This is a genomic window from Roseomonas elaeocarpi, assembly GCF_042433915.1.
Lineage (GTDB): Bacteria > Pseudomonadota > Alphaproteobacteria > Acetobacterales > Acetobacteraceae > Roseomonas > Roseomonas elaeocarpi.
In genome coordinates, this window is sequence record NZ_JBHLUN010000007.1 from 169,986 (window position 1) to 225,218 (window position 55,233).

At 73.2% G+C, this 55,233-nt stretch carries 53 protein-coding genes (2 of these 53 running past the window's edge); 24 read left to right on the plus strand and 29 right to left on the minus strand.

From position 1 onward, the window contains the following. A protein-coding gene (locus tag ACFFGY_RS10875) for a hypothetical protein (RefSeq protein WP_377044511.1) crosses the window boundary here: on the minus strand, positions 1-1,156 show its 5' portion. The gene continues 92 nt to the left of window position 1, outside the view; 1,156 of the gene's 1,248 nt are visible here — the first part of the coding sequence; the start codon lies at positions 1,154-1,156; the stop codon falls past the left edge of the window. Positions 1,157-1,431: 275 nt separating this feature from the next. Further along, a complete protein-coding gene (locus ACFFGY_RS10880) occupies positions 1,432-2,256 on the minus strand; it encodes a hypothetical protein (protein WP_377044512.1) in 825 nt (274 codons plus the stop codon). Between the two features lie 342 nt (positions 2,257-2,598). Here ACFFGY_RS10880 and ACFFGY_RS10885 point away from each other — a divergent pair, with 342 nt between their 5' ends. After that, a complete protein-coding gene (locus ACFFGY_RS10885) occupies positions 2,599-3,096 on the plus strand; it encodes a flavin reductase (RefSeq protein ID WP_377044513.1) in 498 nt (165 codons plus the stop codon). Positions 3,097-3,506: 410 nt separating this feature from the next. On the opposite strand, the gene ACFFGY_RS10890 is transcribed toward ACFFGY_RS10885, so the two are convergent. The 14 genes from ACFFGY_RS10890 to ACFFGY_RS10955 all read right to left on the minus strand — a co-directional run bounded on the left by ACFFGY_RS10890 (position 3,507) and on the right by ACFFGY_RS10955 (position 18,687). Then, positions 3,507-4,643 carry a branched-chain amino acid ABC transporter substrate-binding protein gene (locus ACFFGY_RS10890; protein WP_377044514.1) on the minus strand — a complete coding sequence of 379 codons (1,137 nt, stop codon included), beginning with the start codon at positions 4,641-4,643 and terminating at the stop codon, positions 3,507-3,509. Positions 4,644-4,854: 211 nt separating this feature from the next. Next, positions 4,855-5,634, minus strand: a complete 780-nt coding sequence (locus tag ACFFGY_RS10895) for an N-acyl homoserine lactonase family protein (RefSeq protein WP_377044515.1) — start codon at positions 5,632-5,634, stop codon at positions 4,855-4,857. Continuing rightward, complete coding sequence (locus ACFFGY_RS10900; RefSeq protein ID WP_377044516.1) at positions 5,631-6,413, minus strand: SDR family NAD(P)-dependent oxidoreductase; 783 nt, start codon at positions 6,411-6,413, stop codon at positions 5,631-5,633. Before ACFFGY_RS10900 ends, ACFFGY_RS10895 begins: the two co-directional genes overlap by 4 nt. 43 nt (positions 6,414-6,456) lie before the next feature. Then, a complete protein-coding gene (locus ACFFGY_RS10905) occupies positions 6,457-7,158 on the minus strand; it encodes an ABC transporter ATP-binding protein (protein WP_377044616.1) in 702 nt (233 codons plus the stop codon). A 74-nt stretch (positions 7,159-7,232) separates the two neighbouring features. Then, positions 7,233-8,147: an ABC transporter ATP-binding protein gene (locus ACFFGY_RS10910; protein ID WP_456316159.1), complete on the minus strand. Its 915-nt coding sequence runs from the start codon at positions 8,145-8,147 to the stop codon at positions 7,233-7,235. Positions 8,148-8,158: 11 nt separating this feature from the next. Continuing rightward, a complete protein-coding gene (gene livM, locus ACFFGY_RS10915; protein WP_377044517.1) occupies positions 8,159-9,604 on the minus strand; it encodes a high-affinity branched-chain amino acid ABC transporter permease LivM in 1,446 nt (481 codons plus the stop codon). After that, a complete protein-coding gene (locus ACFFGY_RS10920) occupies positions 9,601-10,515 on the minus strand; it encodes an ABC transporter permease subunit (RefSeq protein WP_377044518.1) in 915 nt (304 codons plus the stop codon). The genes livM and ACFFGY_RS10920 overlap by 4 nt, the downstream gene beginning before the upstream one ends. 182 nt (positions 10,516-10,697) lie before the next feature. Beyond that, a complete protein-coding gene (locus ACFFGY_RS10925; RefSeq protein WP_377044519.1) occupies positions 10,698-11,276 on the minus strand; it encodes a DUF6976 family protein in 579 nt (192 codons plus the stop codon). A gap of 169 nt (positions 11,277-11,445) precedes the next feature. Continuing rightward, positions 11,446-12,438, minus strand: coding sequence for an L-threonylcarbamoyladenylate synthase (locus ACFFGY_RS10930; RefSeq protein WP_377044520.1), 993 nt, complete (start codon positions 12,436-12,438; stop codon positions 11,446-11,448). A gap of 73 nt (positions 12,439-12,511) precedes the next feature. Beyond that, positions 12,512-13,333 (minus strand): 3'(2'),5'-bisphosphate nucleotidase CysQ family protein, encoded by an 822-nt coding sequence (locus ACFFGY_RS10935; RefSeq protein ID WP_377044521.1) that lies wholly within the window; start codon positions 13,331-13,333, stop codon positions 12,512-12,514. Between the two features lie 238 nt (positions 13,334-13,571). Next, complete coding sequence (locus ACFFGY_RS10940; protein WP_377044522.1) at positions 13,572-14,021, minus strand: DNA polymerase III subunit chi; 450 nt, start codon at positions 14,019-14,021, stop codon at positions 13,572-13,574. Beyond that, positions 14,014-15,483, minus strand: coding sequence for a leucyl aminopeptidase family protein (locus ACFFGY_RS10945; protein WP_377044523.1), 1,470 nt, complete (start codon positions 15,481-15,483; stop codon positions 14,014-14,016). The genes ACFFGY_RS10940 and ACFFGY_RS10945 overlap by 8 nt, the downstream gene beginning before the upstream one ends. Position 15,484: 1 nt before the next feature. Further along, complete coding sequence (locus tag ACFFGY_RS10950; RefSeq protein WP_377044524.1) at positions 15,485-17,167, minus strand: leucyl aminopeptidase; 1,683 nt, start codon at positions 17,165-17,167, stop codon at positions 15,485-15,487. 383 nt (positions 17,168-17,550) lie between these two features. Next, positions 17,551-18,687, minus strand: coding sequence for an alpha/beta hydrolase (locus ACFFGY_RS10955; RefSeq protein WP_377044525.1), 1,137 nt, complete (start codon positions 18,685-18,687; stop codon positions 17,551-17,553). A gap of 399 nt (positions 18,688-19,086) precedes the next feature. On the opposite strand from ACFFGY_RS10955, the gene ACFFGY_RS10960 reads away from it, so the two are divergent. The 7 genes from ACFFGY_RS10960 to ACFFGY_RS10990 all read left to right on the plus strand — a co-directional run bounded on the left by ACFFGY_RS10960 (position 19,087) and on the right by ACFFGY_RS10990 (position 26,532). Next, positions 19,087-19,425 carry a cupin domain-containing protein gene (locus ACFFGY_RS10960; RefSeq protein WP_377044526.1) on the plus strand — a complete coding sequence of 113 codons (339 nt, stop codon included), beginning with the start codon at positions 19,087-19,089 and terminating at the stop codon, positions 19,423-19,425. A 204-nt stretch (positions 19,426-19,629) separates the two neighbouring features. After that, complete coding sequence (locus ACFFGY_RS10965) at positions 19,630-20,343, plus strand: M48 family metallopeptidase (protein ID WP_377044527.1); 714 nt, start codon at positions 19,630-19,632, stop codon at positions 20,341-20,343. Positions 20,344-20,750: 407 nt separating this feature from the next. Then, positions 20,751-20,987, plus strand: a complete 237-nt coding sequence (locus ACFFGY_RS10970) for a DUF6894 family protein (RefSeq protein WP_377044528.1) — start codon at positions 20,751-20,753, stop codon at positions 20,985-20,987. Positions 20,988-21,536: 549 nt separating this feature from the next. Next, positions 21,537-22,538 carry a zinc-binding alcohol dehydrogenase family protein gene (locus tag ACFFGY_RS10975; RefSeq protein ID WP_377044529.1) on the plus strand — a complete coding sequence of 334 codons (1,002 nt, stop codon included), beginning with the start codon at positions 21,537-21,539 and terminating at the stop codon, positions 22,536-22,538. Between the two features lie 155 nt (positions 22,539-22,693). Then, positions 22,694-24,949, plus strand: coding sequence for an FUSC family protein (locus ACFFGY_RS10980; RefSeq protein ID WP_377044530.1), 2,256 nt, complete (start codon positions 22,694-22,696; stop codon positions 24,947-24,949). A 102-nt stretch (positions 24,950-25,051) separates the two neighbouring features. Beyond that, positions 25,052-25,804, plus strand: a complete 753-nt coding sequence (locus ACFFGY_RS10985; protein ID WP_377044531.1) for an SDR family NAD(P)-dependent oxidoreductase — start codon at positions 25,052-25,054, stop codon at positions 25,802-25,804. 266 nt (positions 25,805-26,070) lie between these two features. Next, positions 26,071-26,532, plus strand: a complete 462-nt coding sequence (locus tag ACFFGY_RS10990; RefSeq protein WP_377044532.1) for a GNAT family N-acetyltransferase — start codon at positions 26,071-26,073, stop codon at positions 26,530-26,532. Positions 26,533-26,787: 255 nt separating this feature from the next. Here the strand turns inward: ACFFGY_RS10990 and ACFFGY_RS10995 are convergent, their stop codons facing one another. Both ACFFGY_RS10995 and ACFFGY_RS11000 read right to left on the minus strand, forming a co-directional pair. Next, positions 26,788-28,032, minus strand: a complete 1,245-nt coding sequence (locus ACFFGY_RS10995) for an arsenic transporter (protein WP_377044533.1) — start codon at positions 28,030-28,032, stop codon at positions 26,788-26,790. Positions 28,033-28,042: 10 nt separating this feature from the next. Further along, on the minus strand, positions 28,043-29,359 hold the full coding sequence (locus ACFFGY_RS11000; protein WP_377044534.1) for an MFS transporter: 1,317 nt from the start codon (positions 29,357-29,359) through the stop codon (positions 28,043-28,045). 284 nt (positions 29,360-29,643) lie between these two features. Between ACFFGY_RS11000 and ACFFGY_RS11005 the strand changes: the two genes are divergently transcribed. Continuing rightward, positions 29,644-30,270, plus strand: coding sequence for a LysE family translocator (locus ACFFGY_RS11005; RefSeq protein WP_377044535.1), 627 nt, complete (start codon positions 29,644-29,646; stop codon positions 30,268-30,270). Between the two features lie 231 nt (positions 30,271-30,501). Here ACFFGY_RS11005 and ACFFGY_RS11010 read toward each other — a convergent pair whose 3' ends face one another. Together ACFFGY_RS11010 and ACFFGY_RS11015 are read right to left on the minus strand one after the other, a co-directional pair. Then, positions 30,502-31,347: a TIGR01459 family HAD-type hydrolase gene (locus ACFFGY_RS11010; protein WP_377044536.1), complete on the minus strand. Its 846-nt coding sequence runs from the start codon at positions 31,345-31,347 to the stop codon at positions 30,502-30,504. Further along, positions 31,347-32,528, minus strand: coding sequence for a quinone-dependent dihydroorotate dehydrogenase (locus ACFFGY_RS11015; RefSeq protein WP_377044537.1), 1,182 nt, complete (start codon positions 32,526-32,528; stop codon positions 31,347-31,349). The genes ACFFGY_RS11010 and ACFFGY_RS11015 overlap by 1 nt, the downstream gene beginning before the upstream one ends. Positions 32,529-33,059: 531 nt before the next feature. On the opposite strand from ACFFGY_RS11015, the gene ACFFGY_RS11020 reads away from it, so the two are divergent. The 3 genes from ACFFGY_RS11020 to ACFFGY_RS11030 all read left to right on the plus strand — a co-directional run bounded on the left by ACFFGY_RS11020 (position 33,060) and on the right by ACFFGY_RS11030 (position 35,865). Then, on the plus strand, positions 33,060-33,908 hold the full coding sequence (locus tag ACFFGY_RS11020) for a DMT family transporter (RefSeq protein ID WP_377044538.1): 849 nt from the start codon (positions 33,060-33,062) through the stop codon (positions 33,906-33,908). Between the two features lie 219 nt (positions 33,909-34,127). Continuing rightward, positions 34,128-34,763: a histidine phosphatase family protein gene (locus tag ACFFGY_RS11025; RefSeq protein ID WP_377044539.1), complete on the plus strand. Its 636-nt coding sequence runs from the start codon at positions 34,128-34,130 to the stop codon at positions 34,761-34,763. A gap of 280 nt (positions 34,764-35,043) precedes the next feature. Beyond that, positions 35,044-35,865, plus strand: a complete 822-nt coding sequence (locus ACFFGY_RS11030; protein WP_377044540.1) for a lipid-binding SYLF domain-containing protein — start codon at positions 35,044-35,046, stop codon at positions 35,863-35,865. 115 nt (positions 35,866-35,980) lie between these two features. Here the strand turns inward: ACFFGY_RS11030 and ACFFGY_RS11035 are convergent, their stop codons facing one another. From ACFFGY_RS11035 to ACFFGY_RS11050, 4 genes are all read right to left on the minus strand, one after another. After that, positions 35,981-36,235: a hypothetical protein gene (locus tag ACFFGY_RS11035; protein WP_377044541.1), complete on the minus strand. Its 255-nt coding sequence runs from the start codon at positions 36,233-36,235 to the stop codon at positions 35,981-35,983. Beyond that, a complete protein-coding gene (locus ACFFGY_RS11040) occupies positions 36,232-36,636 on the minus strand; it encodes a type II toxin-antitoxin system HicB family antitoxin (protein ID WP_377044542.1) in 405 nt (134 codons plus the stop codon). Before ACFFGY_RS11040 ends, ACFFGY_RS11035 begins: the two co-directional genes overlap by 4 nt. A 49-nt stretch (positions 36,637-36,685) precedes the next feature. Next, a complete protein-coding gene (locus ACFFGY_RS11045) occupies positions 36,686-36,886 on the minus strand; it encodes a type II toxin-antitoxin system HicA family toxin (protein WP_377044543.1) in 201 nt (66 codons plus the stop codon). Between the two features lie 345 nt (positions 36,887-37,231). Then, the gene (locus ACFFGY_RS11050; RefSeq protein ID WP_377044544.1) at positions 37,232-38,083 is read right to left on the minus strand and encodes an NUDIX hydrolase; all 852 of its coding nucleotides are present in this window, start codon (positions 38,081-38,083) and stop codon (positions 37,232-37,234) included. A 315-nt stretch (positions 38,084-38,398) separates the two neighbouring features. On the opposite strand from ACFFGY_RS11050, the gene ACFFGY_RS11055 reads away from it, so the two are divergent. The 4 genes from ACFFGY_RS11055 (at position 38,399) to ACFFGY_RS11070 (ending at position 41,965) form a co-directional block, all read left to right on the plus strand. Beyond that, positions 38,399-40,351, plus strand: coding sequence for an ABCB family ABC transporter ATP-binding protein/permease (locus ACFFGY_RS11055; protein ID WP_377044618.1), 1,953 nt, complete (start codon positions 38,399-38,401; stop codon positions 40,349-40,351). A 43-nt stretch (positions 40,352-40,394) separates the two neighbouring features. After that, positions 40,395-40,658 carry a hypothetical protein gene (locus ACFFGY_RS11060; RefSeq protein ID WP_377044545.1) on the plus strand — a complete coding sequence of 88 codons (264 nt, stop codon included), beginning with the start codon at positions 40,395-40,397 and terminating at the stop codon, positions 40,656-40,658. A 118-nt stretch (positions 40,659-40,776) separates the two neighbouring features. Then, entirely contained in the window at positions 40,777-41,073 is a 297-nt protein-coding gene (gene rpmB, locus ACFFGY_RS11065) for a 50S ribosomal protein L28 (protein ID WP_377044546.1), read from the plus strand. Positions 41,074-41,113: 40 nt separating this feature from the next. Then, positions 41,114-41,965, plus strand: a complete 852-nt coding sequence (locus tag ACFFGY_RS11070; RefSeq protein ID WP_377044547.1) for a sensor histidine kinase — start codon at positions 41,114-41,116, stop codon at positions 41,963-41,965. Here ACFFGY_RS11070 and cobT read toward each other — a convergent pair. The 3 genes from cobT to ACFFGY_RS11085 all read right to left on the minus strand — a co-directional run bounded on the left by cobT (position 41,937) and on the right by ACFFGY_RS11085 (position 45,503). Beyond that, positions 41,937-43,811: a cobaltochelatase subunit CobT gene (gene cobT / locus ACFFGY_RS11075; RefSeq protein WP_377044548.1), complete on the minus strand. Its 1,875-nt coding sequence runs from the start codon at positions 43,809-43,811 to the stop codon at positions 41,937-41,939. The genes ACFFGY_RS11070 and cobT overlap by 29 nt on opposite strands. A gap of 37 nt (positions 43,812-43,848) precedes the next feature. Next, positions 43,849-44,835: a cobaltochelatase subunit CobS gene (gene cobS / locus ACFFGY_RS11080; protein ID WP_377044549.1), complete on the minus strand. Its 987-nt coding sequence runs from the start codon at positions 44,833-44,835 to the stop codon at positions 43,849-43,851. A gap of 71 nt (positions 44,836-44,906) precedes the next feature. Further along, the gene (locus ACFFGY_RS11085) at positions 44,907-45,503 is read right to left on the minus strand and encodes a J domain-containing protein (RefSeq protein WP_377044550.1); all 597 of its coding nucleotides are present in this window, start codon (positions 45,501-45,503) and stop codon (positions 44,907-44,909) included. 89 nt (positions 45,504-45,592) lie between these two features. On the opposite strand from ACFFGY_RS11085, the gene ACFFGY_RS11090 reads away from it, so the two are divergent. Continuing rightward, complete coding sequence (locus tag ACFFGY_RS11090) at positions 45,593-45,883, plus strand: BolA family protein (protein ID WP_377044551.1); 291 nt, start codon at positions 45,593-45,595, stop codon at positions 45,881-45,883. A gap of 182 nt (positions 45,884-46,065) precedes the next feature. Further along, positions 46,066-46,983 (plus strand): hypothetical protein, encoded by a 918-nt coding sequence (locus ACFFGY_RS11095; protein WP_377044552.1) that lies wholly within the window; start codon positions 46,066-46,068, stop codon positions 46,981-46,983. On the opposite strand, the gene ACFFGY_RS11100 is transcribed toward ACFFGY_RS11095, so the two are convergent. After that, positions 46,944-47,540 carry a DUF2889 domain-containing protein gene (locus tag ACFFGY_RS11100; protein WP_377044553.1) on the minus strand — a complete coding sequence of 199 codons (597 nt, stop codon included), beginning with the start codon at positions 47,538-47,540 and terminating at the stop codon, positions 46,944-46,946. The genes ACFFGY_RS11095 and ACFFGY_RS11100 overlap by 40 nt on opposite strands. A gap of 170 nt (positions 47,541-47,710) precedes the next feature. On the opposite strand from ACFFGY_RS11100, the gene ACFFGY_RS11105 reads away from it, so the two are divergent. Then, positions 47,711-48,445 carry a TSUP family transporter gene (locus tag ACFFGY_RS11105; protein ID WP_377044554.1) on the plus strand — a complete coding sequence of 245 codons (735 nt, stop codon included), beginning with the start codon at positions 47,711-47,713 and terminating at the stop codon, positions 48,443-48,445. Between the two features lie 17 nt (positions 48,446-48,462). Here the strand turns inward: ACFFGY_RS11105 and aroB are convergent, their stop codons facing one another. Next, positions 48,463-50,226 carry a 3-dehydroquinate synthase gene (gene aroB / locus ACFFGY_RS11110; RefSeq protein ID WP_377044619.1) on the minus strand — a complete coding sequence of 588 codons (1,764 nt, stop codon included), beginning with the start codon at positions 50,224-50,226 and terminating at the stop codon, positions 48,463-48,465. A gap of 272 nt (positions 50,227-50,498) precedes the next feature. On the opposite strand from aroB, the gene ACFFGY_RS11115 reads away from it, so the two are divergent. From ACFFGY_RS11115 to ACFFGY_RS11135, 5 genes are all read left to right on the plus strand, one after another. Next, positions 50,499-51,446, plus strand: a complete 948-nt coding sequence (locus tag ACFFGY_RS11115; RefSeq protein WP_377044555.1) for a tyrosine recombinase — start codon at positions 50,499-50,501, stop codon at positions 51,444-51,446. Beyond that, positions 51,443-52,246, plus strand: coding sequence for a phosphatase PAP2 family protein (locus ACFFGY_RS11120; protein WP_377044556.1), 804 nt, complete (start codon positions 51,443-51,445; stop codon positions 52,244-52,246). Before ACFFGY_RS11115 ends, ACFFGY_RS11120 begins: the two co-directional genes overlap by 4 nt. A gap of 168 nt (positions 52,247-52,414) precedes the next feature. Then, a complete protein-coding gene (locus ACFFGY_RS11125) occupies positions 52,415-53,371 on the plus strand; it encodes an acetyl-CoA carboxylase carboxyltransferase subunit alpha (RefSeq protein ID WP_377044620.1) in 957 nt (318 codons plus the stop codon). 190 nt (positions 53,372-53,561) lie between these two features. Further along, entirely contained in the window at positions 53,562-54,299 is a 738-nt protein-coding gene (locus ACFFGY_RS11130) for a dienelactone hydrolase family protein (protein WP_377044557.1), read from the plus strand. 124 nt (positions 54,300-54,423) lie between these two features. Then, on the plus strand, positions 54,424-55,233 hold the 5' portion of the coding sequence (locus tag ACFFGY_RS11135; RefSeq protein ID WP_377044558.1) for an ABC transporter substrate-binding protein. 207 nt of this gene lie beyond the right edge of the window; only the first 810 of its 1,017 coding nucleotides appear in the window; the start codon lies at positions 54,424-54,426; its stop codon lies off the right edge, out of view.

Consider the following 55,233-nt stretch of genomic DNA (forward strand, 5'->3'; position numbering starts at 1 on the left):
GGCGCGGGTAGCGGAAGGGCACGTCGCCATTGAAGAAGCCGGTGGTCAGCCAGGGCCGGTCGGTGGCGAGAACCCAGCCCTCCGGCCCACGCGCCGCGAGGATGCCACCCAGCAACCGCCGCGCCAGCGCTTCCTCGCCCAGGCGGCGCAGCAGCAGCACCGCCTGCGCCGTGCCCTCGAACCAAGTGCCGTCGCGGTCGTCGTTGAAGTCGAGCCCCCGCAGCTCCGCCGCCGGTGCCCCGGCCGGCAGCCCGTGCCGCGCCAGCACCCAGCGCAGCGCCGGCCGGAAGGCGGGGTCGCCGGTCGCCAGGGGCGGCCAGAGATTGGCGTCCAGCGCGGAGTCGCGGTTCACCGCCCCTTCGGGCGTGAGGCCGGCGGCGAAGCGCTCCTCTTCCGGCAGCCACATGCTGCGCACGAAGCCCGCCGCCTTGCCCGCCGCCCCGGCCTGCCCCACCCGCCGGAAGGCGACGCTGAGGTCGAGGTTCTGCTCGGTGGAGATCCAGCGCTGCCGCTCCGGCGCCGGCTCGTGCCCCAGCGTGCCGCCGGTGAAGCCGCGCCCGCCCGCGCAGTCCCGCAGCACCCAGGCCGCCGCCCGTTCCGCCGCGGCGCGGTTGGCGCCGCCGCCCAACGCGGTCCAGAGCAGGATGGCGAAGGCCACCGGCCCCGTGGCGCTGCCAGCGGCGTAGCCATCCTCGATCCAGCGTCCCGCCGCCGGGTCCCACCAGCCGGGCGGCCGGGCGCTGCCCGGTGCCTCGGCGTGCTGCGGCCCGGCGGCGTAGGCATTGCGCAGCCGCCCGTCATGCCAGTAGCGGTCCTGGTCCTGCACCAGCCGCAGCCCCGCCGCGATCCATTCCGCCGCGTCGCGCCGGCCCAGCGCCAGCAGCGCCAGCCCGGCCAGGGCGTTGTCGTAGGTATAGGCGGTTTCCGCGTGGCTCCGGTCGAAGGTCTCCGTCCCCTCGATGCGATAGGAGCGCAGCAGCCCAGGTCCCCCCAGTGCCGCCGCGGCCGCGAGGATCGGCGCCGCCAGCACCGTCGCGGCGTCACGCCAGGGATCGGCCGCCCGCGCCCGGCCGATCGCCGACGCGGCGAGCACGGCCATCGCCAGGCCCCGACGGCCGAGCGGGAAAGCGGCATGCCCGGGGCGCACCCACGTCATCCGGGGCCGCTCCCGATGGTCCCCACGCCGATCCCGCCGCGGCCGGTTCCGTCACGAATGGTCAGCGCCAGTCCCCCATGCCCGCCCGCGTTCCGGCGCCGGGACATCGCGGCCGACGCGACCGTTGCACACCGCCGCCGCGCCCGGCGCGGAGTGCTTCGGAACCGATGCCGCCCGCCTGCCTGATGCCCTGCCCCTGGCCGCTCGCGGCCCGGCGGCGGCGCCACGGGCGGATCGTCGCACGGGTCTTGCCAGCGGAAAACAGCGGCACCGCCTCAGCCCGGCCGGCCGCCCCGCGCCCCGCCGCCGAAGCCTCCGGGCCCACCCGGTCCCCGGAAGCCGCCCGAACCGCCACCGCCCGGCCCCCGGAAGCGGTCCGGCCCGTCGCCGCCCGGGCCGCCGAAGCCGCCAGGGCCACCGGGTCGTCCGGGGCCCCCAGGCCCGTCCCAGCTGCCCCCTGGGCCACCCCTTGGGCCATCCCAGCCGCGCCCGCGCCAGCCCGGACCGTTCCAACCCGGACCGTTCCAGCCGGGCCCACGCCAAGCTGGGCCACGCCAGCCACGCCCGCCCCAGCCCGGGCCGTACCATCCCGGTCCCCAGTCCCAGTCGTACCAGCCACCGTAGAAGCCGAACCAGAAGGGCGAGGGCCAAGGCCCCGCGTAGTACCCGCCATAGGGATAGGCCGGGTAGGCCGTGGCGCTCACCGGCGCCGGCGCGACGACGTTGCCCCGCGCCGCCATGCACTGGAGGTAGGTCGCTTCCGATGTCTGCGGCACGGCTGCGGCGGCCGCCCCGGCATCGGGCGGCGGCGCAGCGTCCGGCGGCACCACGGTGCCCGGCGGCGCTGCGGCCTCCGGTGTCGCCCCGGCCTCCGGCGGCGTCGCGGCGGAAACGCCGGGCGTGGCGGCCAACTGCTGCCGGCAGGCCTGGTCATCCTCCGCGAGGGTCTGCGCCGTCTTGCCCGGCCCCGCATAGGCCACGAGGGGCGGCGGCGGCGGCGCTGGCGGCACGTAGCTCACGCAGCCCGCCAGCGACGTAAGGCCGAGCAGAAGGGCGCCATGGGCAAACCTCGCCGTGAACACCGGGAACCTGCCTTTCATCACCGTCCGTCCAGCGGGGGCGGATCGGGAAGAACAGGTGGTCGCACCGGTTGCGCCCGCCAACGGCACGGGCGCATAGCGGGCCAGCACGGCGAGGGGGCACGGTTACGCGCGACCCGGCGCGAAGGTCCGGAGTTCGGGAAGCCGTCCCGCGGCGTCGCCCGCGACGCGGCTTCGCCCCCGGGGCACCTTTTCCTCAGGCCCGGCCGGCGTCAGGGTGCGTGCCGGACCCCCTTGCCTCCGGGCCGCCCCGCCGGGCGTTCCGGAGGCAGCCACCCCGGCGCTTCCCGCAGGATCTTCCCGCGGGGCATTGTCACGCAGTTTCCTCGCGGGAGATCGACCATGGACCCCCTTCGTCAACAGTTCCGCGATGCCATGGCCCGCCTGGGCGCGGCGGCCAACATCATCACCACCGCCGGGCCCGCCGGCCGCGCCGGCTTCACCGCCAGCGCCGTGTGCAGCGTCACCGACAACCCGGCCACGATCCTGGTCTGCGTGAACCGCTCCTCCTCCTCCTATCCCTTCGTCACCGCCAACGGCGTGATGTGCGTGAACATCCTGGCCGATCACCACCGCCCGGTGTCCGACAGCTTCTCGGGCTTCACCGGCAGTTCCGGGGAAGCGCGCTTCAACGCCGGGCAGTGGACGGTGCTCTCCACCGGCGCGCCGGTGCTGGAAGGGGCGGCCGCCTCGGTGGACTGCGTGATCGAGGACATCGTGGAAAAGGGCACCCACAGCGTGCTGTTCGGCAGCGTGCGCGCCATCGCGCTGGGGCAGGCGGAATCGGCGCTGATCTGGTGGTCGCGCGACTACCACGTCATCGGTCAGCCGCTGGGCTGAACCCGGGCTGAACCCGCCTTGGGCTAACCCCTTGCGCTCACCTCTGGACTGAACCGTGCGCCGGGCTGAGCTGCCGGGCGGGGCCACCGGGCTCGCGAGGCCGACCGCAAAGGCCCGGAAACACCAGGGGGCCAGCCGGGCCGGGGCATCGCCCTCAGCGGGACGGAAGCAACCCCTGGAATCGCAGAAGGCCCCCGGGTTTCCCCGGAGGCCTTCCCATTGCGCGCGCCGGTGAACCGGTGCGCCTGAAACTCAGAATCCCGCCTCGACGGTGGCGACGGCAGTGATCTGGTCCAGGGCCTCGGCGGCCGGCTTGATGCAATGAGACACTGGATCACCTCCTTTCGGTTGTTGCTGACAGACCCCGATGTGGCGACGCCGGGACGCCGCCACAAGGGGTAAAGGGCGCCTTACATCTGCGCGTAGCTGCCGTCGTTCTTCCAAACGTAGAAGACGTAGTCCGCGACCGTCGGGTCGCCCTTCTTGTCGAAGCTCGTCTCGCCCAGCACCGAGGTCCAGGGACCGCTGGCCTTCAGCGCCGCGGCGACCTTCTGCGGATCGGTGCTGCCTGCCTTCTTCACGGCATCCGCCCAGATCTGGATCGCGCCGTAGGTGTAGAGGGTGTAGCCCTCGGGATCGATGTTGCGCGCCTTGAAGCGCGCCACCACCGGCGCCGCCGTGGGCCGGGTGCGCAGGTCGGGCGCGAAGGTCATCAGCGTGCCCTCGCCGGCAGCGCCCGTGATCTGCCAGAACTCGTTGGTCACCAGCGCGTCGCCGCCGATCAGGGTCACCTTCATGCCCTGTTCCTTGGCCTGCCGCAGGATGAGGCCCGCCTCCGTGTGGTAGCCGCCGATGTAGATCACGGCGATGTTGGCGGCCTTGAGGCGCGACACGATGGCGCTGTAGTCGCGCTCGCCCGGCGTGTAGGCGGCGTAGAGGGCTTCCGTGACGCCGTTGCCGTTGAGCGACTTCTTGGTCTCGTCCGCCAGGCCCTTCCCGTAGGCCGAGTTGTCATGAAGGATCGCGACCGGCTGGCCCTTGTAGGTCGTGGCGATGTACTTGCCGGCCACCGCGCCCTGCTGGTCGTCGCGCCCGCACACCCGGAACGTGTTCCACGACCCGTTGTCCGTATAGACCGGGTTGGTGGAGGCCGGGCTGATCTGCAGCACGCCCTCCTCGGCATACACCTTGTTCGCCGGGATCGAGGAGCCGGAGCAGAAATGCCCCGCCACCAGCTTCACCTGACGGCTGGCGAGCTGGTTGGCCACCGACACCGCCTGGCGTGGGTCGCAGGCGTCGTCGCCCTGCTCGAGCGTGAGCTGCTGCCCCATCACGCCGCCCGCGCCGTTGAGGTCGGTCACCGCCTGCTCGGCGCCGTTCTTCATCTGCGCGCCGAAGGCGGCGTACTGGCCGGTCATCGGCCCCGCCACCGCGATTCGCAGCGGCCCACCCTGCGCGCGGGCGCCGCGCGAACCCAGCAGCACGGGCGCGGCCAGGGGAAGAGCGAGGCCGGCGCCCAGCAGGCTGCGGCGGTTCACGGTGGACATCGGGAGGCTCCCTCGGTTTGCTGCGGAAACCGTAGAGCGGGAGATGCCGCGCCGCCAAGCGTCCAACCCGGGCGATCGGCGGGTGCCGGGGCCGTGGGAGCCCCGCGGCTGATGGTTCCGCGGGCGGGCTGCCCGTTCCGGGGTCGCCGCGCGCCGGCGGCGGGCCGGCGGCCACTGGCACGGCGCCGTTCGGGGCCGCGCGGAACCCCCGTCAGTCGAGGCGCGTGATCCAGCCCTCGGTGCCCGGTGCGGCGGCAGGAAACTCCGTCAGCAGGCGCGGGTCGTGCCCGGGGATCACGGCGGCCGGATCATCGCCGGCGTGCCGCAGCGCCGTCTCGAAGGCGTCCAGCGCGTCGCCGACGTGGAACAGCGCGGGGAAGGGCACCCGGCGCTCGAGGTTCTCGCGCCGGAACACCGCGTCGCCTGCCATGCAGAGCCGCCCCCGCCGCGTCGGCACGGTGACCGCCTGCAGCCCGTCGGTATGGCCGCCGAGGTGGAAACCCTCGATCCCACCCGGCCCCGCCCAGTCCCCGTCATGCAGCACGAGGCGCCCGGCATGCAGCAGCGGCACCATCGCCGCGACCTCACCCGGCTCAAAGCCCGCCCGCAGCAGCGGATGGCGCATCGCAGGCCCGGCGGCGTAGTCGAGCTCCCGCCGCTGGAGGTGGAAGCGGGCGCGGGGAAACAGCCCGGTGTTGCCGGCGTGGTCCCAATGGAGGTGGGTCTGTACCACCTCCGTCACCGCCTCGGGCGCGAGGCCCAGCGCCGCGAGCGCTTCCGCCACGCCGCCGCGCACGGGCTTGTTCAGCCGCGCCAGCACCGCCGCGTCGGCGCCGGTGTCCAGCATCACCAGCCGTTCGCCCGAGCGCAGCAGAAAGGCGAAGTAGGCGCCCGGCATCGGCGCATCACCGCCGAACCCATCGAGGAAGCAGCGCGACGACACCCGCCCCGGATCCGCCGCGTAGCCGATCGCGAAGACCTCCCAGCTCACGCGCGCGACCCCATCAGGCTTAAGCCCCCATCCACCGTGACGGTGGTGCCGGTGACGTAGGCCGAGAGATCGCTCGCCAGGAACAGGATCGCCCCCGCCACGTCGCCCGGCTGGCCGAGCCGGTTCGCCGGGATCAGCGACAGCTTCGTCGCCACCCAGTCGGCGTCATCGTGCCGGGCGCGGTTGATGTCGGTCAGGATGGTGCCGGGCGCCACGGCGTTCACGGTGATGCCGTCGGCCGCCAGCTCCAGCGCCAGCTGCCGCACCAGGCCCCCGGTCGCGGCCTTGCTGGTGCCGTAGGCCACGAGCCCGGGATTGGGCATCCACTGGTTCACCGAGGACACCAGCACGATCCGCCCGCCCGCGCCGCCTGCGCGCATCAGCGCCGCCGCTTCCCGCGCCAGCGCGAAGGGGGCGGCGAGGTTCACCGCCTGCACCCTGGCGAACTCTTCCTCGGTGGTCTCGCTCAGCGGCTTGCGCAGCAGCATCGCCGCATTGCCCACCAGGATGTCGAGCCCGCCCAGCGCCACCGCGGCATCGCGCACCAGCGCCGCCGCGGCACCCGGCACGGCGAAATCCGCCTGCAGCGCCACGCCGCCGCAGCGCTCCGCCAGCGCCGCCGCCGCCTCGGGTTGGTCGAGGTGGTGCACCGCGACCCGCGCGCCGGCGCGTGCCAGGGCGAGCGCCGCGGCGCGGCCGATCCCGTCGCTGCCCGCCCCCGTCACCAGCGCGCGCCTGCCGGCGAGCCCCAGACCCGCCAGCCCCGGATCGCCCGTCATAACAACCCCCCGCCGTCCGGCCCCGTTGCGGCGCCACGCCGCCTCAGCCGCCGAGATAGGCCTCGCGCACCTCCGGCCGCGCCAGCAGCGCCGCGCCGGTGTCCTCCATGGTGATGCGCCCGTTCACCAGCACGTAGCCGCGCGAGGCCAGCCGCAGCGCCTGGTTGGCGTTCTGCTCCACCAGCAGCACCGTCAGCCCTTCCTCACGGTTCAGGCGGCGGATCGCGTCGAAGATGCCGCGCACGATCAGCGGCGCCAGCCCCAGCGAGGGCTCGTCGAGCAGCAGCAGCTTCGGCCGCGACATCAGCGCCCGGGCGATCGCCAGCATCTGCTGTTCCCCGCCCGAGAGCGTGCCGCCGCGCTGCGCCTCGCGCTCCTTGAGGCGCGGAAACAGCGCGAAGGCCCGCTCCAGGTCCGGCGCCGGGTCGTGCGCGAACTGCTGCGCGCCCATCAGCAGGTTTTCCCGCACGCTCATGCGCGGAAAGATCCGGCGTCCTTCGGGCGACTGCGCGATGCCCAGCCGCGCGACCTCGTGCGTCGGCAGCGCCGTGATCGGGCGTCCCTCGAAGGTGATGGTGCCGGCGCGCGGGCGCGGGGCGCCGCAGATCGTCATCAGCAGCGTGGACTTGCCCGCGCCGTTGGCCCCGATCAGCGCCACGATCTCGCCCCGGTCCACGTGGACCGACACGTCGCGCAGCGCCTCGACCGCGCCGTAGGAGGCGGAAACGCCCCGCAGCTCCAGCAGGCTCCCACCGGATCGGCCGTCGATCCGCGCTTCGGCGGCGCCGGCGGGGTTGCGGGGGAGGGTTCCGGCCTGGCTCACGACACCGCCTCCTCGTCCTCGCCCAGGTAGGCGGCGATCACGGCGCGGTCCTGCCGCACGCGGGCGGGCAGGTCGTCGGCGATCAGCACCCCATGGTCGAGCACCACCACGCGGTCGGAAATTCCCATCACCACGCCCATGTCGTGCTCGATCAACAAGACCGAGGTCCCGGTATCGCGGATGCGGCGGATCAGCGCCGACAGCTCCTCGCTCTCACGAGGATTAAGGCCCGCCGCCGGCTCGTCGAGGCAGAGCAGCGCGGGCTCGGTGCACATGGCGCGCGCGATCTCCAGCCGCCGCTGGTCGCCGTAGGGCAGGGCGCCCGCCGGGTCGTCGGCGCGCGCCAGCAGCCGCGTCTCGTTCAGCCAGTGCGTCGCGCGCTCGATCGCGGCGCGCTCGGCGCGCGGGTAGCGCGACAGGCCCAGCACCGCGCCGATGCCCCAGCCCGTGGCCGCCATCAGCGTGTTGTGCTGCGCGACGAGCAGGTTCTCCAGCACCGTCATGCCGGCGAACAGCCGGATGTTCTGAAAGGTCCGCGCCACGCCGGCGCGCGCGATGCGGTGGCCCGACAGCCGGTGCAGCTCCACCACGCCGGTCGCCGCATGGAGGCGGATCGTGCCGGCGGTCGGTCGGTAGAAGCCAGTGATGCAGTTGAAGCAGGTGGTCTTGCCGGCACCGTTGGGGCCGATCACCGCGGTGATCTCGCCCCGCGCGGCGCGGAAGCCCACCTCGTTCACCGCAGTCAGCCCGCCGAAGCGCATGGTCAGGCCATCGACTTCCAGGATCGGCGCGGCCCCGGTGCCCGCCACGCGTCCAGCCGGGCCGCTGCCCGTCGTACCCGTAGGCTGCGTGGTTCCGGCCATGCTCTGCACCATCGGCCGGCCATCCGGACCGGCCATGCTCTGCGTCATCTCCGGCGCCATCAGCCGTGCCCCTGGCCGACGAGGTCGCCCGAGATGGCGCGCCGCTTGCCCAGCGACACCGAGGGCGTGCGGGTGGAAACGATGCCGCGCGGACGCCACACCATGATCACCACCATGGCGGCACCGAACACCAGCATCCGCCATTCCTGCAGGTCGCGGAACACCTCGAAGCCGCCGATCATCACCAGCGCCGCGATGGCGACGCCCAGCTGCGATCCGAGGCCGCCCAGCACCACGATCGCCAGGATGATGGCGCTCTCGATGAAGGTGAAGGACTCCGGGCTGATGAAGGCCTGCCGGGTCGCGAAGAAGGCGCCGGCGAAGCCGCCGAACATGGCGCCCAGAGCGAAGGCCGTCAGCTTGGTGACCGTGATGTTGATGCCCAGCGCGCGGGCCGCGATCTCGTCCTCGCGCAGCGCCTCCCAGGCGCGGCCCAGCGGCTGGCGCCGCAGCCGCAGCGTCACCCAGTTGGTCAGCAGCGCCATGGCGAGGATCAGGTAATACAGGAAGATCACCCGGTGGATGGGTGAGGGCGTCAGCCCGAAGAAGCCGGCAAAGGTGCCAGGCCCGCCGCTCATGGAGAAGTCGAGCCCGAAGAGCCCCGGGCGCGGGATGCCAGAAATGCCGTTGGGCCCGTTGGTCAGCGACACCCAGTTGATCAGCACCACCCGGATGATCTCGCCGAAGGCCAGCGTCACGATCGCCAGGTAGTCGCCGCGCAGCCGCAGCACCGGAAAGCCCAGCAGCACGCCCCAGAAAGCGGCCATGATCCCCGCCAGCGGCAGGCAGACCCAGAAGCTCAGCCCGAAATACTGCGCCAGCAGCGCGTAGGTATAAGCGCCCACCGCGTAGAAGGCGACGTAGCCGAGGTCGAGCAACCCCGCGAGCCCCACCACGATGTTGAGCCCCCAGCCCAGCATCACGTAGGTCAGCACCAGCACCGCGAGGTCGAGCTCGTAGCGGCCGATGCCGGGGATGAAGGGCATCACCAGCGCCAGCCCCAGCAGCACCGGCGCCACCACGCGCGACACCCAGGACGGCAGCTTGGGCGACCAGGATCGCGCGGCGCGCGGATGCCGGCGGTTCCACAGGCCCATCGCGGTGCGGCCGAGGAAGGCCAGCGCCACCAGGATCGCGACGTCGCCCCAGCGGCTGCGCAGGATCAGCCCGGTCTCGCCCACGTCGGTGCGCAGCCCCACCAGCGGCACGAAAAGGCCCGCCGCCACCAGCGCCGCCATCACGCCTTCGCGCAGCGCGCCGCCGAAATCGACCGGGCCGCGCGGGGTGGGCGGTGTGAAACCCGGCTCGGGCCGCGGAATGCCGCCGGCCTCGCCGGGCAGGGGAACGCCGTCGTCGAGGTGCCCGGTTCCGCCGGGCCGTCCGGCGCCCTCGGCACTGTTCAGGCTGGCCGCCCCGCCGGGGGAGGCATCCTCCGTGCCGCTCATACCTTCTCGATCTCCTGCCGGCCGAGCAGGCCGGTGGGCAGGAACAGCAGCGTCAGCGCCAGGATCGAGAAGGCCGCGACGTCCTTGTACTGCACCGAGAAGTAGGCGCTCCAGAAGGTCTCGATCAGCCCGATCAGCAACCCGCCCAGCACCGCGCCGGGCAACGATCCGATGCCGCCCAGCACCGCGGCGGTGAAGGCTTTCACCCCCGCCAGGAAGCCGATGTAGAAGTCGATCACGCCGTAGCGCACGAGGTAGAGGCCGCCCGCCACCGCCGCCAGCGCCGCCCCCAGCACGAAGGCCAGCGAGATGGTGCGGTCGGTGTTGACGCCCAGCAGCGCGGCCATCTTGCGGTCCTGCTCCACCGCCCGCATCGCGCGGCCGAGCCGGGTCCGCGTCACCAGCACGGTGAACACCGCCAGCACCAGGAGCGTGATCACCAGGATCGCCAGCTGGATCCAGCTCAGCTGCACCGCGAAGCCGTCCTGTTCCATCAGGGTGATGCCGCCGCGCACGATGGGCTCGATCGGCTTGACCCGCGCGCCTTGGCTGACCTGCACGAAGTTCTGCAGCAGGATCGACATGCCGATGGCGCTGATCAGCGGCGCCAGCCGGAAGGAACCGCGCAAGGGACGGTAGGCCACGCGTTCCACCGTCCAGCCGTAGAGCGCGGTGATCGCCATGGAAAAGACCAGCGCCGCCAGGATCGCCATGGCGCCCGTGGCCATGCTGCCGCCGCCGAGCAGCAGCAGCCCGATCAGCATGGAAAAGGCGCCGATCATGAAGATGTCGCCATGAGCGAAGTTGATCATGCCCACGATGCCGTAAACCATCGTGTAGCCGACGGCGATCAACCCGTAGATCATCCCCAGCGAGATGCCGTTGATGAGCTGCTGCAGCGCATAGGCCAAGCGGCGATCCTTTTCCTGCGTCATCGGTGTGTCACAGGAAAGGCTACGCCGGGAAGCGCCGCGCTGTCATCGCCGGACGGGGCGCTTTGTTCCGAACCGCTCCGCCGCGCCCCGGCCGACGACGGACCCTGCGGTCCCGCGCCGCGCGGCTCCGCGAGGTGCGGGAACCGCGTCGGGGTGGATCAGTCCTCGGGCTTCATCACCGCGACGGGCGAGCGGCCATGCGCCGGGCGGGCCGGGCCGGTGCCGTGAAACGCCGCGACCCGCCGGCTGGGCGAGGGCACGAGGCGCAGGCGGCGCTGCGCCGGGCGGGCCGGTGCGGCGGCCAGGGTCTCGGCCGGGGCGCAGACGGTCAGCGCCAGCGACAGCGCGTCGAACGCCATGCCGGAGCGGCCGTCGAAGACCCGGGCGGAGCCGCCCTCCACCGGGGTCGGGGCCACGGCCTCCGGTGCCCCGTCGGTCAGGCGGCGCAGCGGCTGGCCCGGCGTCATCAGGTGGCACACGGCGCCGGCGGGGCGGACGGGGCGGGCGCCCGGCGGCACCAGCGCGATGCGGATTTCACGGTTCGGCTCGATCAGGGTGCAGCACAGGCGCTCGGCCTCGATGCCGCTCTCGTTCTCGGCGGGCTGTTCCGCCGTGGTGCCGATCCAGCGGCCGTAGGGCAGCGCGGCCAGGGCACGCTCCGGCCCCGACACCAGCATAACCGTGCCGGACGCGATAAGGGCGGCCGCTTCCGCCGCCGTGACGATCAGGTTCCGCATGGCACCGCCTCCCGAGCCGCTGTTTACGGGAGCTTCATGCACGCCGGATGGTTAACGGCCGGTTACGACGCGCACCCCCTCGGGTCTCATCCGCGTGAGGACGGCGGATCGTGCCGCCGACCGTGGCGTTGCGCCGCTGCGCCCAGCGCGATGGCTCCGGTCCCGGGCCTCAGTCCCGCGGCGCGGCGGCGCGGCGGAGGCGGTCGTTGACCGCGGCGCCGAGTCCCCGCTCCGGCACCGGCATCGCGGCGATGCGGCGCAGGCCCAGCCGGCGGCCCTCGCTGTCTAGGTGGCGCAGCCCGGAAAACAGGCGCGAGGCCGCCTCGGTGGTGTCGCCCGCTTCCGACAGGTTCCAGCAGGCCCCGGCGCCGGCGAGCGGCGGGCCGAAGGCCAGCAGCGCCTCGTCCGCCGCCACCGACACGGCGTCCAGCCGTACCGGCAGCGTGGGCGCGTAGTGCGACAGCAGCATCCCCGGCGAGGGCAGCGGCGCCCCTCCGGACGGTGCGGCGTGCCCCGTGCCCGGCGGGTGGGCGAGCGGCCCGATCTCGCGCTCGATCGCCTCGGCCGCGACGCCGCCCGGGCGCAGCAGCACCGCCACGGGGCCGCTGAGGTCCAGCACCGTGCTTTCCACCCCGACCGCGCAGGCGCCGCCGTCGATCACCGCGTCCACCCGCCCATCCAGCCCTTCGAGCACGTGCGCCGCCGTGGTGGGCGACACCGCGCCGGAACGGTTGGCCGAGGGGGCCGCCACCGGCCCGTCCACCGCGCGCAGCAGCCGCTGCGCCAGCGGGTGCGACGGCACGCGCACCGCGACCGTGTCGGCGCCGGCGGTGGTCAGCGGGTCTATCCGCGAGGCGGCATGACGCGGCAGCACCAGCGTCAGCGGCCCGGGCCAGAAGCGGGCCGCCAGTTGCCGGGCACGCCCGTCCGCCACGACCTCGCGGAAGGCGGCCTCGGCCGCGTGGAAATGCGCGATCAGCGGGTTGAAGGACGGCCGGCCCTTGGCCGCGAAGACGGCGGCTACCGCCGCGCCGTCGCGGGCATCGGCGCCCAGCCCGTAGACGGTCTCGGTGGGAAAGGCGACGAGGCGCCCGGCCCGCAGCAGCGCCGCCGCCCGCTCCACCGCCTCGGCCGGCAGCCGCTCGGTCGCGCGCGCCTTCATCGCGCCGCCGGCGTCCCGGCGCCGCGCGGACGGGCCGCGATCCCGGCCGGGCGGGCGTGCCGCTCCGTCGCCGTCACGGGGCGTCGCCGCCCCGGCCCCAGGCCGTGAAGCCGCCGTTCTCGAACTCCGGCTTGCCGTAGCGAAGCGGCGCGCCCGTCCGCTCGTCCAGCACCCGGCCGCCGGCGGCCTCCAGCAGCGCCTGCGGGGCCGCCGTGTCCCATTCCATGGTGCGCCCGAAGCGCGGGTAAAGGTCGGCCGCCCCTTCGGCCAGGCGGCAGAACTTCACCGCCGAGCCGCAGTTCACGACGTCGGCCACCCGGCGCCCGGCCAGGAAGCTGCCTAGCCGCGGGTCGCCCCGGTAGTGCTGGCTGAACATCACGGTGATGCCTTCCGCCGGCGGGGTGCGCGCGGCGATGGCGCGGCGCCCGGCCGCGTCCTGCTTCCAGGCGACGCCCGGGCCGCCCTCCGCCCCGACGATGCCCGCGAAGAGCTCGCCCGTGGCGGGCAGCGCCACCACGCCCAGCCGGGGGCGGTCGCCTTCCACCAGCCCGATGCACACGGCGTAGCTGTCGGTGCCGGCGGCGAATTCGCGCGTGCCGTCGAGCGGGTCCACCAGCCAGTAGCGATGCGCCAGCGTCGGGACGTGGCCGCCGCAGACCTCTTCCTCCGCCACCACCGGGATCTCCGGCGTGGCGGCGCGCAGCCCTTCCAGGATGATCGCCTCGGCCGCGTGGTCGGCCTCCGTGACCGGCGAGCGGTCGCTCTTGCGCTCCACCTGGAAGCCCGCGTCGCGCACCGCGAGGATCGCGGCCGATGCCAGGGTGGCGAGCCGCGCCGCCAGTTCCAGCAGCTCCTCGTCCGTGTGGGTCTGTGCCGTGCCTGCTGCGATGTTCATGGGTTGGAGATAGCGTCGCACACCCGCCGGCACCACCGCGCCGCGATGCCAGCAGGGGCGCGTGGCGGCGATTTCACCCTTCCGCACGGTTGCCTGGCATGACCGCCCGTCACGCTGGCCGGTCTTGGTTGACCGTCACGGTGGCTTGGCACGATGACCTGTCACGATGGCCCGGCGCCACGGCCCAGCGCGACCGGCCGCCACACCGCCCCGGCGTCACAGGCCGGGCCCGCGATCCTCAGCCCGCCTTGCGCTCCCACCCGCGCGCGGTCTGCTGCCAATAGGCCAGCGCGTGCCCGGCGGCCTTGGCGCGGCGCCAGCGCTCCCGCGCGGCGGCGGTGGCCTCGGCGTCGTTGCCGTCGAACAGGTCCAGCACCCGGTCGAACCGGTCGAGGCGCCCGCTCTCGGCCCCGTCCACCAGGAACAGGAAGCGGGCGCCGTTGGGTGCCTCGTCCTCCGTGGTCAGCCAGATCGGCTGCATCTCCGCACGTCCCGTGGCGGGGCTGCCATGGGGCAGCCAGTCCGGATCGGTGCTCAGCCACAGCGAGGCGTCCAGCGCCGCCAGCCGCTCCGCTCCGCCGCACAGCACCACGGCGCGCCCGCCGCTCTCCAGCACGCGGCCCAGCAGCCGCGGCAGCGCCTGATCCAGCGGCGTGCGGGTCAGATGGTAGAAGCCGACCTCAGCCACGGCGCCGCCGCGGCTCGAACCGGTCGCGCACGAGGCGGTCCAGCAGCCGCACCCCGAAGCCGGTGGGACCCTTCGGCCCCGCCGGCGCATCCTCCTCCCGCGTTTCGACGCCGGCGATGTCGAGATGCGCCCAGGGCGTGTTCCCCACGAATTCCCGCAGAAAGGCCGCGGCGTGCGAGGCATCGGGCGTGAAGCGGTCCAGCCAGCGCGTCGCCTGCCCGCCCGGCCGGCACTGCAGCAGGTCGGCGATGTCGCTGCGCAGGTCCTCGCGGTGGCGCGTGCCGATCGGCATGGGCCAGGCGGGCTGCGCCGTGGCCTCGCCAGCCCGCAGCACCGCGTCGCGCAAGCCGTCGTCGTTGCCGAACAGCCCGGCGCGGTGATGGCCCAGCGCCACCACGACGGAGCCGGTCAGCGTCGCGAGGTCGATCACCGCCCCCGCCCGCAGCACCGCGCAGGCGTGGTGCAGCGCGTCGGCCAGCACCATGCGCCCCTCGGCATCGGTGTCCACGACCTCCACCGTCCGGCCGGAGCCCGTGCGCACCACGTCGCCCGGGCGGTAGGACCCGCTGCCCGTGGCGTTCTCGGCGATCGCCAGCACCGCCGCTGCCGGAGCACGGCTGCCGCGCAGCGCCAGCGCCATCATCGCCCCCGCCGCCGCGGCGGCCCCGGCCATGTCGGCGCGCATCTCCTCCATGCCGGCGGCCGGCTTGATCGAGATGCCCCCGGTGTCGAAGGTGATGCCCTTGCCCACGAAGACCACCGGCGCCACGGCCTCGCCGTCGCGCCCGCGATCGCCCGGCCAGCGGATCACCACCAGGCGCGGGGACTCCGCCGCGCCCCCGCCCACCGCCAGGATCGCGCCGTAGCCCTGCCGCGCCAGCTCCTTGCGGCGCAGCACCTCGACCTCCAGCCCGTACTGGGTGAGGTCTTCCAGCGCCGCGGTGAAGCCCTTGGGGCCGAGGTGGTTGCCGGGCTCGGCCACCCAGTCGCGCGCCCGCAGCGTGGCGCGGATCGCCGGTTCCTCCGCCTCCCAGCGGTGCAGCGCCAGGGCCGGGTCGTCCACCAGGATGTCGAGGTGCTCGGGAAACCGCGCCTCGTCCTCGTCCGGCCGGCGGTGTCGGCCGAAGCGCCAGGCGCGCAGCGCGGCCCCGGCGGCCAGCGCAGCCGCCTCCTCCGGCGCGGCGCGGCGCGCGTCGATCACGGCATGGGTCGCACGGCCGCAGCTCAGCACCGCCGCGGCCCCGGCCTCCTCCCAGGCGCCGAGGTCGCCGGCATCGCCCAGCCCCAGCAGCACGGGCGCCGGTGCCGCCAGCGCCGCCACCTCGCCGCGCCCGGCACGGAAGCCGGCGAAGCGCGCCGCCGTTTCATGCGAATGGGCCGCGCCGGGCCGCAGGGGCAGCAGGCGGCGGACCTCGCCGTCACCTCCCCCCGAGACCTCCCGCACGAAGCGGAGCGCGATCACCTCAGCGCTTGCGCGGGCGTCGGCCGCCCTTGGGCGCGGCCACCGGCTCGGCGGCCGCGGCGGGCTCGGGGGCGGCAACCACCGGGGCGGGCTCGCCTTCGCTCAGCATCGCGGCGGAGGAACCGCTGCCGGTCACGGCGGCCTCCACCTGCTCGGCGGGCACCGGCGCGGGCAGGGCGGCAAGGTTCTCGTAGTGCTCGGCCACGAAGCGGTCGAGCAGCCGCACGCCCCAGGCCGTGGCGCCCTTGGGGGCCACCGGTTGGTCCTTGGTGCTCCAGGCCACGCCCGCGATGTCGAGGTGGACCCAGGGGCAGCCGTCCACGAAGCGCTGGATGAACTGCGCCGCGGTGATGGAGCCGCCCGGCCGCCCGCCGACATTCTTCATGTCGGCGATGTCGGAGCGGATCTGCCGGTCGTAGGCATCGCCCAGCGGCATCCGCCACACCAGCTCACCGGTGCTCTTGCCGACCCCGCTCAGCCGCTCCGCCAGGCCGTCGTCGTTGGAGAACATCCCCGCGTGCTCGTGGCCCAGGCCGATGATGATGGCGCCCGTCAGCGTGGCCAGGTCGATCATGAAGGCCGGGTCGAAACGCTTCTTGGCGTACCAGAGCACGTCGGCCAGCACGAGGCGCCCTTCCGCGTCGGTGTTGATCACCTCGATCGTCTGCCCGGAGGCCGAGGTCACCACGTCGCCCGGCCGCTGCGCGGTACCCGACGGCATGTTCTCCACCAGCCCCACGAGGCCCACCGCGTCCACCTTGGCCTTGCGGCCCGCCAGCGCCGCCATCAGCCCCGCCACCGCGCCGGCGCCGGCCATGTCCCACTTCATGTCCTCCATGCCGCCGGCGGGCTTGATGGAGATGCCGCCGGTGTCGAAGGTCACGCCCTTGCCCACGAAGCACAGCGGCTTCGTGGGCCTCTTGGTGCCGGTGCCGTTCCAGCGCATCACCACCATGCGCGGCTCCCGCTCGGAGCCCTGCGCCACGCCGAGCAGCGCACCGAAGCCCAGCTTGCGCATGTCCTTCGGGCCCAGCACCTCGACGTCGAGGCCGAGCTTTTCCAGCTTCTCCAGCCGGTCAGCGAATTCCTCGGGATACAGGATGTTGGCCGGTTCGCTGACGAGATCACGGGCCAGGAACACGCCATCCGCCACCGCCCGGCGCTCGGGCCAGGCATCCCGCGCGGCCGCCGGGTCGTCGCACAGCACCTTGAGCGCCGCCATGCGCGGCTTGTCCTCGGGCTTCTCGGTGGTGCGGTAGCGGTCGAAGCGATACAGCCGCAGCACCGCCCCCAGCGCCGCGTCCGCCGCCGCCGCGGCCGCCGCATCCGCCGTGCGCCCGGCCCAGCCGCCCACCGCCCGCGCGTCGATCGCCGCGGTGCCCTCGCCGGCCAGCGCCACCGCCGCGGTGCCACCGGCCGCCTCCACCGTGGCGGCGTCGAGCTCGGCGCGCTTGCCCACGCCCACCAGCACCAGCCGGTTCAGCCCGCCGCCCGGCGCCAGCAGCACCGCGGTCTGGTTGCGCCGCGCCTTGAACTCGGCCGCCGCGATGCCGCGCGCGATGATGCCGCCCAGCGACTGGTCCCAGCTGTGCCAGGCGCCCCCGCCCAGGTCGTCCTCGGTCAGCAGGATGGCGAGGCCACCGCCTGCGGGAAGAACGGGCTTGGCGAAGGCGATGTCGAGCATGGTCGGGCGGCCTCACGAGAAACGATGACACGATAGATAGCACCGCCCCGCGCGGCGCATACCCCGCCGCGCCCGGCCCGGCACCCATCCGGTGCGACAAGGTTTCGCGGCCACCCCGCCCAGGCGGATGCGGGCGGGCGGATGCGGGCAGGCGGATGAAGGCGGGCGGCGGCCTGCGGGCGGGAGCGGGTGTGAGCAGGCGGCGCGCGGGCAGGAGCGTGGACGGTCGCGCAGGAACTGTCGCGCAGGAACGGGCGCGCCCTCACGGCGTGCGAACAGGGAGCCCGCAAACAGGGGCGCGTGCATAACGCGGCGTGCGTGCGGGAACCGGCAGGTGGCGCCGGCCGGCGGGCAGGGCGCGCCGGCGGAAACGCGCCGCCCGCTCAGCCGGGCCGGAACGCGAAGCGCAGCCCGCGCCGCAGCGCCACCGGGATCACGCTGCCGTGGTTCTGGCCGGGAAAGATGTGGAACCGCATCCGCGGCCCCCGCTCGCCCAGCACGCCGAGGCGGTCCGACAGGGCGCGCGCCCGCTCCACCTGCTGCGCCACCCGCGCGAGGTCGCTGTCGCCGCCCGCCGAACCGGGACGGCCGCCTTCCAGCTCGCCCACCGTCACCAGCAGCTCCAGCGCGCCGGCATCGGGCGGCGGGCTGGCGGCGAAGCGCTCCTCCGCCCGCAGCACCGCGCCGTTGCCGTACCAGATCGAGGGGCTGGCCGCGACGGTGCGGTGGAAGCTGCCGGGGCGGGTGAACAGCGCGTAGAGCGCGAAGAGCCCGCCGTAGGAATGGCCGTAGAGCGCCTGCCGCCGGCGGTCGACCGGAAAGGCGGCTTCCACGCGCGGCTTCAGCTCCCGCTCGATGAAGTCGAGGAAGCCTTCGGCGCCGCCTTCCTCCGCCGGCCCGCCCTCGCTCGGCGGGGTGTAGTCGTATTCCCGCCGCGACTCGCCGGCGTAGCCGATCGCCACCACCAGCCCTGGCACCACCGGCTCCACCCCGTCGCGTGGCACCTCTCCTCCCGGCGGGGTCGCCGATGCCTCGTCCGGCCCGTTCTCGGCCCGGGTGCTGCCGGTGCGGGTGCTGCCGGTGCGGGTGTTGCCGGTCTGGGTGTCGCCGGCCTGGGTGTCGCCAGCCCGGGCATCGCCAGCCCGAGCGCTGCCAGCCGGAACCTCGCCGGCCGGGACGTTGCCTGCCGGAGCGTGCCCAGCCTGAGCGTCCCCAGCCTGAGCACCCCTGGCCTGGGTGCCCCCGGCCGCCGCCTCGTCGCGGGCGCCGTCGTCGCGCAGCGCCGCCTCCACCAGCCCGAACTGCGCTTCCCCGTCGAGCATGTAGAAGACCGGGTAGCCCTCGGCCGGCGGCGGCGCGGCCGGGACCCGCAGGAAGATCCGGTAGGGCCGCGCCGCATCGCCCCCGGCCAGCACGTCCCACACGAGGTCGCGCGCTGCCGTCCCGGCGGCAAGGCCCGGGCGGAAGGGCAGGGCGGTGACCCCGGCGACGGAGCCGGCAAGCAAGAGGCGGCGATGCATCCCAGAACTCCTGTTCCGCGGCGGGGCAGCCCCGGCGGTGCCCCGTGCCCCGTCATATGGAGGCGTGCCGGGAGCTGATAATCCCGGACCCGGCGGGCTCTCGTCCGCACGGACGGCCGGCAGCGCGGCGGCCAGCCGATTCGTCGCGGCGCGCGGGAAGGCGCCGCAGCGGACGCAGGATTGGCCCGCCCCTTCAGGCATCCATGCGCGGGTGGAAGATCGCGCCGCGCTCGGTCATGCGCCCCGAGCCCCGAGCCCCGAGCCCCGAGCCCCGAGCCCCGAGCCTCGGCCCACGCACCGCGGGCCGCCCGTCCGCGCCCCGGCGCGCCCCGCTGGCCGGATGCCCGCGCCCGGCGCAGGATCGCTCCCTCCACCACCACGAGAAGCAAGGAACCGCCGATGAGCGACCTCACCCGCGCGTCCGCCCGCGAACCGCTGCGCTGCCGGGTCCCGGCCGTGGCCACCCTCCAGACGGACAACGACCGCGTGCGCGTCATGCGCTGGGACTTCGCGCCCGGCGCCGAGACCGGGGCGCACCGGCACGGCTGGGCCTACGTCGTGGTGCCGATCACCGACGGCACGCTGCTGGTGGAAGCGCCCGACGGCACCGGCACCCGCGCCGAGCTCCGCGCCGGCCTGTCCTACGACCGCCCCGCGGGCGTCGAGCACAACGTCGTCAACGCCGGCGAGGCACCGCTGAGCTTCGTGGAGATCGAGATCAAGAGCTTTCCCGGCTGATCGGCTGATCGGCTGACCGGCTGACTAGCCAACTGGCGGGCTGACGGCTGGCGTGACCGACTGGCTTCGGGGCTGACCGGCCGAGGTGACTGCGGAGCGGAAGCGGCCGGCGGGCGGGTCGGACGGCGGCTTGCCCCGCCGTCGGCCCGGTCCTCCCGCCCCCGCTGTTGCGGCGGTCCGGCCCGCCGGGGCAGGATGGGCGCCATGGAACTGCGCGAAAGCGTCCCTTTGCGGGCCGGGCCCGGCGGCGCGCCGGTGGAATGCCCCGTCCGCTGGCAGCGCTCCAGCCGCGCCCGCCGCACCTCGCTGCGCATCGACGCCCGCTCGGGCGAGGTCGTGGTGACCCTTCCGCTCCGTGGCAGCCGGCGGCAGGGCATGGCGCTGCTGGGCAACCACGCCGACTGGGTGATGGAGCGCCTGTCCGCCCTGGCCCCCGCGGTGGCCTTCGCCGACGGGGCGGAGGTGCCGCTCGGCGGCATCCCGCACCGCATCCGCCACGACCCCGCCGCCCGCGCCGGCGTGTTTCTCCAGGACGGCGAGATCGTGGCCTCGGGCGAGGCTGCCTTTCTCGCCCGCCGGGTGGGCGACTTCCTGCGGGCCGAGGCGCGGCGACGCATCCTGCCGCTGGTGGCCCGCTACGCCGCGAGCCTGGGCGTGCGCGCCGGCGCGGTGCGGCTGAAGGACACGCGCTCGCGCTGGGGGTCCTGCGCGCCGGACGGCACGCTGGCCTTTTCCTGGCGCCTGGTGCTCGCGCCCGAATGGGTGATGGACTACGTCGTGGCGCACGAGGTCGCGCACCTGCGCGAGCTGAACCATTCTCCGCGCTTCTGGGCGGTGCTCCGCTCGATCAACCCGCATCACGAGGCGGCGCAGGACTGGCTGCGCCGGCACGGTGCCGGGCTGCTGCGGGTAGGTTGAACGGGACGAACCGGCTCGCGCCTCCCGGGCCGGGTCGCGGGCACTCCGGGCCCCGGAGCCGCGGGCCCGCGCGTTCTCCTGGGCGGGCTCCACGGCGCCGGTGATGGGAAGCGGCACGGCGCGGTCGCAGGCTCCATCCCGGAATGTGTTGCGCCGAAACGGAGTCGCGTATATAGGAATATTATCTTAGCCGGTGGGCCGGCCTTCCGGGGCGCGCGCCTCGCGGCAGCCCGGAGCCATCGCCGGCAGCCAGCCTGGGAAAACCCCCATCCGGGCAGCGGGCCGGCGGGGTTGGCCACCGCGCTTGGGACGGAACAGCACCATTCCGATTCGTGAGGTGGGCCCGAGAGCCACCCTGCTGCAACATAGGCGGCAGTGGCCCGCCAGGGGCCGGGATAGCCTGAACCATGCCCAAATTCTTCTTCGATATTCACGACGGCGAGCACTACCGGCGCGACCAGGAGGGCAGCGAACTGACCGATGGGGAAGCGGCGAGGCGCGAAGCCCTCGCGGTGCTCCCGGACATCGCCCGGGACAGGTCGCCGGGCGACAACCGGCGTGACTTCATCGTCGACGTGCGGGACGAAACGGACCGGCTCGTCTTCACCGCGACCCTGTCGCTGATGGCGCGCTGGATCGAGTGAGGCCGTTGCCGCCGGCGGAGCCTGCGCGGGCCGCCCGCACCATCCCGCGGGCGCCGGGCCGGGGCGCGACGTGGCCTGACGGTTCCCGACGTGCCGGTGGCTGGCCGGTGGTCAGCCTTTGCCCCGCTCGAAGCCTGTTCGACGCGACCCGAGTGGCTAGGCCGAGCCGGTGACGCCCCCATGCCGGAGCAGCGGCAGGAACCCGCGAGGCCGGTAAGAAAGTAAGATGGTAAGATAGTAAGGAAGTAAGGCGAACCAGCCGCGGCCACCCCCGCTGCCCTGCGCCGTTCCGGCGCCCGCCTGCTCCGGCCGCGCCAGCTTTCCCCGCCGCGCTGGCCGTTGCAGCGCCGGCCCTGGCTCCCGGCCTCCAGTCTGCCCTCGTTCCCGCCACCGGGACCCGGTTGCCACGGCCTGCCCGTTCGACCCCTTTGCCTTTCCTCGCGGGCCCTGCGCCTCCGTGCTGGCAGCCCCGCTTTGGCGGCGCAACGGGGCGCACCATGTCCAGCAACGATCCCGGCCGCCGCGGCCGGCCCGAACCAGGAGCGCGAGATGAAAGCTGTCGCCTACACGCACTGCCACCCGGTCGATCACCCGGACGTGCTGCTGGACCTCAACCTGCACGAGCCGCACGCGCCGCACGGCCACGACCTGCTGGTGGAGGTGCGGGCCGTGTCCGTGAACCCGGTGGACACCAAGGTCCGGCGCAACGCCGACCCGGCCGGCGAGCCGCGGGTGCTGGGCTTCGACGCGGCCGGCGTGGTGCGGGCCGTGGGGCCGGACGTGCGGCTGTTCCACGTGGGCGATGAGGTCTTCTACGCCGGTGCGGTCAACCGCCCCGGCAGCAATGCCGAGCTGCAGCTGGTCGATGAGCGCATCGTGGGCCGCCGGCCGCGCACGATCTCCTTCGCCGAGTCGGCTGCCCTGCCGCTCACCTCGCTGACGGCTTACGAGGCGCTGTTCGAGCGCATGGGCGTCCCGCGCGGGGGGCGTGAGCCGGTGCTGGTGACCGGCGGCGCCGGCGGCGTCGGCTCGGTGGCGATCCAGCTCCTGCGGCTGCTGACCGACCACACCGTGATCACCACCGCCTCGCGCCCGGAAACGCGCCAATGGTGCGAGAATCTCGGTGCCCACCACGTACTCGACCATTCCGGCGACCTCGCGGCGCAGGCGAAGGCGCTGGGCTATCCTGTGCGCTTCGTGTTCTCGACCACGGAAACGCCGCGCAACTGGGTGGCGCTGACGGATCTGCTGACCCCGGGCGGCACGATCGGCGTGATCGACGACCTGCACGACGCCGACGTGACGCGGCTGAAAAGCAAGTCCGGGCGGCTGGCCTGGGAATACATGTTCACCCGCGCCGTCCACAACACGCCCGACATTGCCGAGCAGCACCGCATCCTGGGAGAGGTGTCGCGCCTGGTGGACGAGGGCCGGCTCCGCACCACGCTGGGCCGGCACTTCGGCCGCATCAACGCCAGCAACCTTCAGCAGGCCCATGCCGCGGTGGAAAGCGGCACGATGCGCGGCAAGGCGGTGCTCGAGGGCTTCTGAGCCCGTTCCGCCGGGCGGGCATCGCGTGTGCCGGCCCGGCGGCCCCTCGCGCGGCACGGGCAAAGATGCTGCACTCGCGAGGTGCATCCCCAGCGACCGTCCTTCACGCCTCGCCACGCCGGCCCCGGGCCGGCGCAGTCCCCGGGCGGCGCAGCATGAAGGTGCTGCAGCCGCAGCCCGCCCATCCGCTGCTGCGGCGCCTCGACGCGCTGACCCGGCGACTCGACCGCTGGTCGATCAGCCTGTCGCCGCGCGCCGCCAGCCTCAGCGAAGGGGTGCGCGCCGCCGCCGCCTGCGCCCTGGTGATCCTCCTGATGGAGGTGACCGGCCAAGCCGAGCTGTCCTGGGCGGCGGTGGCGGCGCTGTGGACCTGCCTCGCCGATCCCGGCGGGCCCAGCCGGGCGCGGGCGCGGCTGCTGATGGGCTACGCCGCCACTTCCACGGTTTTCGCGCTGGCCGGGGCCGGGGCCGGGATGCTCGGCTGGGCGGCGGTGATCCCGGTGGTCTTCGCCTGCACCTTTCTCGGCAGCATGGGGCGCCTTTACGGCCAGGCGGTGACCCAGGCCGGGCTGCTGGCGGCGGTGGCCTGCGTGGTGGCGGCCGACCAGCCCTTCGCCGACGGCTGGGCGTTGCTGCGCTTCGGGCTGAGCTTCGTGGGCGGCGCGCTCTGGGCATTGGTTCTCAGCCTGACCCTGTGGCGCATCCATCCTTTCCGCCCCGCCCGTCGCGCGGTGGGCGAGGCGTTCCGTGCCCTGGCCGAGCTCACCGCCGACCTCGCCGCCCTGCCGCCCATGCCCGATGCCGCGGCGGGCAGCGCCTGGGCCCGCCACGCCCGCCAGCACCGGCGCGCGGTGCGCCTGGCCATCGAGGCCGCCCGCACCGCGCTTGACGGGGCGCTGCGCGACCGCGGCCTGGTGGAAACCACCGGCCGGCTGCTGCTGGCGCTCGAGGCGGCGGAGCGGATCTTTGCCCGGCTGATCGTGCTCGAGGACCAGCTGGAGGAAGGCGCCTCCCGGGGCGCCGCGCCGGCTTCCGCCACGCCCGTCCGGGCCATGCGGCAGCTGGCCGCGCTGCTGCACCGGGAAGCGCGGCTGCTCACCGCGGCCGAGCCGCCCGGCGCGCGCATGGAAGCGGCGCTGGCGCAGTTCGAGGCACTGCTCGGCACCGAGACGTCGCGCCCGGGCGCGGTGCCGGGGGCAGCGTCGGCGGCGACACCGGACGCGGCAACGGCGGGAAGCGCCCCTGGAGCGCCCCCTGGAGCGCCCCCGGGAACGGCCCCGGGAACGACCCCTGGCATGATCCCTGGAACGACCTCGGGCACGCCCCCAGGAACGCCCCTCGAAACGCCCCCTGGCACGGCGCTGGGCCTGGACACGCTGCGCGCCGTGGCGGCGGAGCTGCGCGCGATGCTGGGTGCGGCGCCGCTGCCGCCTTCGCGACAGCCGGTGGCGGTGCTGGGCTGGCGGGGCGCGCTGGCGGCGCTGCGCAACAATCTCGGCTGGGGGTCGCTGGTGTTCCGCCACGCCCTGCGCTCGGCCGTGCTGGTGGTGGTCGCCGTGCTCGTCACGCGCTGGCTGCACCTGCCGCAGGCCTACTGGGCCACCATGGCGGTGGTGCTGGTCCACCAGCCCGAGATCGCCACCACCTGGCCCCGCGCGGTGGAGCGCGCGGTGGGCAGCGTGCTGGGCGGGTTGCTGGCGGTGCTGCTGGGCTGGCTCCTGCCCGGACCCACGGCGCTGACGCTGGCGGTGTTTCCCTTGGCCATGGTCACCATGGCGCTACGCCCCGTCAGCTACGCCCTGTTCGTGTTCTTTCTCACGCCGCTCTTCGTGCTGCTGGTGGACCTGTCGCATCCGGGCGGCGCGCAGGCCTCGCTCGCGGGGCTCAGGGCGCTGGACAACGTCCTGGGCAGCGCCCTGGCGCTGGGCGGGGCGCTGCTGCTCTGGCCCGACCGGGCGCCGCACCGGCTGCGCTTCGCCCTGGCGGACGCGCTCTCGGCCAACGGTGCCTACGCCGCCGCGGTGTTCGGCGCCCCGGGCGCGGAGCGCGACGCGGCCCGTCGCGCCGCCGGCCTCGCCAGCACCAACGCCGAAACGGTGCGCGAGCGCGCGGCCCGCGAGCCACGGCGCAGCGCCGCGCAGCTCGAGGCCGCGGCCAGCCTGCTGACGCTGCAGCGCCGCCTGGCGGGCGTCAGCACCACGGCCTGGCTGCAGCCCGAGGCACCCGCGCCGGCGGGCTTCGGCGCCTGGGTTGCGGCGGCCACCGTCGCCATCGCCCGGGCCCTGCGTGAGGCGCAGCCGCCCGCCACCCTGCCGCCCGCCCCGGGCGAGGGCGCGCTGCCGCCCTCGGCTCGCCGCACCGCCGAGCTGCTGCGGCTGATGCACCAGGCGGGCGGGCGCTTCCTGGCCTGACGCGCCCGCTTGCCGTAACCTCGCGCCCCGGAACTCCGCCCCGGAACTTCGCCCCCCGGCAGGTGCCGGGCGCGCGGACGGGCAGATCAAGGAACACCGGGCATGATCGTTCTCGTGACGGGCGCCACCGCCGGCTTCGGCGCGGCCATCGCGCACCGCTTCGCCGCCGACGGGGCGCGCATCATCGCGGCCGGCCGCCGGGCCGAGCGGCTCGACGCGCTGCGCCGGGAGATCGGCGAGGACCGCGTCCTTCCCATGGTGCTGGACGTGCGCGACCGTGAGGCCGTGGCCAAGGCCGTGGAGTCGCTGCCCGCCGACTGGGCCGAGATCGACCTGCTGGTGAACAATGCCGGCCTGGCCAAGGGCCTCGGTCCGGCCCAGGAAGCCGACCTCGACGACTGGGACGCCATGGTGGACACCAACGTGAAGGGGCTGGTCTACGTCACCCGCGCGGTGCTGCCCGGCATGGTGGCGCGCAACCGCGGCCACATCGTCAACATCGGCTCCACCGCGGCCGAATGGCCTTATGCCGGCGGCAACGTGTACGGCGCCACCAAGGCCTTCGTGCATCAGTTCTCGCTGAACCTGCGCACCGACCTGTTCGGCACGGCCGTGCGGGTGACCGACGTGCAGCCGGGCCTGGTCGGCGGCACCGAGTTCAGCAACGTCCGCTTCGGCGACGACGCCAAGGCGGCCGCGGTCTATGCCGGCGCCGATGCGCTGACGCCCGAGGACATCGCCGACACCGTGCACTGGGTCGCCAGCCGCCCGGCGCGGGTGAACGTGAACACCCTCCAGGTGATGCCGGTCTGCCAGAGCTTCGCGGGGCTGAAGGTCAACAAGCCGGGGCAGTAAGCGGAACCACCGGTGGGGGAGGGCGGAACGGTCCACCCGCCTCCGCTCGGGGGATTGACCGGGTAGGCTGCCCGGGTGGGTTGCCGCGGGGACGTGCCGGTGGGCTGCCCGGCGCAGGCAGTTCGGCACCCTCCGTGAGTGCCCGCCCGCCCGCACTGTCCGAGCGGTGACGCGCCGGGGACGGGCGCTCCGCCCGTCCGGCCAGGAGGTTCAGGCGCCGGGGCGGCGGGGCTGCGGCGCCCGGTATTCTTCGGGGGAAATCGTTCATGGACCTGCGCGAGGCGACACCGGACGACGCCGACGGCATGAGCCGCGTCCTGCGCGAGATCATCGCGGCAACCGGGCGGGAACGTCCCAGCGATCCCGACTTCGTGCTGCGGAACTACGTCCGGAACCCTGCCGGCATCCGCTGCTCCGTCGCGGTGGAGGAGGACGGCGCGGTGCTGGGCTTCCAGTCGCTGATCCGGGCGACGGCGGGGAACCGCTACGGCGTGCCGGAAGGCTGGGGGATCATCGGCACCCACATCAGTCCGAGCGCCCATCGCCGGGGCGTCGGAACCGCGCTCTTCGCCAGCAGCCGGGCCGCCGCGGCGGGGGCGGGGCTGCGGAAGATCGACGCCTATATCGGCGCCGCCAACGAGGCCGCGCTCCGCTACTACGAGGCGGTCGGGTTCCGGACCTACCGCGAAACCGCGGACACGGTGCAGAAGGTCTTCGAGCTCGGCTGAGCGTTTCGGGCCCGGCCGTCGCGGCGGCCGACCGGCCCTTGTGTGACACCGGTGACATGCGACGTGGCGGCCCACCGGCCCACCGGCCCACCGGCCCACCGGCCCACCGGCCCACCGGCCCACCGGCCATGGGGCGGTACCGGCGGCAGGCGACACATTCCCGCGGCGGCGTCCGTCCGACTCACCTGGCCGACCCACTGAGCCGACCCACTGAGCCAGCCCACCAGGCCACGCGGGGGCGCATCGCGGTCAGGGCTAGAGGGCGAGCGCCCCCAGCGCGAGCATCAGGGCCGGCAGCATCACCAGCACGCCCAGCCGCAGGAACTGCCCGTCGCTGACCGTCAGGCCCTCTCGCCGGATCACCGCCATCCAGAGGATGGTGGCCAGCGAACCCGTGACCGACAGGTTCGGCCCGAGGTCCACCCCGATCAGGATCGCCCCCGGCAACACCCCCGCACCGCCCGCCGCCTGCACCACGGCCCCTGCGAGCAGCCCGGCGGGCAGGTTGTTGGTCACGTTGGTGCCGAGGCCCACGATCGCCCCGGCGGCCAGGGCGGTCCCGGTGCCGCCACCCCGCACCAGCCCGGCCAGCGCCCCCACGGCCCCCGTGGCTTCCAGCGCCTCCACCAGCACGAAGAGCCCGGCCACCAGCGGCAGGATACCCCAGGAAATGCCGCCGAGGATCGGCCCGAAGCCCCGGCGCGTCGTCAGCGCCACGGCCAGCGCCGTCGCGCCCGAGGCCAGAAAGGTCGGCCAGCCCAGATCGATCCCGGCCGCGGAAGCGCTCAGCATCGCCACCACCGTCGCGCCGATCCCGACGCCCGCCACCCGGCCGCCCCGCGACAGCGGCACCGGCGCGACCGCCGGCGCGATCGGCTCGGCCAGCACCCGCCGCTGCGTCAGCCAGAGGCTCGCGTAGGTCGCGGCGATCGCCGCCGCCGAGGGCAGGGTGAAGCGCAGCAGCCACTCCCCGAGCGGCGGCATGTGCCCGCCGAACACCACGAGGTTCGCCGGGTTCGAGATAGGCAGCACGAAGGAGGCCGCGTTGCTCACGAAGGCGCAAGCGTAGAGGTGCGGCATCGGCTTCGCGCCCGCCGCCCGCGCCGCCGCCAGGACGGCGGGCGTCAGCACCACCGCCGTGGCGTCGTTGCTCAGGAAGGCCGTGGTCAGCACGCCCACGCCGTAGACCACGGCCAGCAGGCGCGTGCCCGAGCCGTGTGCCGCCCGCACCGCGAAAACCGCCAGCCAATCGAACAACCCTTCCCGGCGGCCGACCTCGGCCAGCAGCATCATTCCCAGCAGGAAAAGGTAGACGTCGCGGCCCCGCAGCACGCCGCGCCAGGCCAGCTCGGGCGGCAGCAGCCCGGTCAGGACCAGGGTCGCGGCACCCGCCACCGCCCAGACCGCTTCGGGCCAGCGGAACGGCCGCAGGATCACCCCCGCCGTTGCCAGCAGGGCGACGAGCCACACCGCGGGGGCGGGGGCGATCAGGGCTGACATGGAGGCTGCCTCAGGCGGAGGGCTGGGCCACGGCGCCCGCGGGTGGTGACGGCCGGTCGGCGCCCGCGCGCTCCGGCAGGGTTTCCGGCATCAGCAGGAGGTAGCCCAGGAAGCCCGCCGCGGCGATCGCCCCCAGCACGAGAAAGGCGGCGGAGTACCCCGCCCAGACGATCACGCCGCCGGCCAGGCTGGCGCTCAGCGCCGCACCCAGGCCCTGCGCCGTGGCCACCGCGCCCTGGCTCACGTTGAAGCGCCCCGTCCCGCGCGTCAGGTCCGCCACCACCACGGGAAACAGCGCGCCGAAGATCCCGGCGCCCACCCCGTCCAGCGTCTGCACGCCCAGCAGCCAGGCCGGATGGTCGGAGACGGGGTAGAGCAGCCCGCGCAGCGCCAGCACGCCAAAGGCGGCCAGGAAGATCGGCTTGCGCCCCCAGCGGTCGGCCCGGGCGCCCACCAGCATCGCCATCGGCACCATCACGCACTGCGCCGCCACGATGCAGGCCGCGATCAGCGAGGTGGCGTGGTCCTTGCCCACCACCTGCGTCAGCTTCTGCCCCACGGTCGGCAGCATCGCCGCGTTGGCCAGGTGAAAGCTGGCCATGAGCGCCGCGAAGATCAGCAGCGGCCGGCAGGTGAGCAGCGCCTTCCAGGCGGAGGGTTCCTCGTGCCCGTCCTTGCCGTCCTGCTCCTCCCCCATCCCGCGCGCCAGGTCGTCGTTGATCGCCCGGGCAGGGATCAGCAGCATCGCCCCGATGCTCGCCGCGGCGAGCCCGGCCATGATCCAGAACACCACCACCGGCCCGAAGGCGTAGGCCGTGACGGCGGCGAGCGCCGCTGAGGCCGCGTTGCCCCCGTGGTTGAAGGCCTCGTTGCGTCCGATCCGGCGGGAAAAGGCTTTCGGGCCCACCACGCCGAGCGTGATCGCGGCCAGTGCCGGCGGGAACACCGCCCCGGCGATGCCGGCGAGCGACTGCGTCGCCGCGACGGCGTAGAAGCCGGAGATGAAGGGCAGCGCAAGGCAGCTCACGGTCACGGCCAGGGCGGCCGCGACGACCACGGCGCGCTTGTGCCGGGTGCGGTCGATCAGCGCGCCGGCCGGGGTCTGCGCGACGAGGCCGGCGATGGCGGCGATGGTGATGACCAGCCCGATCGTCGCCTCGTTCCAGCCCCGCTCCGGCCCCCGCACCGCGAGGAGGTAGATGGCGAGGTAGGGGCCGAGCCCGTCCCGCACGTCCGCCAGGAAGAAGTTGAGCGCATCCAGGCCCCGCGCGATGCGCCCGGGTGGCTCCCCCATGGTGGCCTGGGACGGGGCGGCGGCAGGGGACATGGGGGATCTCTGGGTGGCAGGAGCTGCAACGCGCGTCGCCGTGGCCCGGTTTGCTTCACCCTTCCGGGAAGCCGGCGGCCGGGCTGGCGCCGATCCGGAGGTGCGCGGACCCGGGCGGGCGAGGTTGATGCGCGAACCGAGGCGGGTCGGACCCTGGAGCGCCGGGCTTTCCACCGTTGCCAACCCGGCCTGCGCCTCCGCCTTGCCGGAAGCACGGTCCGGCCGCTGCCGGATGGCCTCCGCGCCGCCGTCGTGGCATGGCTTGCCGGGGACGGGAGGGCGCGATGAGCCTGCAGCTATGGCTGGTCTACCTCGCCGCAGCGATGGGGCTTTCGCTCACGCCGGGGCCGAACGGGCTGCTCGCCCTGACCCATGGCGCCCGCTTCGGCCTGCGGCCGACCGTTTGGACGGTGCTCGGCGGCGCGCTGGGCTTCCTGCTGCTGATCGCGGCCTCGCTCGCCGGCATGGGGGCGCTACTCGCGGCCTCGGGAACGGCGTTCACGGCAGCGAAGTGGGTTGGTGCCGCCTACCTCGTGTTTCTCGGCGTGCGGCTGTGGCGCTCCCCGGCGCCGGTGGTGGTCACCGGGGCCTCCGGGCGGCCCGGGCGGGAGGTGGCCCGGCCGCTGCGGCTGTTCGCGGACGGGTTCCTCGTCGCGGCGTCGAACCCCAAGGCGATGCTGTTCTTCGCGGCCTTTCTGCCGCAGTTCATGGTGCCCGGCACCGCCTTCGCCTCGCAGTTCCTGCTGCTGGGCGGCACCTTCGCGGTGGTGGAGGTGATCTACGAGCTGCTGCTGGCCGGTCTCGCGGGCCGGATCGCGCCCTGGCTCGCGCGCCATGCGCGGCTGTTCAACCGCGTGACGGGCGGCACCTTCGTGGGGATCGGGGCGGTGCTGGCCAGCGCGAGCCGCTGACGCCGGGCGCGGGGCTGCGCGGGCCAGGGGCGTCGGAACGGTCGGCTCCCGCGGCCGCAATCCCGCCCGTCGCGCGGACCGGCGCCGCGGCTGACCGCCAGGGACGGGCCGCTCAGGACGCGGGCGAGGCGGCAGGCCTGACCACCGGAGCCCGGCGGCGTGGCGGCCCCTCCGGATCGGGGCGCGGCGTTGCCGGAACCCTCCGGTCAGCGGCCACCCCGATGGTACACCTCAGACCCGGAAGCCGCGCAGCGCCGCGAGGGGGGTCACCCCTTCCGCCGCGGCCAGCGCGTCGAGGCTGTCGGGCGCCAGCGCGGCGCTGAGGCCGTTGAGCACCCAAACGCAGTCCAGTCCCGAGTTCCGCGCGCCCGCCAGGTCGGTGCGCGGCCCGTCGCCGATCGCCAGCGTCCGCTCCGGCGCGGTGCCCAGGCGGCGCAGCACCGGGCCGTAAACGGTGGGATCGGGCTTGCCGACCTCGAAGATCTCGCGCTGGCCCATCTCCCGGTACACGTCGGCGAAGGCGCCGGCGCAGAGCAGCACCTGACCGTTCACCACCACCTCGCGATCGGGGTTCACGCAGACCATGGGCAGGTTGCGCGCAGCACAGGCGGCCAGAACCTCGCGGTAAGGTTCGGTGCTGGTGGGGCCGAGTGCCGGGTCGGGGCCGGTGTTGAGCAGGAAGTCGGCCTCGGCCACCTGGCTGACCAAGTCGAGCTCGACATCCTCGATCACGCTGAGGTCGGTGGCCGGGCCCAGGTGATAGGCGCGGCGGCCCAGCGCCGCGAACCAGGGATGGGTGCGGCCGTGCAGCAGCTCCCACGTCACCTCGCCCGAGGTCACCACCGCGTCGTAGTGGTCAGGACCCAGGCCGTAGCCGGCGAGCTGCCGCTCCACCACCCAGGAGCGGCGCGGGGCGTTGCTGAGAAAGACGAGGCGCTTGCCGCGCTCGCGCACCAGCAGCAGCGCTTCCGTGACGCCCGGATAGGCGGTGACGCCGTCATGCACCACGCCCCAAAGGTCCACCACGAAGCCGTCGTAGCGGTCGAGCAGCGGCGTGATGCCGTCCAGGATATCCATCAGCCCAGCTTTCCCGTTGCCTTGGTGCCCGTCGCCCCGGTGCCCATGGAGTTGGCGCCCGCAGCGTTCGCGCCCATCGCCTTGATGCCCGTCGCTTCGGTGCCCGTCCTGCCGGCGGTTCCCGCCACGTCGGCGCCCACCGCGTCGGCCACCCGCGCGAAACCGTCGCGCCGCAGAAGGGCTGCCAGCCCGCGCCGGATCTCACCCACCACCGCCGGGCCACGATAGGCTAGTGCGGCGTAGAGCTGCACCAGCGAGGCGCCGGCGCGGATCTTGCGGTAGGCCTGCTCGGCGGAACCCACGCCGCCGGCCCCCACCAGCACCAGCCGCCCGGCCGCCAAGCGGTAGACTTCCGCCAGCATCGCGGTGGAGGGGACGAAGAGCGGCTCGCCCGACAGCCCGCCGGCCTCGGTCCGGTGCGCCGAGCGCAGCGTGTCCGGGCGGGCCAGCGTGGTGTTGCTGACGATGATCCCGGCGACCCCGGTCGCCACGCAGGTTTCCACCAGCGCCGGCAGCGCCTCATGCGCGAGGTCGGGGGCGATCTTGAGCAGCAGCGGCGGTTGCTGCGCCAGCGCCGCCCGGCGCGCCATGGTGGCGCCCAGGATCGCGCGCAGCCGTTCCTCGCCCTGGAGGTCGCGCAGGCCCGGCGTGTTGGGGGATGACACGTTCAGCGTCACGTAGTCGGCATGGGGCGCCACAGCGGCGAACAGCGCCGGGTAGTCGCGCTCCGGATCGGCGCCCTCCTTGTTGATGCCGATATTGGCGCCGAGCACCGCGGGCAGGGGCCGGCGCAGCGCGGCGAGCCGCGCGACGTAGCGGTCGAGCCCGCCGTTGTTGAAGCCCATGCGGTTGATCACCGCGGCATCCTCGGTGAGGCGGAACAGGCGCGGGCGCGGGTTGCCGCCCTGCGGGCGCAGCGTGACGGTGCCGGCCTCCACCAGCCCGAAGCCGAGGTTCATCAGCGGCAGCACCGCCTCGGCATCCTTGTCGAAGCCCGCCGCCAGCCCGACCGGGTTGCGGAAGCGCAGGCCCAGCACCTCGGTGTGCAGCACCGCGTCGTCGGGCGCGCGGTCGCGGCCGGCCAGCCCCAGGCGCAGCGCCCGCAGGGCGGCGCCGTGGGCGCGTTCCGGGTCCATCGATCGCATGGCCGGCATCAGCACCGAAGCGAGTGCTGGCGTCATGGTGCGACAGCCGGGATGGGCGAGGGGAGGCGGGGCGGCGTGGTCATTCCGGGCCCCTTCTGCCGCAGCCGCGCGGGTGGGGGAAGCGCGACCCTGCGGATCCTGGGCCAGGGCTGCCGCGCGGAGGCGTGGCGCCCCCGGACGTGCAGGGAAGGAGCCGGCCGCCCGGGTTGTCCTACCTCGCCGGGGTGAGCATCCCCAGGCGCGTGGGGATGGAACCGGCATCCACCGCTTCACCGGCCGTGAGGCAGGGCGATCCCGGTGGGCGTGGGAAGAGGCGCAGGCGAGAAGCTCATTGTTCCCCAGCGCGCGATCTCCAACGCCCGGGAAGGAGAAGACTCAGCCGCTGGTTCTGATGTGGCCGGCGTGCAACTTCAACCATGTGGGGAAGCCCCGGACGGCCACGCCGGACAGGGCAGTGCCGCCGGCCTCCCGGCGTGGCTTGACCGCCGACCGTGCCGCCCTGACAAGCCACGGCAACGTCGTCCCGGCGAGAAGGGCGGCCGACACGGGGTAAGGACGGGAGCCGGCTTGCGCGGACCCTTGCTGCTGCTGGCCGCGCTGGGCCTCTTCGCCCTGCTGGATGCCAATTCCAAGCTGCTGTCCGGCCATTACCCGCCGGCCGAGGTCCTGGCGGTGCGCTACGCCACGATGCTGGTGGGGCTGCTGCTGCTGCGGCTCGCGCGCCCGGGACTCGGCGGCAGCCTCGGCACGCGCCACCCCCGGCTGCACCTCCTGCGCGCCGCGGCGATGCTGGGGGCGAGCGGCGGCTTCCTCATGTCTCTGCGCGGGTTGACGCTGGCGCAGGGCTACCTCGTCTACTTCCTGGCGCCCTTCATGATCCTGACGCTCTCGGCGCTGGTGCTGCGCGAGCGCGTGCCCCGCGCCACCTGGGGCTGGTGCGCCCTGGGCTTCAGCGGCGTGCTGGTGGCGCTGGCGCCCGCGATCACCGGCGGCGGGCCGCTGCATTCCTACGGCTGGGCGCTGCTGGGCACCGCCTCCTACGCCACGGTGATGACGGTGAACCGCTACCTGCGGCACGAGGCCGGCATGGCGCGGCTGATCCTGTGGTCGGCGGTGCCGGGCATGCTGGTGCTACTGCCCTTCGTGGCGGAAGGCTGGATCACGCCGACACCATTCGACGCGCTGGCGATGGCCGCCAACGGCGCGCTGTCGGGCACCGCGACGCTGTGCCTGGCGGGTGCCTTCCGCTCCGCCCCGGCCTCCCGCCTGGCGCCGCTGGAGTTCAGCGCGTTGGCCTACGCCGTGGTGCTGGACCTCCTGGTCTGGGGGGCACTGCCGGATTCGCATGCCATGGCGGGGGCGGTGGTGGTGGCCCTGGCCGGGGTGATGAGCCAGCGCCGCGCCGCCACGGCATGACGCCTGGGGAATGACACTCAAGGCATGAGGTCCGGGGCCAGGCATGACGTCCGGCGTCCGACGCCCAGGAAATGACGTCCGGGGCATGAGGCTTCGACCGGCCCCAGCCCGTTCCCGCCGCGGTCGTCCCCGCCGCGGTCATCCCTGCCGTGGGGCGCCAGGGCCTTCGCCTTCCGATCATCCCTGGCCAAGCCGGGCGGCGCGGGCCAGAACCCCTTCATGACCCCGACGCGCCTCTTCCTGATCCGCCACGCCATCGTGGAGCCTTCGGCGCGGCTGACCATGTACGGCGACATGGACGTGTCGCTCTGCGCCCTGGCGCTGGCGGCGGAGCAGGTGTCGCATGCCTGGCTGGCCGAGCGGCTGCCGCGCCCCGCCCGCTGGTTCTGCACCCCGCTCAGCCGCACCCGCGCCACGGCGGAGGCGATCTTCGCCGGCGGCTACGGCGAGGAGGAGCTCACCGTGCTGCCCGACATGCGCGAGCAGAACCTGGGCGAGTGGCAGGGCCTGACGCACGAGCAGTTCACCGCCCTGCTGCGCGACCCGCCGCACCCCTTCTGGCCCCATTCGGCCGAGGAGCGCCCGCCGGGGGGCGAGAGCATCGGCGACGTGGTGGCGCGCGTCGGGCCCGTGCTGGAAGGGCTGGTGCGCGACCACGCCGGCGAGGACCTGGTGATCGTGGCCCATGGCGGCACGATCCGCGCCTCGGTGGCGCATGCCATGGGGCTGACCGGGCACCAGGCCTTTCAGCTCTCGGTGCGCAACCTGTCGCTGACGCGGCTGGAGAACCATGGCGGGCAGTGGCGGGTGGCCTCGGTGAACGAGGAGCCGCCGGGACTCTCGGCCCTGCACTGACGGAGGCCGGGCGGCGCGTGCGACGGAGCTGGTCAGGTGCTTCGACAGGGCCGTCCGGCGCGACGGCGGGGGGGCTCGGGGGCCAGGATCGGGCATGATCCCCTCCATCGGATAGGGTCGCCGCGCTGTGCCCGGCGGGGAGCAATGGCGGGGTCGGCCGGCTTCCCAAACACGGCCATAGTTTCGCCCACGGAACACCACAGCGCATCGCGAGTTTGGTTCCCCTGGCCGATCCGGGCTACAAGCGCGGCCTGAGACAAGGGGTTGGGGGAGTTTGCTCATGCGCCGTGCGATCTCGATGCTGTTGCTGGCATCCCTGGCGGCACCGCTCGCCGCCTGCGGCAGCGCCGGGGTGATCCCGCCTGCCGCGGAACAGCAGGCGCTGGTGGACCGTTCCACGCTGACGGTGCAGGAGATGCTGAGCGAGAACGACCCCAACGGCGCCCGCGATGCCCGGGACGCCCTGCGCAGGGCCCGCGCCGCGGTGATCTGCCCGCGCGTGTTCCGCGCCGGCTTCCTCGTGGGCGGGCAGGGCGGCACCTGCGTGCTGGTGGCGCGCGACGGGGCGGGCTCCTGGTCCTCGCCCTCCTTCTACAGCATGGGCTCCGGCTCGCTCGGGCTGCAGATCGGGCTGCAGGACATGCAGGTCATGATGCTGATCCTGACCGACAAGGGCTTGAGGGCGGTGCTGGACAACCAGTTCAAGTTCGGCGGCGACATCTCGATCGCCATCGCCACGGTGGGCGGCGGCATCGCCGGGGCGACCACCACGGCGGTGGGGGCGGATATCGTGGCCTATGCCCGCACGCGCGGCCTTTACGCCGGGCTGACGCTGGAAGGCACGGTGCTCAGCCCTTACCGTGAGGCGGACCAGGCCTATTACGGCCGGCCCGTCAGCAGCCGGCAGATCGTGATCGACATGGCGGCGCATAACCCGGCGGCCGACCCGCTGCGCGCGGTGCTGATGCAGTACAGTGCCCCTGCGGCCGCACAGGGCTACGCCCCGCCCGGCGGGCCGGGGATGATGCCGCAGCAGCCCTACTCGCCGGCGACCTCCGGCTACGGCAGCAGCGGCGCGGTGCAGCGCGAACAGCTGCGCTGACATTTGTCCGGAGGTGCCCAGGATTTCCATTCTCCCTTGTGGTAGCCTGGAAAGTTGGGCATCCGGTCTTCCCGCGTCCACCATCCCCTCGGAAGGGAATCAGACCAGCCGGGCGTCAGTCAGCTTCATCGGCTTCCTCCTGCCGGCGGCGCAGATCGACCGCCCGCTGCTCTCGGTCGAGCACCATGCGCGTCATCGTCATGATGTCGGCCGCCGTCGGCGCCAGCCTCTGCGCCTCGAACCAGAGCTTGCAGGCATGGCCAGTGTCGGCGACGGCGATCAGCGCATCCTCGATGTCACCCGAACACGGGGACTTTCGCAGGATGGCCAAGTGCTCCTCGAAAGCGGAGGAGTGACGAGAACTGCTCATGCGGTGCGTCCTTCGCGGATAGAGGCCCGGGCAGCGTCGGCCAGGAAGGCCGAGCGGTTCATGCCGCGCTGCTTAGCGGTGGCGTCGATGGCGGCGAGCAGACCTTCCTCGATGGTGACGTTCAGCCGTACTGCGCGGCCGGGCAACTCGGCACGCACTAGAATACGGGCGAACTCCTCCACCTCAGGATCGCGCTCGACGTCCTCCAGGGGGGTGGGCTCGGGGATGGCTTCGCCGTCCTCGATCATGCCGCGCAGGTGCAGCGCCAAGCCGACCTCCGCCTGGGCGGCGGCATGCTCGGTGGTGTCGCCTGCGGAGACGCAACCGGGAAGATCAGGGAACGACACCCCGAACCCATCGCTGCTGCGCTCCAAAATAGCCGGATAGTACCGGATCGCCATTCAGGTCTCTCCTGTCTGGTCTCTAGGACTAAGGGCGGCAGCCCCGGTGTTAGCGGAGCTTCACACCTGTCTGCCTTTCCAGGCTTTTAATAGTTCCGATAGGGAGTTCCCTGTTCGGATGGGGGACGGTGGCGCGTCCCGGTTTGGTCGGATGTTTGAATTGCTTGTGGCTGCCTGCCTGAGCGACTTCGAACCATCCGTCCGCTTCGATGGCAGCTATCACCGCCTTGCTGCTGACCGTTCTTCCCATCCGGGCCCCGTCGCTCTGGTGTGTATAGATACGCGTCAGAGACGGGCATTGTCCACGGGTAATGTGTGCGAGTGTGTATACGCCAGCGCTGTCAGGTATGGGCGATCCGACAACTGCAAGAGCTTCGCTATCTGAGTGGTGAGCGTGGCATACGCAGTGGCGCGGACGAGGCGCTGATCAGAACGGCAACCGGGTAAGCATCTAATTTGCCGGGTATAAAGCTGGGTACGTGGAAGGTGCAACGCGCAAGGAATGGCGGAAATCCGCTATTTTTAGGTGCCGTCAGATCAGAGAGAACAACTGCGCTGACCAGTGTAGGCAGGGGCGAGGAGCCACCCCGCCCGCTCAGCGGAAGCGGCTGAGGCCGCGGCGCAGCGCCCCGTCCTCGTCGTCGAGCATGCCCTCGCGCAGGAACAGGTCGATCAGCACCAGGCTGACGTTGAACTTCACCGCATCGCCGTCGCGCACCGCCTCGAGCACGCGCCGTGCTGGCCAGAGCTCGAAGCGCTCCACTTCGTCGTCGCCGGGTACCGGGGTGAAGTCTTCCGGCAGCTCCAGGTCGAAGCAGTGGAGGATGTCGCGCCGTAGTCCTTCCCCCTCGTTGCGCATGACGTAGGACACGGCACCGACCTCGCGCGCTTTCGTGGCCAGGGCGCGGGGCATGCTCGCTTCCTCCTCCGCTTCCTTGAGCAGGGTTTCCGTGGGCGACAGCCCGGCCGGAACGCCGCCCGCCACCACGTTGTCGAGCTTGCCCGGTGCGAGCGCCTTGTTGCGCGCCCGCCAGCCCACCCAGAGGTGCAGCCCGTCGGCGCGGCGCACCAGCCCGTTAAGGTGCGCGCCGCGGCTGAGGATGCCCAGGAAGGCCACCGCCGCGCGGTCGATCCGCGCCAGCACCGGCCCGTCGGGCGTCGCGCGGACGTCGAAGGGTTCGTCGCGCAGCCGCAGCCGGCCCAGGCGCACCAGCTCCGCCGTCAGGGCCGACAGAACCGTGGTCCGTGCCTCCGCGTCGGGAAGGGAGGGGTCGAGCGCCACGCCGTCGGCCGAGGGAAACAGGTGCGGCGAGAGCAGCGGCAGCTCCTCGGCCAGTCTCGGCGGCAGCCAGCCCACCACCTGGCCCGCCACCCGCAGCGGCAGGTCGTCGCCGAAGCTTTCGGCGTTGTTGCAGGCCTCGATGTGGCGGAGGAAGCGATGATCCATGCTTCCCACATGCGCCCCGCCGCACGGGGCCGCAACCACGGGGACGCCGCGCGACGGTAACACCAGGCGGTGAGGCTGGGAGCGCGTGGGGAGGGCGCCGGAAGGTCGCGCCCGGCTGAGCCATCGCGCCAGCCCATGGGCGCCGCCCACCGGCGGGGTTTGCCGATCCGCCCGCGCCGCCCATCTTGCGGGCAATGACCTCCGACGTGAATCGCCCGAATGCCGCCCGCTGATCCCGCGACCTTGCCCCGCCCCGCCGGGCCGGGACAGGTCCAGGCCGCGCCCCTGACGCCGCCCGAGGCGCTGGGCTCCGGCATGACCGCCTCCGCGCTGCCCGCCGCCGACGCGCCGCGCGGGCACCTGCACACGCTGCGCCGCCTGGCCCCCTACCTCTGGCCGCGCAACGCGCGGGAGCTGCGGCTGCGCGTGGTGGTGGCGATGCTGATGCTGGTGGCGGCCAAGATCGCCAACGTCTTCGTGCCGCTGGCCTATGCCCGCGCGGTGGACGCGCTGACGCCGCACGGCACCGCCTCGATCGCCGCGGTGCCGGTGGCGATGGTCCTGGGATACGGGTTGCTGCGCGTGGCGACCTCGCTGCTGGGGGAGCTGCGCGACGCCATCTTCGTGAAGGTGCAGGCGCGCGCCGCGCGGCAGATCGCGGCGCAGGTGTTCCAGCACCTCCACGCCCTGTCGCTGCGCTTCCACCTCGACCGGCAGACGGGCGGGCTGAGCCGCCTGATCGAGCGCGGCACGCGGGGCATCAACTTCGTGCTGGACTTCATGCTGTTCAGCATCGTGCCCACGATCTTCGAGATCCTGCTGGTGGCGGTGATCCTGTGGCGGATGTTCTCGTTCAGCTTCGCCGCGGTGACGCTGGGCACGATCGGGCTCTACATCGCCTTCACGCTGAGCTTCACCAACTGGCGCCTGCGCTTCCGGCGCGAGATGAACCAGATGGACCAGGACGCCAACACCAAGGCGGTGGACAGCCTGCTCAACTTCGAGACGGTGAAGTATTTCGGCAACGAGCGGCACGAGGAGCGTCGCTACGACGCGGCGCTGGCCAGCTACGAGCGCGCCTATGTCCGCTCGGAAACCTCGCTCAACGCGCTGAACATGGGGCAGGCCACCATCATCGCGGGCGGGCTGACGGCGGTGATGCTGATGGCGGCCAGCCGGGTTGCGGCCGGCACCATGACGGTGGGCGACTTCGTGCTGGTGAACACCTACCTGATCCAGCTCTACCTGCCGCTGAACATGCTGGGCTTCGTGTATCGTGAGGTGAAGCAGGGGCTGGTGGACATGGACAGCATGTTCACCCTGCTGCGCGAACCGCAGGAAGTGTCCGACCCGCCGGGTGCGCAGCCGCTGCCGCCCGGCCCCGGCGAGGTCCGCTTCCGCGACGTCCGCTTCGGCTACCGCCCCGACCGCGCCATCCTGAAGGGGCTGAGCTTCACGGTGCCGCCGGGCCGGACGCTGGCGATCGTGGGGCCGACCGGTGCCGGCAAGTCCACCGTGTCGCGGCTGCTGTTCCGCTTCTACGACGTGTCGGGCGGCGCGGTGTCGGTGGACGGCCACGACGTGCGGGCGGTGACGCAGGAATCGCTGCGCGCGGCGATCGGCGTGGTGCCGCAGGACACGGTGCTGTTCAACGACACCATCCGCTACAACATCGCCTATGGCCGCCCCGACGCGACCCAGGCCGAGATCGAGGAAGCGGCGAGGCTCGCCCAGGTGCATGACTTCGTGCTGCGTCTGCCCGATGGCTACGACACAAGGGTGGGCGAGCGCGGGCTGAAGTTGTCGGGCGGCGAGAAGCAGCGCGTCGCCATCGCGCGCACCATCCTGAAGAACCCGCGCATCCTGATCCTCGATGAGGCGACCTCGGCGCTCGACACCCGCACCGAGAGCGAGATCCAGTCCGCCCTGCGCGGCGTGTCGCGCGGCCGCACCACGCTGGTGATCGCCCACCGGCTGAGCACCGTGGTGGATGCGGACGAGATCATCGTGCTGGCCGAGGGGCAGGTGGCCGAGCGCGGCTCCCACGCCGCGCTGCTGGCCGCGGGCGGCACCTACGCCGCCATGTGGCGCCGCCAGTCCGAGGCGGTGGCGGCGGCGGAAGCGGCCGCGGCGGCCGACCTCGCCGCGCCGCGCGACCCGGACAGCGCCCGCCGACGGCTGGGTGGCGGGCCGGAGGCGGGGGAAGGCGGCACGGCCGCGCGGGGCACCTCCGCCACGCGGGGGTCTTCCGCTGAGGTTCCGGCGTGACCATCTGCCGCCCGGTAAGCACGACCAACACAGGAGAGCCCTGATGGCCAACGAGAACCAGGGCAACCGCCTTGACGAGATGGCGCCCGAGGACCTGAGCCATGCCGGCTCCATCGTGGACAAGGCGATCGAGTACATGACGGAACAGAACATCGCCCCGATCTCGGTGGCCTCGGCCCTGCTGGGCGGCGCGCTGGGCCTGATGGCGCGTTCCATGGAGGACAAGGCCGTGGCGCGGGTGCTGCGCTCGGCGCTCGAGTCGGTGGAGCGGGGCGAGCTGGCGCAGATGCGCGGCACCCATTCCTGAGCCATCGCTTCCCGGCCGGGGCGGGCTGTGATTCCCACCCCGTAACTTGACGCGGCCGGTCGGCTGGGCCATAGGCCCGCCTTCCCGCGCGATCGCGAATATACCAGAGGTTTCCATCATGTCCCGCCGCTGCGACATCACCGGCAAGGGCGTGCTGACCGGCAACAACGTCAGCCACGCCAACAACAAGACCCGCCGGCGCTACCTGCCGAACCTGCAGCAGGCCTCGTTCTTCTCCGACGTGCTCGGCACCTCGGTGCAGATGCGCCTGTCCACCAACGGCATCCGCACGGTGGAGCACAATGGCGGCCTCGATGCCTTCCTGCTCGGCACGCCCGATCGCAAGCTCGGCACCGAGGCCCTGGTCCTGAAGCGCCGCATCGGCCGCGCCCAGGCCAAGAAGCAGGCCGCCTGATTTAGCCTTTGTTTGCCATCCTCCCCCTAGAACGGGGGGGATGGAAGAAGCTGCCTACCTCCTCGCCGGTGCCGTCGCGCTGCCCTGCCTCGCCAGCGCCGGCTGGATGGCCTGGCGGCAGCGAAGCCAGCTTTCTGCCCTCCAGGCGGAACGCGGCCGCGAAAGCGCGCTGAGGGCCGGGCAGGCCCGGCGCCTCGCGCTGGTGTCGCGGGAACTCTCGCAGCCGGGGCTGTCCCTCCTGGGCATGGCCGATCAGCTGGCCGCGGCGCCCGAGGCGGAGGCGCCCGCCATCGCCGCCTCGCTGCGCGCCGAATCCGCCCGCCTCCTGCGCCTGTCCGACGAAATCGCCGACGAGCTCGCCTCCCATGGCGGGGAACGGCACCTGCGGGAAGAGCCGCTGGTGCTCGGTGCCCTGCTGGATCAGGCGCTGCTGGAAGTCCGCCGCCCCTTGGGGGACGCCAGCCGCCACTGGAGCATCGATGGCCGCATCGGGGAGCTGACGCTGCTGGGCGACCGGCGTGCCCTGTCGCGCTCGCTGGCGCAGGTGCTGATGCGGGCCGTGCGCGAAACCGGGGCCGGGGACTGCATCGCGATCCGCCTCGTGCGCGGGCCGGACAACCTGTCGCTGCTGATCGAGGATGAGGGGGCGGGGCTGGCCAGTGGCGATATCGCCGGGATGGCGGCGGAGGCCGGCGGCACGCGCGGGCTGGAACTCGGCCTCGCCACCGCGCGCGACCTGATGCGCGCCCATGGCGGCGACCTGGTGGTGGAGGCCGCGGCCGGCGTCGGCACGCGGGCCTGGCTGACCCTGCCGCGCCGCCGCGTGATCTCCGACCCGGAAACCGCGCCGCGCGCGCCGGCGGCTACACCAGCGCCGGCGAACGCTCCGTAGCGGCGCGCTGGAAGGCCTTGGCAGCGTCCTCGTCGAAGAGCTCCGCCAGCTTCTTCATCATGGTGCCGCCCAGCTCCTCGGCATCCACGATGGTGACCGCGCGGCGGTAGTAGCGGGTGACGTCGTGGCCGATGCCCACCGCGATCAGCTCCACGATGTCGCGGCCCTCGATCTCGGCGATCACCTTGCGCAGGTGGCGCTCCAGGTAGTTGCCGGGGTTCACGCTCAGCGTGCTGTCATCCACCGGCGCGCCGTCCGAGATCACCATCAGGATGCGCCGGTGCTCGGAGCGCGATAGCATCCGCCGGTAGGCCCAGTCCAGCGCCTCGCCGTCGATGTTCTCCTTGAGCAGACCCTCGCGCAGCATCAGGCCGAGGTTCTTGCGCGCGCGCCGCCAGGGCTCGTCGGCGGCCTTGTAGACGACGTGGCGCAGGTCGTTCAGGCGGCCCGGGTTGCGCGGCTTGCCTTCCTGCACCCAGCGCTCGCGCGACTGGCCGCCCTTCCAGGCGCGGGTGGTGAAGCCCAGGATTTCCGTCTTGACGCCGCAGCGCTCCAGCGTGCGGGCCAGGATGTCGCAGCACATGGCGGCCACCGTGATCGGCCGGCCGCGCATGGAGCCGGAATTGTCGATCAGCAGCGTCACCACGGTGTCGCGGAAGTCGGCCTCGCGCTCGTGCTTGTAGGAGAGCGAGTAGGTCGGGTTGGAGATGACGCGGGCCAGCCGCGCCACATCGAGCAGCCCTTCCTCCAGGTCGAACTCCCAGGCGCGGGACTGCTGCGCCATCAGCCGGCGCTGGAGGCGGTTGGCGAGCTTGCTCACCACGCCCTGCAGGTGGGAAAGCTGCTGGTCGAGCTGCTGGCGCAGCCGCGTCAGCTCGTCCTCGTCGCACAGGTCGGCGGCGCCCACTTCCTCGTCGAACTTGCGGGTGAAGGCGCGGTAGGTGGAGGCGTCGTCGGAAGCGGGGACCTCCTTGCGCTGCTGCGGCCCGCCCGGGCGGTCCTCGCCCTCGGCCGCGGCGCCGTCCTCATCCTCGCCTTCGCCCTCGTCCTCGGCGCCCGAGCCTTCGGCCTGCTCGGGCTGGGCGCCCAGCATGCTCTCGGCTTCCTGGGCCTGCGCCTCGCCCTCGCCGTTGTTGTCCTGCGCCTGGGTGGACTCGCCGCCCTGGTCGCCTTCCTGCTGCTCTTCCTCGGAGGATTCGGCCTCGACCTCGGCCTCGGCCAGATCGAGTGCGGTGAGCAGCTTGCGCGCGGCGCGGGCGAAGGCGTCCTGGTCGGCGGTGGCCGCGGCCATCTCGCGGAAGGCGCTCTCGGTGCGATCGCCCAGCGTGTCGCGCCACATGCCGAGCACGCGGCGCGCGGGTTCCGGCACGGACTCGCCGCTCAGGCGTTCGCGCGCCAGCAGGCCCAGCGCCGTGGAGAGCGGCAGCTGGTCCTTGCGCGTCATGCGGTCGTAGCCCTCCGTTTCCGCCTGGTCCGTCAGGCGGGCGTGGAGGTTGGCGGCGACGCCGGGCATCTGCTGACCGCCCAGCACCTCGATGCGCGCCTGCTCCAGCGCGTCGAAGACCTCGCGCGCGTCGCGGCGCGAGGGCAGGCGGGCGGCGTGGGTGGCCTCGTCATGGTGCCGCAGGCGCAGCGCCACGGCGTCGGCGGCACCGCGCAGGCGGGCCATCTCGGCGGGCGGCAGGGCGCGGGTGGGCAGCGGCAGGCGGGCGCGCTTGGCGGTCACGCCCGAGGGGCCGGGCTGGAAGGTGACCTGCACGTCGTCGGTGCGGGCGATGGCGCGCACCGCACCGGCGGTGGCGCGCTTGAACTCTTCCTGCCGGGACTGGTCCTTGGATTGGCTCACGACACAACTCCCCCGGCAGGTTCAGTGAAACGGATCCTCAGGCCTTGGCGTAAAGGCCGGTCGGGATCTCCTGGTTGAAGCAGCGCTGGTAGTACTCGGCCACCGTGGAACGCTCGGCCTCGTCGCACTTGTTGAGGAACGAAAGACGGAAGGCGAAGCCCACGTCACCGAAGATGCGCGCGTTCTCGGCCCAGGTAATCACGGTGCGCGGCGACATGACGGTGGAGATGTCGCCCGCGATGAAGCCGGCGCGCGTCAGGTCGGCCAGGCTCACCATGCTCTCAATCTGCTTGCGGCCCTTCTCGTCGGTCACCTTCATCTTGGCGGCCACGATGTCGCTCTCCTGCCGGTGCGGCAGGTAGTTCAGGGTCGCCACGATGTTCCAGCGGTCCATCTGGCCCTGATTGATCTGCTGGGTGCCGTGGTACAGGCCAGTGGTGTCACCCAGGCCGACCGTGTTGGCGGTGGCGAAGATGCGGAAGCCCGGGTGGGGGCGGATCACGCGGTTCTGGTCGAGCAGCGTCAGCTTGCCCTCGACCTCGAGCACGCGCTGGATCACGAACATCACGTCCGGGCGGCCGGCGTCGTACTCGTCGAACACGATGGCGCAGGGGCGCTGCAGGGCCCAGGGAAGGATGCCTTCCTTGAACTCGGTGATCTGCTTGCCGTCCTTGAGCACGATCGCGTCCTTGCCGACGAGGTCGATGCGCGAGATGTGGCTGTCGAGGTTGACGCGGATGCAGGGCCAGTTGAGGCGGGCGGCCACCTGCTCCACGTGCGTGGACTTGCCGGTGCCGTGGTAGCCCTGGATCATCACGCGGCGGTTGAAGGCGAAGCCGGCCAGGATCGCCAGCGTGGTGTCACGGTCGAAGCGGTAGGTCTCATCGCGTTCCGGCACGTGCTCGGTGGGGGTCGAGAAGCCCATCACCTCCATGTCGGTGTCGATGCCGAACACGTCGCGCACCTTGAGCCGCACGTCGGGCATGTCGGGACGGCTGTCGGTCAGGGTGGCGATCGTGTCCATCGGGGAATCCCGCTTCTTTCGTGTCTCGGGTTGGCCGCCCCGGCCCGCGGAGGGGCGATCGGGGCGACGCTTCAGGCGGCGACGCTGGTGTCCTGCTGCTGCGCCATGGTGGCGAGCCGCTTGCGGAGCAGGCTATAGGCCCGGTTCACGTCTTTTAAACGCTCCTCGGCCGATTTGTCGCCTCCGTGGGTGTCCGGATGGTAGCGCTTGGCGAGCTCCTTCCACCGGTCACGCAGGGCGTCCTCTTCCAGCGGCCAGCCAAGCCCCAGAACGTCCAGCGCGGCGCGGAGTTCAGCTGGGGCCTTGGTGGCCGATTTGCGAGGGGTGGGCTTCGCGTCCGCGAAAAGACCCAAGGGGTCCTTCAGCGCGGCCGGATCGAACTTGCCCTGCATGCCGAGCCGGCCCAGGGGCCAGGTCGGACGCTGCCAGCCGGTATCGTCCTTGAGATGCGTCTCGATCTCGTCCGGACTCATTCCCTTGTAGAAGTCCCAGGCCTGATTGTAGGCGCGGACGTGCTCCAGGCAGAAATGATAGTAGTCGCGAAGGCGAGAACGATCACGAGGGGCGCGAAACTCCCCGGCTGCCTCGCAGCCTGGGAAGTCGCAACGACGGAAGCCGGTGCTTCCGGGCGAAGGCGGGGTGTGGGTTGTGGTGCCTCGGCGGGCCATGCGCCACCTTATGATCGCAGCATCCCGCGTGGGCAAGGCAGTAAAGCTGCGCTTCACAACCGATTGGGATGCATGGGACAAGGCTTGCCATGACGTTTGAGCCATCCAGGGAGCGCCGCCTCGGGGCCGCGCTGGCCGCAGCCTTTCCCGGTGCCACGGTCGCGGTGCGCGACGACAGCCACCTTCATGCGGGACACGCGGGCGCCCGCCCGGGCGGCGAGACGCATTACGGCGTCCGGGTGGTCTGGGCCGGCTTCGAGGGGCAGAACCGGGTGGCGCGGCAGCGGGCGGTGAATGCCGCCGTGGCCGCGGAGTTCACCGGCGGCCTCCACGCGCTGGCCATCGAGGCGCGCACGCCGGCCGAGGCCGCCGCCGGCTGAGGCGCGGCGGGCGGCTGGGTGCCTCCGCCGCCTGTCCGAATATCTTCACGCCCGCTCCGCCCCCAGTGCTGACATTCTGAGGCTGACATCCTGGGGCTGACATCCTGCGCCCGCCGCCCGGTCCGGGCGCGGGGTTGCTGCAGGCCCCGTCGGGCCGTTGCAGGGTGGGGAGGAGCCGTCCCATGCCGTTCACCGTGATCCGGGGCCATTTCCACGCGCGCGGCTACTCGCCGGACGGGGATTCCCTGCGCTTCGCGCCGCAGGACACCGCGCTGCTGGGCCGGCTGTCCGGCCCCCGGGCGCGGGTCAACGCCCGCGGCCACGTGCAGCTGCGGATCGAGGCCATCGACACGCTGGAAACCCACTACACCCCGCCCGCCGGCGGCGGCGTTTACGCGCAGCCGGCGCAATGGGCCGAGGCGGCCGCGGAACGGCTGCTGGGCTTCGCCGGCATCACCGGGGTCGTATGGGACGCGGCGCACCGCACGGTGGTGGAGGCCGCGGACGGCACGCCGGGCTTTATCCTGAGCCGGGCGGTGGAGAAGAACGGCCGCCCGGTCGCCTTCGTGTTCGCGGGCGACCCGCCCGAGGCGGATGGGGCCGAGGTCTTCCTCGACGCCGCGCGACTGGAGGAAAGCTACAACCACCTCGCCCTGCGCGAGGGCCTGGCCTATCCCACCTACTACACCGGCCTGTTCCGTGAGCTGCGCGACAGCCTCACCGCCGCCACAGGCGCGGCGCGGGCGGCGGGACTCGGGCTCTGGCCCACCGATGGGACCGAGGCGGGCTTCGACGCCACGAGCCTCGCGGTGATCACCGACCGGGTGCCCATCCTGCCCAAGCTGTTCCGCCGCCTGGTGGAATACATGGTGAGCTTCGACACCGCGGTGGGCTTCCGCGAGAAGATGGAGGAGTCGGCGGAGCCGGTGCTCGACCTCACCGAGCAGAACTTCACCCACTTCGACAGCTTTATCGAGCAGGCGGCCGGCAGCACCCGCATCCGCCTGACCCGCCCACCGGAAGCGCTGGTCTTCGACGAGATGGTGGCGCGACCGGCGGATCAGTTCTCGCGGCTGCTGGACCCTTCCGCCGCGCCCTGAGCGGCGGCCTCCGCCAGCTCCGGCCAGCGGCGCAGCGATACCGGGCTGTCGGGGGCGTAGGCGTAGCAGCTGTTCAGCATGGACCGCCGCTGCCGCGCCCGCGCCTCCGGGTCCTCCGCCGCGGCGGCGCGGCGTTCCCCGGCCAGGGTCTGGAAGGCCACGGTCGCCATCTGCGCCAGCAGCTCGCGCAGGTGGGTGCAGCCTTCCGCACCGCCCAGCCGCTCCGCCACCGCGCGACGGAAGCCGGCGCCGATCCGCACCCCGGCCAGCCGCGCGTAGTTGGGCGTGACCTCGGGGCACATGCGGTAGGGTGAGGCGTCGGTGCTGGCCTCGCAGGCGGTGATGAGCAGGTCGCGGTCCACGGTCAGGCGCAGCCACATGTCGTGCAGCGGCTCACCCGGCGGGATGGTGCCGCGGTCATGCGTGTTGAAGGGCAGGGCCTTGGTGTCGGTGAGGTGCGCCTCGACGTCGAACAGCCCGTCCGCGCGCCGGTAGCCGCGCAGGTCGATACTGCGGCGGTGCAGCGGCTCTCGCTCCGTGGGTGAGGAAAGGGGCATCCCTTGCGTCCGGCTTTGAAGCCGGTATCTGGCACCCGTCAGCGGAGCCACCAAGGCATGGGACAGCATGGCAGCCCTTCAGGGGCCCGGCCGGGGTACGATCGGGGTGGGCGGCAGGGTTCCGCGGCCGGGGCGCTGATCCCGGCGTCCGGCGTCGTGGCAAACCGTTCTTGACCCTCGCCGCCGCCCTGACCGTGCTGGCCGGCGCCCTGGTCGGGGGCTTCGTCAGCGGCCTCGCCGGCTTCGGGCTAGGGTTGGTGGCGCTCGGCTTCTGGCTGCACGCCGTCACCCCGGCCGAGGCCACGGCGCTGGTGGCCTTCTGCTCGGTGCTGGCGCAGGCGCAGACCCTGCCGGCCATCTGGCACGCGGTGGAATGGCGCCGGGTCGGGCCGATGCTGCTGGCCGGCCTGGTTGGCGTGCCCCTGGGCGCGCTGCTGCTCACGCGGCTGGACATGGAGGTGTTCCGCCTCGGCACCGGCCTGTTCCTGATCGCCTTTTCCGGCTTCCTGCTGCTCGTCCGCTCGCAGCCCGCGATCCACTGGGGCGGCACCGCGGCCAACGCGGCGGTGGGCTTCGTGGGCGGCGTCATGGGCGGCTTGGCCGGCCTCTCCGGGCCCGCGCCCACGGCCTGGGCCACCCTGCGTGGCTGGAGCAAGCACGAGCGGCGCGGCGTGTTCCAGCCCTTCAACCTCGGGATCCTGGCCGCCGTGGCGCTTTGGAACCTGTTGTCCGGCGCGGCGACGGCGGAGCTCGCGCTCCTGTCGGCGGTGGCGCTGCCGGGCACCTTTCTCGGCGCGCTTGCCGGCGCGGCCGCTTATCGCCGGCTCAGCGACCGCCGCTTCCACGAGGTCGTGCTGGTGCTGCTGGCCTTCTCGGGCGTGACCCTGGTCTGGGCGGCGTTCTGAAGGGGGGCGGCCGGCCGTCAGGCGGTGCAGCCTTCCTCACGCAGCAGTTGCTCCACCGCCGCGGCCGGAACGTCGCCGGCGGTGAAGACCTCGCCCGGCGCGCGCAGCAGCACGAAGCGCAGCGCGCCGTCGCGGACCTTCTTGTCCTTGCGCATCCGGTTCAGCAGGGTCGCGGCGCTGAAGCGCCGGTTCAGCTCCGCCACCGAGGCCGGCAGGCCGATCGCGTGCAGGTGGCGCTCCACCCGCCCCGGGAGCGCCGGGTCGCAGTAGCCCAGCGCGGCCGACAGCTTCGCCGCCAGCACCAGCCCGATCGCCACGCCCTCGCCATGGAGGAGCGAGCCGTCGTAGCCGCACTCCGCCTCGATGGCGTGGCCGAAGGTATGGCCGAGGTTGAGCAGCGCGCGGCCGCCCTCGGGGGCTTCCTCGCGCTCGTCGGCCGCCACCACGGCGGCCTTGAGGCGGCAGGATTCCAGCACAGCGTGGCGCAGCGCCGCCTGGTCGCCCGCCACGGCGGCGGGGCCGTTGCTTTCGCACCAGTCCCAGAGCGGTCCCTGCAGCAGCCCGTGCTTGGCGACCTCGCCCCAGCCGGCCCGCAGCTCCCGCGGGGGGAGGGTGCCCAGCACCTCCGTGTCGGCCAGCACCATCAGCGGCTGGTGGAAGGCGCCCGCCAGGTTCTTGCCGGCCCGGAGGTTCACGCCGGTCTTGCCGCCCACGGAACTGTCGACCTGCGCCAGCAGCGTGGTCGGCACCTGCACGAAGGGCAGGCCGCGCATCGCCACGGCGGCCGCGAAGCCCGCGAGGTCGCCCACCACGCCGCCGCCCAGCGCCACGACGGCGGTCTTGCGGTCGATGCCGGCGCCCAGGATCGCGTCCAGGACCTCTTCCAGCACGGCCATGCTCTTGGAGGCCTCGCCCGGCCGCACGGCGTGCTCGGCGCGGAGCTCGATGCCCGCATCCGCCAGCGCGGTGCGGAGCGTGGCGCCGTGCAGCGCCGCCACGGTGGCGTCGGCCACCACCACCACGCGCGGCGCCGGCAGCACCGGCGCCATCAGCCCGCCCGCGCGGGCCAGCAGGCCAGGGCCGGTCACCACCTCGTAGGAACGCTCCGCCAGTTGCACCGCCAGGCGCGCGGGCGGGACGTGCCGTTCCAGCGCGGCCTGGACGTGGTCGGTGGTGATTTCCGGGGTCTCGTCGGTGCAGTTCACCACGATATCGGCCTCCGCGTAGAAAGGGTGTCGGGCGCGCGCCAGCCGGTTCAGCACCTCGGCCGCGTCCTGGCCCACGAACATCGGGCGGTGCTCGCGGCCCGAGACGCGCCGCGCCAGCATCGGCAGCTCGCAGCGCAGCCACACCGCCGTGGCGCCCGAGGCGCGGATGGCCGCGCGGGTGCGCGCGTCGGTGAAGGCGCCGCCGCCGGTGGCCAGCACGGCGGGTGGGCCGTTCAGGATGCGCGCGATCACCCGGTGCTCGCCGTCGCGGAAATGCGCCTCGCCGTAGCGGGCGAAGATCTCGGTGACCGGCAGGCCGGCCGCGGCCTCGATCTCGTGGTCGGAGTCGAGGAAGGGCAGCGCGAGCCGCGCCGCGAGGCGCCGGCCGATCGAGCTCTTGCCGGCTCCGGGCAGGCCCACCAGCACGATGCCGCCGCGCAGCGCCGGGGGCAGGCGCGGGGGAACGGAAGGGGCGTGGTCGGCCGTGACGGAGGGCGCGGGTTCGTCCGCCACCGCACCTTCCGCCGCATCGGGCAGGGCGGCGGCCAGGCCCTTGCCGTCGGGCAGGGACATCATTTCCGGTACCGAAGCCGGATCAATCGGGGAAGCCAGGTTGCGCGACACGATGCTCAAGGCTAGCACGGCTTCGCCCGCACGCGAGGGACCCCGCACAAGTCCATGTTTCGTCGCCCACTCTTGCTCGTCCTCCTCGTCGTCGTCGGGTTACTCGTCGTCGGCCTCCTCGCCATAGGCGCTTTCCCGCCCGATGTCAGGCAGCAGCCGGTGGAACACACCCTGCCGCCGGAGCGCTTCGGTCCCCGCTGACGGACCCGGCTGACAACCGGGTGCCGCCGGAGCCGCGCGCGCCCGAACTCGACATCGACCTCTTCCTGTCGATGCTGTCCGCCGAGCGGGGCTCGGCGCGCAACACGCGGGTCGCCTACGAGGCGGACCTGCTCGACCTCGCGGGCTTCCTCAAGCGCCGGGGCGAGGCGCTGGTCCAGGCCAGCGAGGCGGGCCTGCGCAGCTATCTCGCGGGCCTCACCGCCGCCGGATTCTCGGCGCGCACCGCGGCGCGCCGGCTGTCCACCTTCCGGCAGTTCTTCCGCTTCCTGGTGGCCGAGGGGATGCGCGCCGACGATCCCACGGCGCTGCTGGACGCGCCCAAGGTACAGCCCTCGCTGCCCAAGGCCCTGCGGGAAGAGGAGGTGGAGCAACTGATCGCCGCCGCCGCCACGCTGCCGGGCCGGCGCGGGCCGCTCGCCACCGCGATCTGCGAGCTGCTCTACGGCTCCGGCCTGCGGGCGAGCGAGCTGGTCGGGCTGCCCGCCGCGGCGCTGCGCGACGGCGCCCCGATGGTGGCGGTGCGTGGCAAGGGCAACAAGGAGCGCCTGATCCCCGTCAGCCAACGCGCCCGCGACGCCCTGGCCGCGCTGCGCGCCCCGATCCGCGAGGGCAAGGGTGATGCCAAGGCCGGGCGCTGGCTGTTTCCGTCGCGCGGTGCCTCGGGCCACCTGACGCGGCAAACGCTCAACATCATCCTGCACGACGCGGCGCTGGCGGCCGGGATCGAGCCGCGGCGGGTGACGCCGCACGCGCTGCGCCATTCCTTCGCCTCGCACCTGCTGGCGCGCGGGGCAGACCTGCGCTCGCTCCAGGTGCTGCTGGGCCATGCCGACATCGCCACCACGCAGATCTACACCCGCGTGCTGGAAGAACGCCTCCACGCGGTGCTGGCCGCGCACCACCCGCTGTCGCAGGATGCGGAGACGGAAGGCGAGGAAGAACCGTGAGCGCGGATCCCTGGGGTCTCACCACTGCCGACCCGCCGGCCCGGGCCCTTCCGGGGCCAGGGCCGTCCGGCGTGCCGCGCCTCCCGCGCGCAACCGTCGCCGCCGTCGGCAGGGTCCGGCCGGAGCGGCGCGACACCTGGATGGCGGTGGGCGGCCTCGTGCTGTGCTTCGGGAGCTTTGCCGGGCTGGGCTGGGCGGTGCGCGCCGGCACGCAGTTCGGCTTCGACCGTGCCCTGCTGCTCGCCCTGCGGAACCCCGCCGACCTTTCGGACCCGATCGGCCCCCGCTGGCTCGAGGAGGTGGCGCGCGACATCACCGCGCTGGGCTCGCACACCATCCTGGTGGCGATCACCCTGGCGGTGATCGGCGGGCTGCTGCTCGACGGCCGGCGCCGGCTGGCGCTGCTGACCGGCTTCGCGATCGGCAGCGGGATGGCGGCCTCGGCGCTGCTCAAACTCGGCTTCGAGCGGCCGCGCCCAGACCTCGTGCCGCACGCGGTGGAGGTCTACACCGCGAGCTTCCCGTCCGGGCATGCCCTGCTCTCGGCGCTGTGCTGGCTGACGCTGGCGGGGCTGGTGGCGCGCGCCCAGGAACACCGCCGCCTGCGAATCTACGTGGTCACCCTGGCCGCGGTCGTCACGGCGCTGGTGGGGATGAGCCGCATCTATCTCGGCGTCCACTGGCCGAGCGATGTCCTGGCCGGCTGGTGCATGGGCGTGGGCTGGTCGCTGTTGTGGTCGCTGATCGCGCGCCGGCTGCAGCGGCGCGGCGCGGTGGAGCGGGTGCGCGACCTGCCCTGAGGCTGGGTCCCGAGGCGGGACCTTCCGCGTCACGGCGCCTCTTGCAACCCCGGGCCGGCCGGGCGAGGAACATTCCCGCCCGCCGGCGCCTGCTGCATGCGGTGGGGGGCTGGCCCCCCGGCGCCACCTGGGCTAGCAGCCCTCGACGTCCCCCTGTACGGACCCATGATGCGTCATTTCCTGGACTTCGAGAAACCGATCGCCGAGCTGGAAGGCCAGATCGAGGAGCTTCGCCGTACCACCGATGCCGGCGGCATCGACGTGGCGGAGGAGGTCGGCCGCCTGCAGGACAAGGCCGAGAAGCTGCTCGCCGCCTCCTATGCCAAGCTGACCCCCTGGCAGAAGGCACAGGTCGCCCGCCACCCGGACCGCCCGAAGTGCCTGAGCTACGTGGCCGGGCTGATCGAGGAGTTCACGCCGCTGGCCGGCGACCGCGCCTTCGCCGACGACGCCGCCATCATCGGTGGCCTCGGGCGGTTCCGCGGCCATTCGGTCATGGTGCTGGGCACCGAGAAGGGCACCGACACCGAGAGCCGGGTGAAGCACAACTTCGGCATGGCGCGGCCCGAGGGCTACCGCAAGGCGCAGCGGCTGATGACGCTGGCCAGCCGCTTCAACATCCCGATCCTGAGCTTCGTGGACACCGCGGGCGCCTTTCCGGGCATCGAGGCCGAGGCGCGTGGCCAGGCGGAGGCCATCGCGCGCTCCATCGAGAGCTGCCTCGACGCGCCGGTGCCCTTCGTGGCCACGGTGATCGGCGAGGGCGGCTCGGGCGGTGCCATCGCGCTGGCGGCCGCCGACCGGATCCTGATGCTGGAACACTCGATCTACAGCGTGATCTCGCCCGAGGGCGGCGCCTCGATCCTGTGGCGCGACGCGGCCCAGGCGCCGCAGGCGGCCGAGGCGTTCCGCCTGACCGCCGAGGACCTCGTCCGCCTCAACCTGGTGGATAGCGTGGTGGCGGAGCCGCTGGGCGGCGCCCACCGCGCGCCGGAGCAGACGGTGCAGAAGGTGGGCGACGCGATCTGGGAGGCGCTGCAGCCGCTGCTGGCGCTGGACGGCGCCACGCTGCGGGCGCGGCGGCAGGAGAAGTTCCTGGAGATGACCCGCTCGGGCAGCCTCTGAGCCCATCGCTTCCGCCCGGCCAGCCGGACGGAGGGTTGACCGTGACCCGCGACGGTTCCGCAGCCGCCGCGCCCCTGGCCAGGGGCGCCCGGCACGCCGGAGCGGCGTTTCTTATGCCCCTCGGCACGAAGCTGTTCTTCACCGCAGCCACCGCCGCTGTTCTTCTGCCGCTTCCGGGAGGAGGCGCGGGATGATCGAGCGGCAGGTCGGAATCGATACAGCCGAGGGGCGGGTGAACACCTTCATCTGCCACCCGGAACGGGGCGGGCCGCATCCCCTGGTGATCTTCTACATGGACGCGCCCGGTATCCGGGAGGAGCTCCGCGACATGGTCCGTCGCCTGGCCAGCGTCGGCTACTACGTGATGCTGCCCAACCTGTATTACCGCTCGGGCGAGGAGGAGATGGGCCCCTTCATCGGCCCGGCCCACGCAGCAACGCGCGACCGCTACCTCGCGCTGATGCGCTCGCTGACGATCCCGGGCGTGATGGCCGACACCGACGCGCTGATCGATTACGCGGACGGGGATCCCGCCGCCTCCCCCGGCACCGCCGGCACGGTCGGCTACTGCATGAGCGGGCAATACGCCCTCAGCGCCGCGGCCCGTCACCCTGATTGGATCAGGGCCGCGGCCTCGGTCTACGGCACCTGGCTGCTGACGGAGCGGCCGGACAGCCCGCACCGCACCGTGCCGCCCGGCACGCGGGTCTACGTCGCCTATGCCGAGTTGGACCACCTGGCGCCGGCCGAGACCGCCGCGCCGCTGCAACAGGCCCTGGCGGAACGCGGCGTTCCGGCCGAGGTCGAGGTCTACCCGGCCGTGGACCACGCCTTCGCCTTTCCGCAGCGCCCCGTCTACGACCGCGCCGCGGCGGAGCGGCACTGGGAACGTCTCTTCGAGCTGTTCGGCGCGACCCTGCGCGCGTGAGCGGACGCGCCCCGTTCTTATGGCGCCGCCCCGCTTTCTGATTGGCCGGAACGGGGGCGGCTGGCGATGCTGGCCGGGCCGTCAGGCAACCCGCGAGGACGCGGGACGGGCGGCAGGAGGACGCATGTCGATCGGCCCGATCTCACGCCGCGCGGCGCTCGGCGGATTGCTGACGGCCGGGGCCTTCCCCGCCATCGCGCCGGCACAGCCGGCGGCCGGCACGCCCATCCCGGTGACCATCGCCAATGCCTCGGGCAACCTGAACGCCACGATGCAGGAGCTGATGAACCAGAGCCGCTTCCTGCAGGAGTTCGGCCTCCAGCCCACGATCCTGAGCATCGCCGACGGGGCCAAGATCACGGCCGGCATCATCGGCGGCGAGATCGACATCACCATGATGACCGGCTTCGCCCAGGTCTTCCCGGCGGTCGAGCGCGGGGCGGGGCTGAAGGTCCTGGGCGGCGCCTCGCTGCTGCCGGCGCTGGCGCTGTTCACCGCCAAGCCCGAGGTCCGCACCCTGAAGGACCTGGAAGGCAGGACCGTCGGCAGCGGCTCCGTGGGATCGCTGCTGCACCAGCTCACCGTGGCGGCGATGCTCAAGCAGGGCGTCGACATCAACAAGGTGCGCTTCATCAACATCGGCGACAGCGCCAGCGTGTTCCGGGCCGTGGCGATGGGCACCGTCGATGCCGGGATCAGCGACAACGCCATCATCGACCGGCAGGAGGAGCTGAAGGTCCGGCTGGTCGAGCACGGCAACCTCGCCGTGGAGCTGCCGGAATACACCTACCAGGGGGCCTACGCCTCGGACGCGGCGATCGCGCGGCGGCGCCCGGCACTGGTGCGGTCGCTGGCGGCCTATGCGAAGCTTTACCGCTTCGTGCAGCGGCCGGAGGCGAAGGATGCCTTCATGCGCGCCTGGAACACGCTGTAT

Bases quoted from the DNA above. Each gene is read 5' to 3' on its own strand.
- ACFFGY_RS11040 (WP_377044542.1), bottom strand. From the start codon at position 36,636: ATGGCGATCCGGTACTATCCGGCTATTTTGGAGCGCAGCAGCGATGGG.
- ACFFGY_RS11125 (WP_377044620.1), top strand. From the start codon at position 52,415: ATGCGTCATTTCCTGGACTTCGAGAAACCGATCGCCGAGCTGGAAGGC.
- ACFFGY_RS10985 (WP_377044531.1), top strand. From the start codon at position 25,052: ATGATCGTTCTCGTGACGGGCGCCACCGCCGGCTTCGGCGCGGCCATC.
- ACFFGY_RS11050 (WP_377044544.1), bottom strand. From the start codon at position 38,083: ATGGATCATCGCTTCCTCCGCCACATCGAGGCCTGCAACAACGCCGAA.
- ACFFGY_RS10960 (WP_377044526.1), top strand. From the start codon at position 19,087: ATGAGCGACCTCACCCGCGCGTCCGCCCGCGAACCGCTGCGCTGCCGG.
- ACFFGY_RS11010 (WP_377044536.1), bottom strand. From the start codon at position 31,347: ATGGATATCCTGGACGGCATCACGCCGCTGCTCGACCGCTACGACGGC.
- ACFFGY_RS11070 (WP_377044547.1), top strand. From the start codon at position 41,114: ATGGAAGAAGCTGCCTACCTCCTCGCCGGTGCCGTCGCGCTGCCCTGC.
- ACFFGY_RS10975 (WP_377044529.1), top strand. From the start codon at position 21,537: ATGAAAGCTGTCGCCTACACGCACTGCCACCCGGTCGATCACCCGGAC.
- ACFFGY_RS10965 (WP_377044527.1), top strand. From the start codon at position 19,630: ATGGAACTGCGCGAAAGCGTCCCTTTGCGGGCCGGGCCCGGCGGCGCG.
- ACFFGY_RS10955 (WP_377044525.1), bottom strand. From the start codon at position 18,687: ATGCATCGCCGCCTCTTGCTTGCCGGCTCCGTCGCCGGGGTCACCGCC.
- ACFFGY_RS11060 (WP_377044545.1), top strand. From the start codon at position 40,395: ATGGCCAACGAGAACCAGGGCAACCGCCTTGACGAGATGGCGCCCGAG.
- ACFFGY_RS10930 (WP_377044520.1), bottom strand. From the start codon at position 12,438: ATGAAGGCGCGCGCGACCGAGCGGCTGCCGGCCGAGGCGGTGGAGCGG.
- ACFFGY_RS10950 (WP_377044524.1), bottom strand. From the start codon at position 17,167: ATGCTCGACATCGCCTTCGCCAAGCCCGTTCTTCCCGCAGGCGGTGGC.
- ACFFGY_RS10910 (WP_456316159.1), bottom strand. From the start codon at position 8,147: ATGACGCAGAGCATGGCCGGTCCGGATGGCCGGCCGATGGTGCAGAGC.
- cobS (WP_377044549.1), bottom strand. From the start codon at position 44,835: ATGGACACGATCGCCACCCTGACCGACAGCCGTCCCGACATGCCCGAC.
- ACFFGY_RS11085 (WP_377044550.1), bottom strand. From the start codon at position 45,503: ATGGCCCGCCGAGGCACCACAACCCACACCCCGCCTTCGCCCGGAAGC.
- ACFFGY_RS10935 (WP_377044521.1), bottom strand. From the start codon at position 13,333: ATGAACATCGCAGCAGGCACGGCACAGACCCACACGGACGAGGAGCTG.
- ACFFGY_RS11015 (WP_377044537.1), bottom strand. From the start codon at position 32,528: ATGACGCCAGCACTCGCTTCGGTGCTGATGCCGGCCATGCGATCGATG.
- ACFFGY_RS10925 (WP_377044519.1), bottom strand. From the start codon at position 11,276: ATGCGGAACCTGATCGTCACGGCGGCGGAAGCGGCCGCCCTTATCGCG.
- ACFFGY_RS11005 (WP_377044535.1), top strand. From the start codon at position 29,644: ATGAGCCTGCAGCTATGGCTGGTCTACCTCGCCGCAGCGATGGGGCTT.
- ACFFGY_RS11045 (WP_377044543.1), bottom strand. From the start codon at position 36,886: ATGGGAAGAACGGTCAGCAGCAAGGCGGTGATAGCTGCCATCGAAGCG.
- livM (WP_377044517.1), bottom strand. From the start codon at position 9,604: ATGAGCGGCACGGAGGATGCCTCCCCCGGCGGGGCGGCCAGCCTGAAC.
- ACFFGY_RS10970 (WP_377044528.1), top strand. From the start codon at position 20,751: ATGCCCAAATTCTTCTTCGATATTCACGACGGCGAGCACTACCGGCGC.
- ACFFGY_RS10995 (WP_377044533.1), bottom strand. From the start codon at position 28,032: ATGTCAGCCCTGATCGCCCCCGCCCCCGCGGTGTGGCTCGTCGCCCTG.
- ACFFGY_RS11055 (WP_377044618.1), top strand. From the start codon at position 38,399: ATGACCGCCTCCGCGCTGCCCGCCGCCGACGCGCCGCGCGGGCACCTG.
- ACFFGY_RS11100 (WP_377044553.1), bottom strand. From the start codon at position 47,540: ATGCCCCTTTCCTCACCCACGGAGCGAGAGCCGCTGCACCGCCGCAGT.
- ACFFGY_RS11095 (WP_377044552.1), top strand. From the start codon at position 46,066: ATGCCGTTCACCGTGATCCGGGGCCATTTCCACGCGCGCGGCTACTCG.
- ACFFGY_RS11035 (WP_377044541.1), bottom strand. From the start codon at position 36,235: ATGAGCAGTTCTCGTCACTCCTCCGCTTTCGAGGAGCACTTGGCCATC.
- ACFFGY_RS10885 (WP_377044513.1), top strand. From the start codon at position 2,599: ATGGACCCCCTTCGTCAACAGTTCCGCGATGCCATGGCCCGCCTGGGC.
- ACFFGY_RS10980 (WP_377044530.1), top strand. From the start codon at position 22,694: ATGAAGGTGCTGCAGCCGCAGCCCGCCCATCCGCTGCTGCGGCGCCTC.
- ACFFGY_RS11030 (WP_377044540.1), top strand. From the start codon at position 35,044: ATGCGCCGTGCGATCTCGATGCTGTTGCTGGCATCCCTGGCGGCACCG.
- ACFFGY_RS10990 (WP_377044532.1), top strand. From the start codon at position 26,071: ATGGACCTGCGCGAGGCGACACCGGACGACGCCGACGGCATGAGCCGC.
- ACFFGY_RS10900 (WP_377044516.1), bottom strand. From the start codon at position 6,413: ATGACGGGCGATCCGGGGCTGGCGGGTCTGGGGCTCGCCGGCAGGCGC.
- ACFFGY_RS11000 (WP_377044534.1), bottom strand. From the start codon at position 29,359: ATGTCCCCTGCCGCCGCCCCGTCCCAGGCCACCATGGGGGAGCCACCC.
- ACFFGY_RS10890 (WP_377044514.1), bottom strand. From the start codon at position 4,643: ATGTCCACCGTGAACCGCCGCAGCCTGCTGGGCGCCGGCCTCGCTCTT.
- rpmB (WP_377044546.1), top strand. From the start codon at position 40,777: ATGTCCCGCCGCTGCGACATCACCGGCAAGGGCGTGCTGACCGGCAAC.
- ACFFGY_RS11130 (WP_377044557.1), top strand. From the start codon at position 53,562: ATGATCGAGCGGCAGGTCGGAATCGATACAGCCGAGGGGCGGGTGAAC.
- ACFFGY_RS11090 (WP_377044551.1), top strand. From the start codon at position 45,593: ATGACGTTTGAGCCATCCAGGGAGCGCCGCCTCGGGGCCGCGCTGGCC.
- ACFFGY_RS10880 (WP_377044512.1), bottom strand. From the start codon at position 2,256: ATGAAAGGCAGGTTCCCGGTGTTCACGGCGAGGTTTGCCCATGGCGCC.
- ACFFGY_RS11025 (WP_377044539.1), top strand. From the start codon at position 34,128: ATGACCCCGACGCGCCTCTTCCTGATCCGCCACGCCATCGTGGAGCCT.
- aroB (WP_377044619.1), bottom strand. From the start codon at position 50,226: ATGTCCCTGCCCGACGGCAAGGGCCTGGCCGCCGCCCTGCCCGATGCG.